This window comes from Pedobacter hartonius (assembly GCF_900107535.1).
Classification (GTDB): domain Bacteria; phylum Bacteroidota; class Bacteroidia; order Sphingobacteriales; family Sphingobacteriaceae; genus Pedobacter; species Pedobacter hartonius.
In genome coordinates, this window is record NZ_FNRA01000013.1 from 1 (window position 1) to 57,671 (window position 57,671).

A 57,671-nucleotide genomic window follows, 5' to 3' on the forward strand; every position below is an offset into this window, starting at 1 on the left:
GCCGATGGTACTGCGGTAACACGTGGGAGAGTAGGTCGGTGCCAAATCTTAAAGAAAGCCTTTCAGGAAACTGAAAGGCTTTTCTTGTATACGGGTGGTTCGTGTTTATATCCTTCTTTTTAATTTAAGGATTACCATATGCCTTTCGTCTTTTCGCGATACTTCTATCAGTATCTGCCTGCCATCGTGATCTCTGAATATCTCCGTAAGGTCATTCAGCGTATAATTTCCCATAGGCTTGAGATCTACGGACAGAATTTCATCGCCTTCGTTTAAACCAACTGTTTCAGCTGGAGAACCTGCTTCAATCCTTCCAATAATATATTTGAATTTAGGCGCATTTGCTGTGTAAATCTCCATACCGGACATGTCATGATCAAATTTCTTTTTAAAAGCATTTGACTTTTTGAGATACATTACTTCATGCTGATAATCGAAAGTAACTACAAAATGTTTGAGGACTTCTGCACCAAGGGTACCATTTCTTGGTGTGCCCTCAATCTCCATTCTTTTTGTACTGTACTCCGGAAAGCCTGCCAGTATATTATTGAAGTTGAATTTCTCTAGTTTTAAGGCAGGCAGACGGCCCATTGCACCACTGATCACTCCGTTGATCCCGACACCAAGGTTTGCCGCTATCGTATGTTTTGGCAAGGGAAAAGGCTGATCACCGATGGCTTCCAGCAAAAGCGGATGACTGGATCCGTTATCTACAAGCAAATGTACATCAGTTGTTGTCGCAGAATCAATTCTGATCTTTGCATGGATATAAGGCTTGGCATTTAATATCTGCATAGGGATTTTTGCTCCTTTGATCCTGGGATTGGTATCCGGCGCATAGTATGTCATCCTGTTTGATGAGTAATTGATCTTCACGATGAAGCTTTTGAAAAAGTAATAGCCCAATATGCCGTGAATCTTCATTCCAAGATAAGACGAGAGATCAAATATGTCCTCCTTAAAGATTGCCGCAGGGATGTTCCTGATTTCGGACTTCCCGACATTCGCGGTTATGTTCCTTGTTAAAATCGCTTCTATCTCCTTCCCCAGGCCATATCCCTGTATTTTATAGGTTTTGAATAATTTCACATTCAGACTTTTTAAAAAAGACGTGTCAGTAATGATCATTTGTCCAACACCCGTATCTAATAAAAAATTATACGGGCCTTTTCCATTGATAAATACAGGTATAACGATCAGATTTTTAATCCTGATAAAACTGATCACATCTTTTTTTCTCTTTCCATCGAATTCAAAAGATTGGGCACCTGATAAAATTGGAATATGCATGGCTAAAATGGAAAAGAGCACAATGCAGAGCATTGACTTTAATCCCTTGAATCGATTGACAGGCCAGTCCGTTATCATGATCTTCTGCATGCTTCCGGTCAAAAAGCTATGATATAAAAAGTAGCCCTCCTATTTATGCAGGGCATGATTAGGCTAAATGTCCGGAAAGATATTTGGTTAGAATTCTTACCTGAATATACGAATATTTAGAGTGTTGTGACGCCACTGATCAAACAAATTCAAATAGAAGCTGTATATATGGGATTTTTGGCTATCTTTGGGCATCAATAAGATATCACACATTTTATCGCAAGATAAAATGGCAAAATATTCAGGTGTCTATATCGGTGGTGTCCACCTCTTCCCATTCCGAACAGAGAAGTTAAGCCCACCAGAGCCGATGGTACTGCGGTAACACGTGGGAGAGTAGGTCGGTGCCAGATCTTAATTAAAGGCTGTTTCATTCAATTGAGGCAGCCTTTTTTTAGTATACATTTATCCCATTTTTATCAGCTTTGAACTGCTGTTTTTTCGGCCGGCAGCAAGTATATAAACCTGATGTAAAACAATCAGAAATTGGCTGTTACTAAATAGAATATAGCTAATTTTGTGCCTTTCAACAGAATATAAAATGAAATTAGCTCTTAATGGTTTTGGTAGGATAGGCCGTGTATTTTTACGTGCGGCGCTTGAAAAAAACATCAGTGTAGTAGCCATAAATGATCTTGCTGATCCGGCAACACTTGCACATCTTTTTAAATATGATACTGTTCACAGAGGCTTTAAAGGCGAGGTGTCATTTGATGATGAGGCACTGATTATCAACGGAAAAAGGATATTTGTTTACAAGGAACAGCAGCCAAAAAATCTGCCATGGGGCAAGCTGGGAATAGACCTTGTTTTAGAGGCCACAGGCAAATTTACTACCAGAAAAGGGGCAGAGCAGCATTTGGAGGCCGGTGCGAAACAGGTTTTGATTTCTGCGCCTGCTGATAAGGATATACCAATGTATGTATTGGGGGTGAACGATCACAGCATCGATATCACTGCACCGATTCTTTCCAACGCATCCTGTACCACCAACAATGTGGCACCAATGCTAAAGATTCTCGATGATAACTGGGGGATACTGGATGGTTATATCACTACAGTTCACTCCATGACGGGAGACCAGAACCTGCATGACGGTCCTCATAAGGATCTGCGCAGGGCAAGGGCAGCATCTGCATCTATTATCCCTACCAGTACCGGCGCAGCGAAGGCCGTTACCAGTATTTTTCCGCACCTGGAAGGTAAACTGGGAGGAGCAGGGATCCGCGTCCCCGTATTGAATGGTTCCCTCACAGACTTTACCTGTATTTTGAAGAAACCGACAACCATTGAAGAGATCAATGCAGCATTTAAACATGCAGCTGAAAATGAAATGGCTAATGTACTGGAGTATACTGAAGACCCGATCGTTTCTGTAGATATTTTAGACAATCCCCATTCCTGTATCTTTGATGCCCTGCTCACTTCTATCGTTGGCGACCTGGTGAAAGTAGTAGGCTGGTACGATAATGAGTCGGGATATTCAGCAAGATTAGTAGATTTGGTACTTAAAATAATGTCAAAAAATGATTAGAAAAATTGCTTTAGAGGAAGTTTATCCGCTTCGTACTGCTGTATTGAGGAACGGCAGACCTTTTCCGGCATGTGTTTTACCTACGGATAATGCAGAAGGTATTTTTCATCTCGGATACTTTGAAGGGGGCAGGCTGGTTTGCGTAGGAACTTTTTTTCTTGAAGATTACCCTGAAAATGGTGCAGGCGGATTCAGATTAAGGGGAATGGCTACTGATCCGGAATTTGCCGGAAAAGGTTTTGGTGCAGCGCTGATTAATTTTGCAATTAATGAGCTTACATCTGCTCAGGCTTCTTATATTTGGTGCAACGCAAGGATTACGGCCCTTGGATTTTACAAAAAGCTTGGCTTTGAAGTGATCTCTGCCGAATTTGAAGTTCCCGGGATAGGGGCACATTTTGATATGCGATACCAAATAGTAAAAGTATAATTACCGGGTAAAAGGAATATATGGTATGAACATGGCCGGTTTTCAGTACCCTTAAAGGATTAGAGATGTTAAACCCAGTCTATTTTACATAAAATAAATAAACAGATGAACCCGACATAATTAAAATAATTATTGCATTGTGTGTTTAATAATTATTTTAATCATCAAAGGCTCCATGTAACAATTAAAAATAAATGAATAAGCAGATGAAAACAGTTGACCAATGTGATTTTAAAGACAAGAAAGCTTTAATCAGGGTAGATTTTAATGTACCCCTGGATAAAGACTTCAATATCACAGATGATAAAAGGATGCGTGCAGCTTTACCTACTATCACTAAAATTTTGAATGATGGTGGATCTGTGATCTTGATGTCGCATTTAGGTCGCCCGAAAGGTGGCCCGGAAGATAAATATTCACTTAAGCACATTTTAGGTGACCTGTCAAGAATGCTTGATCTTGAAGTGAAATTTGCAGATGATTGTATCGGTGCAAATGCTGCTGAGAAAGCAAAGAACCTTGAACCGGGACAAGTATTATTATTGGAAAACCTTCGCTTTTACAAGGAAGAGGAAAAAGGCGATAAAGATTTTGCAGAAAAGCTTGCAAAATTAGGTGATGTATATGTGAACGATGCTTTTGGTACAGCTCACCGTGCACACGCTTCTACTTCCATCATCGCAGAATTCTTCCCGACTGAAAAATATTTCGGTTACCTGATGGCTGAAGAGCTGAAAAATGCAGAAAAAATAAACCGCAATGCTGATAAACCTTTTACAGCCATCATGGGCGGTGCAAAGGTTTCAGATAAGATCCTGCTGATCGAAAGTTTACTGGATAAAGTTGATAACCTGATCATTGGTGGCGGAATGGCTTATACTTTCGCCAAAGCACAGGGCGGTGAAATCGGTACATCTTTATTAGAAGCTGACAGAATGGAACTGTGCCTGGAATTACTGGAAAAAGCAAAAGCAAAAGGTGTAAATATCCTCCTTCCGGTAGATACTGTGATTGCGGATAAATTTGACAATGACGCACAGAAGAAAAATGTAGATTCAGGCGAAATTCCTGCGGATTGGATGGGATTGGATATCGGCCCGAAATCTGTTGAACTTTTTGCTGATGTGATCAAAAAATCAAAAACCCTGCTGTGGAATGGTCCTATGGGCGTTTTTGAAATGGCTAACTTTGAGCAGGGAACACGTGCTATTGCGGAAGCAGTAGTGGTTGCCACAAAAGAAAACGGCGCTTTTTCATTGATTGGTGGTGGTGATTCTGCTGCTGCAATTGCCAAGTTCGGCCTGGAAGATGAAGTAAGTTATGTTTCTACAGGTGGTGGTGCTTTACTCGAATATATGGAAGGTAAAGAATTGCCGGGCGTGAAAGCAATTAATGACTAAATAAGTCGGAATTCGTAACATTGGCCCAGATATTCAACGGGTTAATGATCAGATTATACCAGAATCGGACATTCGTCCGCCAAAAAGGCCACTTGAAAAAGTGGCCTTTTTGCGTGTGAGGTGGGGAAAAATGGGGAAAATAGTATGTTGATAACTTTTTTGTGGTAGAATGTGGTAAAAAGTGGTAGAAGTATCTATTTTTACACTACATAAAAAGTGTAGATACTATAATGGTTCAACTGTTAGGAGAATTTGATTGTAAATTGGATGCCAAAGGCCGCTTGATGGTTCCTTCGGGTCTGAAGAAACAATTGCCAAACGTTGACCAGGAGGGACTTGTGGTGAACAGGGGTTTTGAAAAACACCTGGTGATCTATCCTAAAAAAGTATGGGAAGGCATCGTGGAAGAACTGAGTAAACTTAACCAGTTTGAAAAAAAGACCAGGGAATTCATTCGTTTTTTTACACGCGGCGCAACAGAACTGACGCTTGACTCTGCCGGCAGGGTGAATTTGCCAAAGTCATTACTTGAATTTGCCGGTATTGACACTGAAGTAGTATTGGCCTGCCAGTTTGATAAAATTGAGCTCTGGTCTAAATCTGCTTATGATAGTTTAATGGACAGCGAGCCTGAAGATTTTGCAAATCTCGCCGAAGATGTGATGGGAAATAAAAAGAGGGGGGAAGATGGAAACTGATTATCATGTACCGGTACTGCTGAAAGAATGCATTGACGGTTTAAATATAAAGCCTGACGGTGTGTATGTGGATGTTACCTTTGGTGGCGGTGGCCATTCCAGGGCAATCCTGCAAAAATTAGGTAAAAACGGGACGCTGATTGCTTTTGATCAGGACCCTGATGCGCAACGCAATAAAATTGACGATCCGCGTTTTCTTTTTGTTGATCAGAATTTTGCTTTCCTCAAAAATAACCTGCGTTTATTGGGTTACAAACAGGTGGACGGCATACTGGCCGATCTGGGGGTATCCTCGCATCAGTTCAATGAACCTGAGCGTGGTTTCTCTACCCGGTTTGAATCGTCTCTGGATATGCGTATGGATAAACAGGGCAAGCTTACGGCTGCTGATGTATTGAATACCTATCCTGAAGAAAAGCTGCACAGGATCTTCGGAATCTACGGAGAGGTAAAGAATGCAAAATCGCTGGCGCGCTCGGTAGTAACTTTTCGCGCAAACCAGCCTATTGTAACACTGGCCGACTTTAAACAGGCTGCTGCTGCACATATCCCGAAAGGAAAAGAGAATAAATATATGGCCCAGGTGTTCCAGGCTTTACGGATTGAAGTAAATGCCGAGATCGATGTGCTGGAAAGTTTTCTGCTGCAGTCCGCAGAAGTGCTCCATACCGGAGGAAGACTGGTGGTGATGTCTTATCACTCACTGGAAGACCGGCCGGTTAAGAATTTTATTGCCAAAGGTAAGATCAGGGGTGAGGCAGATAAAGATTTCTTTGGCAATGAAGAAAAGCCTCTTAAAGCGGTTACCCGGAAGGCCATCATTGCAGATGAGGAAGAACTGGAAAAAAACAGCAGGGCCAGAAGTGCAAAACTAAGAATTGGGGAGAAGTTATGAATAACCAGTTCAGAGAAGAAATAGAGGAAGAAGAGGAATTACCGGAAGAGCCGGTAATCAAGCTAAAGCCTAAGAAGGAAAAGGATACCGATCATGCGGGCATCTTTTTCCGGAAGCTTTTCACAGAGGGCGTGGTTTCAAAAGAATCAGCTACTGCGATGATGCCTTTCCTCGTTTTTTTGTCGCTGCTCACGATGTTATACATCGCGAACAGCCATATGGCAGTAAAGAATATCAGGGATATAGATAAATTAAACAAAGAAGTTAAAGAACTGAGCTGGGAGTATAAGTCGCTTAAGGCAGACCTGATGTTCAAAAGCAAACTGACAGAAGTAGCAAAAAAAGTAGATACGTTGGGTATAAAAGAGCTGACAGAACCTCCTAAAAAAATTATTGTAAGCAGTGATGAACATTAGAGCTAACATATTATTACGTGTTTATTTGTCCTTCGGACTGATTGTACTGCTTGCCGTGGCAGTATTGATCAGATTATGCGATGTACAATTTGTAGAGGGACATAAATGGCGTGCCATGGCCGATAGTCTCTCTACAAAGTATATCAACGTGGAGGCGGCCCGTGGAAACATTTACTCTAATGATGGCAGCCTGCTGGCTACATCGGTGCCTGAATATGAATTACGCATGGATATGTACGCCGGGGGAATTACCGACAGCAAGGTCTTCTACGGCAAGGTGGATTCCCTGGCCATGAAACTTTCCCAGTTCTTTGGTGATAAAACGCCAAAGGAATATTCGCGAATACTCCGTTCGGCAAGGGCAGACAGCGTAAGGTACCTGCTCATCAAGCGCAAGGTAAATTACCAGGAACTAAAAATGATCCGTTCGTTCCCCCTGTATAACATCGGGAAGTACAGCGGTGGCCTAATGGCTATTCAGCAGAACAAAAGAATAAAACCTTTCAAGTTTCTTGCAGCCAGAACCATTGGCTACAAAAATGAAAATGTAGCCAACGGCGTTGGCCTGGAAGGGGCCTATGGTAATTATATCAATGGCGAAAACGGCAAAAGGCTGGTACAGCGGATTGCCGGTGGCGTATGGATGCCGGTGAATGAAGAGGCAGAGATCGCACCGAAAGAGGGTGCTGATATCATTTCTACGATCGACATCAACATGCAGGACCTGGCGCAAAGCGCATTGGAAAAACAGCTGATCCTGAGTGATGCCGACCATGGTACGGTGATCCTCATGGAAGTAAATACAGGAGAAGTCAGGGCCATTGCCAACTATACCCAGGTTGCTCCGGGAGAGTACAAGGAAAAATTTAACTATGCCATTGCAGGTAATCAGGATCCGGGCTCTACTTTTAAGGTAGCCTCTTACATGGCACTGCTGGAAGACGAGAAGGTAGATACGAATACAATGATCGGAACGGGTTCTTACCATGTTCCCGGTAAAACGATTGTGGATTCTCATGGAAGTATTGGTGTGGTTACAGTGAAAAAGGCATTTGAAGAATCTTCAAACGCCGCTGTTGCCCAACTGGTGAATACACATTACAGAGAGGAACAATCCAGGTTTACCGATCACTTGTATGACTGGCACCTGAATGAAAAAATGGGACTTCAGATACCGGGTGAAGCACAGCCTGTGGTGAAAAATCCAAAAAACAGAAGCTGGAATAAAAACCTGACACTGCCACAGATGGCCTATGGGTATGAAATGCAGCTGACCCCCTTGAAGATGCTCTCTTTCTATAACGCAGTGGCAAACAACGGAAGGTACATCTCCCCAATTTTTGTAAAGGAGATCCGCCGTTTGGGTAACCCGGTGGAGCAGTTCAAAGCAAGGGTGATCAATCCCATGATCTGCTCTGAGAAAACGCTGAAAAAAATGCAGGAAATGCTTGAGGGCGTAGTTACTGAAGGTACCGGTAAACTGATGGGATCTCCGTTTTACAGGGTAGCCGGTAAAACAGGAACTGCACAGGTAGCCGATGGAAATAAAGGATATAAGGCTAAAAAAAGCTACCAGGCTTCGTTTGCCGGATATTTTCCTGCAGATAAGCCCAAGTATTCGATCATCGTTTGTATCAACGGACCGAAACATGGCTATTATGGCTCAACGGTTGCCGGCCCGGTATTTAAAGAAATTGCAGACCGCATTTATGCGAGTGATACCCAGATGTACAATAGCGTAAGTGATGTGCACCTGGTAGGAAATACGAAAAGCCCTGAAGCGAAAGCGGGACAAAGTAAAGCGGTGAAAAAAGTTTATAACGCCCTGGGAATAAAAACCCTTTATGCTGCAAAGTCTGATTATTTCAATAGCGTAGACACCAGCAACGGGATTGTATATGAAGAATACAGTGCTGTGAAAGGCATGATGCCCAATGTGGTAGGAATGGGCTTAAAAGATGCCCTGTACCTGTTAGGCAACGCCGGTTTAAAAACACAGATCATTGGAAGTGGAAAAGTAGAAAGCCAGTCTATCCCCTCGGGAACGAAGATTGGAAAAGGTTTATTGGTACAATTAGCTTTACGATAACATGCAATTGCAGGATGTTCTATATGGAGTAGCGATAACAAACCTGGTTGGTTCAACCAACAGGGAAATCAGTGTGCTGACTTTCGATTCCCGCGAGGTAAAGAAAGATGCGGTATTTTTTGCTGTGAAAGGAACTTTGTCTGACGGACATACTTTTATTCCGCAAACAATTGCAGCTGGTGCCAATGTGATCATTTGTCAGGAACTCCCTGAGCAGAAAGACGCTGCAGTAACTTACATCGAGGTGGAAGATACCGGCATTGCCCTGGGAATAATGGCGGCCAACTATTATAAAAACCCATCCGCTTCTTTAAAGTTGGTGGGAATCACCGGTACCAACGGGAAAACTACCATTGCCACGATCTTATTCAAGCTGTTCAGGAGTTTAGGTTTCCATACCGGGATGATCTCTACGGTACAGAACCAGATTGATGATGACATTATTCCTGCCACTCATACTACGCCTAATCCGCTGGCATTAAACAAGCTGCTCAGGCAGATGGCCGATGCCGGTTGTACCTATTGTTTCATGGAAGTAAGTTCTCATGCTATAGTGCAGCACAGGATAGAAGGGCTGATCTTTGCAGGCGGAGTGTTCTCAAACATTACGCATGACCATCTTGATTTCCACAAAACATTTGATAATTATATCAGGGCTAAAAAAGCATTTTTTGATGTGCTGCCAAAGTCTGGCTTTGCGCTGACCAATGCTGATGATAAAAACGGGATGGTCATGCTGCAGAATACCAAGGCCTCTAAAAAGACTTATGCACTAAAGCAACTGGCAGATTATAAAGGCCGGGTGATCGAGGACCGGTTTAGCGGCCTCAATATGGATATCGATGGAGTGGATGTCTTTTTTAAACTGGTAGGCTCATTTAATGCCTATAACCTGCTTGCTGCTTATGGCACTGCATTGCTGCTGGACCAGGATAAACTGGCGGTACTGACTATTTTGAGTAACCTGAGCGGTGCCGAAGGACGGTTTGATTACGTGAGCAATGCAAAACAGATCATCGGTATTGTGGATTATGCACATACACCTGATGCTGTTCAGAATGTATTGAGCACGATCCATGATATCAGAAAAGGTACAGAACAGGTGATCACAGTGATTGGCTGTGGTGGCGACAGGGACAGGACCAAAAGACCGGTGATGGCACAGGTGGCCTGCGACTGGAGCGATAAAGTGATCCTGACATCCGATAACCCGAGAACGGAAGACCCGATGGAGATCCTGAAAGAGATGGAAGCCGGAGTATCTCCAACCAACAGACGTAAAACATTAACCATAGCCGACCGGAAGGAGGCCATAAAAACAGCATGTCATCTGGCCAGGCCAGGCGATATTATCCTCATTGCCGGTAAAGGGCATGAGAAATACCAGGAAATCAATGGCGTAAAACATCATTTTGATGATAAAGAAGTCTTAACGGAACAATTAAACTTACTCAGCTGATGTTATACCACCTATTTGAATATTTAAACGCACATTATCAGTTCCCTGGACTAAGGTTGTTCCAGTATATTACTTTCCGTACGTCGCTCGCTATCATAATCTCACTGATCATCACTACTGTGTATGGCAGAAGGCTGATCAATTACCTGCATAAAATGCAGGTGGGAGAAACGGTAAGAAACCTGGGACTGGAAGGTCAAATGCAGAAACAGGGTACACCAACAATGGGTGGACTCATTATCTTGGCAGGGATTCTTGTGCCCACGATATTACTTGCAAACCTGACGAATGTATACGTACTGCTGATGATCGTTACTACCATATGGATGGGTGCAGTGGGTTTTGTGGATGATTATATTAAAGTATTTAAAAAGAATAAGGAAGGACTGGCTGGCAGGTTTAAGGTTGTTGGTCAGGTAGGACTTGCACTGATCATTGGCTGGACGATGTATTTCAATCCAAATATTGTAGTAAGGAAAACAGTAGATGAAACGGCTGCAAGCAAAAGTAATGCGCCGATGGTGCTGAGACAAAAAGGAGAAAAATTTTATTATACCCAGGACGTGAAATCTACGATTACGAATTATCCTTTCTATAAGAACCATGAGCTGGATTATGCCAAGGTGCTGAATTTCCTTCCGGGTTCTGAGAAATATGCATTTATTGTGTTCGTATGTTTTGTTGCGTTTATTATCACTGCCGTTTCAAACGGGGCGAACATCACGGATGGAATTGATGGACTGGCTACAGGCACCTCGGCAATTATTGGAATTACCCTCGGCCTGCTGGCCTATGTATCGGGTAATACGATGATGGCCGATTATCTGAATATACTGTATATTCCGAATTCGGGAGAACTGATGATTTTTGCAGGTGCCTTTGTAGGAGCATGTGTCGGATTTCTATGGTACAATTCTTACCCCGCCCAGGTATTTATGGGAGATACGGGAAGTCTGGCGATAGGCGGTATTATTGCTGCTTTTGCCATCATGATCAGAAAGGAATTCCTGATCCCGGTACTGTGCGGGGTGTTCGTAGTTGAACTGCTCTCGGTCATGATCCAGGTATCCTGGTTTAAGTATACAAAAAGACGTTTTGGAGAAGGCAGGAGAGTATTCCTCATGTCGCCGCTCCATCACCATTATCAAAAGAAGGGATATCATGAGGCCAAGATCGTAACCCGGTTCTGGATCATTAGTATCTTATTGGCTATCATCACTATTATCACTTTAAAACTGAGGTAATGGAAGGAAAAAGGATTGTTATACTCGGCGCTGGTGAAAGCGGAATAGGTGCAGCAATGCTGGCGCAGAAGCAGGGCTTTGACGTTTTTGTTTCGGATTTTGGTGCTATTGCCGACCGCTACAAACAGACCCTGGTTGATTTGAATATCGCATTTGAGGAGAAACAGCACACCGAAGAGCTGATCCTGAACGCCATTGAGGTGATCAAAAGTCCCGGTATCCCTGATACAGTTGCGGTGATCAAAACGCTGAAAAAAAAGAATATCCCTGTGATCTCTGAGATCGAATTTGCAAAAAGATATACTGCTGCAAAAACGATCTGTATTACCGGATCAAACGGAAAGACGACCACAACAATGCTGACGTACCATATCCTGAAAAAAGCAGGGTTAAATGTAGGACTGGCAGGAAACATAGGACATAGTTTTGCAGCGCAGGTAGCTACGGAGGATTTTGACTGGTATGTGCTTGAAATATCAAGTTTTATGCTGGACGATATGTATGCCTTTAAAGCTGATATTGCCATTCTGCTGAACATCACGCCAGACCACCTGGACAGGTACGACTACAAAATGGCGAATTATGCGGCATCGAAGATGCGCATTACACAGAACCAGACCGCGGACGATTATTTTATCTACTGTGCGGACGATGAAGAAACGATAAAGGCATTGAAAAATGCAAAGATAAACGCAAAGAGAAGCCCGTTCTCTATCCGTAAAAAGGTAGAAGGGGGCGCATATCTCGAAGGCAACAATATACATATCAACATAAATCCAATAGACCCATTAACCATGTCAATCTCAGAGTTAGCCCTGCAGGGCAAGCATAATATCTACAACTCTATGGCTTCGGGCATAGTTGCGAAAGTACTGGAAATCCGCAACGTGACGATCCGTGAGAGTATGGGAGATATTAAAAATATTGAACACCGGTTAGAGCATGTGGCTAAGATCTCAGGTGTAGATTATATCAATGACTCCAAAGCAACGAATGTGAACTCTACCTGGTATGCACTGGAAAGTGTAAATCCGGAGGTGATCCTGATCATGGGGGGGGTTGATAAAGGGAATGATTATGAGATGTTGAAGGACCTGGTGAAGCAGAAGGTAAAGGCAATAGTTTGCCTGGGCAAGAACAACAAAAGGATCCATGAAGCTTTCGAAAATGATGTGGAAGTGATCGTGAATACATTTTCTGCACACGAAGCCGTGCAGGTAGCCTACCATCTGGCAACAAAAGGAAATACCGTGTTGCTGTCGCCGGCTTGTGCAAGCTTTGATTTATTTAAAAACTATGAGGACCGTGGCAATCAGTTTAAGATGGCCGTAAAAGAATTATAAAAATGAGTGCGATACAGTTGCTTTTAGAGAAGACGAAAGGAGACCGCTGGATATGGCTGATCATTATCCTGCTTTCTCTGATTTCCATTCTGGCTGTGTATAGTGCCACCGGAACGCTGGCATTTAAACAGGGCAAGACCGTGGAAAAACTATTGCTGACCAAACACCTGATCTTTGTGGTGATGGGGATCGGTATGATCTATATCGCCCATTTACTGGATTATAAATATTACGCAGGTATATCAAAGATCTTAATGATCATCACCATCCCGCTGCTGTTTTATACGCTGATCTTCGGTGCCAGTCTGAACGATGCCTCCAGATGGGTGAAAATCCCTATCATCGGGCTGACCTTTCAAACATCAGATTTAGCAAAACTGGCTTTAATTACGTTTCTGGCCCGGATGCTCACGAAAAAGCAGGAAAACATCAAGGACGTTAAAACTTCCTTTATACCAATCATGGGTTCTGTTTGTGTGGTATTTGTGCTGATTGCCCTGGCAAACCTGTCTACGGCACTGATGCTTTTTGGCGTAAGTATTTTACTGCTGATCATCGGCCGGATCAGTATCAAACAGATACTCATTGTATGTGCAGGTGGCTTTGTACTGCTGATGTTCGTGTTTTTCCTCGGCCCGAGGAGGGAGACGTACAAATCAAGGATCAACTCATTTATGCATCCTGAGCTGCAGCATTCGGATAAGACATTCCAGGCCGACCAGGCGAAGATAGCCCTGGCAACGGGAGGTTTTTTTGGTAAAGGACCAGGGAACAGTACGCAGCGTAACTTTCTTCCCCACCCTTATTCAGATTTTATATTTGCCATCATTGTAGAGGAGTACGGCATTCTGGGAGCCATGATCATCATTCTGTTATACCTGATCTTATTGTACAGGTGCGTAAGGATCGTTACCCAGAGTCCCAAGGCCTTTGGGGCACTGCTCGCTGCAGGATTAAGTTTTAGCCTCACCATACAGGCATTTGCAAATATGGCAGTTGCGGTAGGATTAGGGCCGGTTACAGGTGTTCCCCTGCCTTTAGTAAGTATGGGCGGTACGTCAATGATCTTCACCAGTATTGCTTTTGGAATTATACTGAGCGTGAGCCGCGATGTAGAAGAAAATGGTAAGAAACTGCCGGCTGACGGCGTTAATAAAAGCGGGAGCAATACAAATAAAGTAATTGTAGGGGAATTACCTGCTATTGCATAAAGACAAAGAAATGAGAGCAACACGGATAATTATTTCAGGTGGAGGTACCGGCGGGCATATTTTCCCGGCCATCGCTATAGCAAATGCGCTAAGGCGTGCCGAACCCGGCTGTGAAATATTATTTGTAGGTGCAGCCGGCAGGATGGAGATGGAAAAAGTTCCTGCAGCCGGATACAAGATCGCAGGGCTGAATATCAGTGGTATCCAGCGCGGGTCTATACTGAAAAACCTGGCGTTGCCCTTTAAGCTGGTGGACAGCATGCAGAAGGCATTGAAATTGATTACCGACTTTAAACCTGACGTGGTGGTAGGCGTGGGCGGATATGCTTCAGGACCAGTTTTATTTGCCGCTTCCTGGAAAAAAGTGCCTTACCTGATACAGGAGCAAAACTCTTACGCAGGTATAACCAACAAAAGACTGGGTAAAAACGCAGCTAAAATCTGCGTGGCCTTTGACGGAATGGATGTGTTTTTTCCTGCCGGCAAGATATTAAAGACAGGAAATCCTGTTCGTAAGGACGTGGTGGATATTCTGAATAAACATTTCCGTGGTTCAGAGCTGCTGAAACTGGACCCGCTGAAGAAGATCGTGCTGGTTACCGGTGGCAGCCTCGGTGCAGGGACATTGAATAAAAGCATAGAGAAACATTTGCAGGATTTTATTGAACAGGATGTTCAGCTGATCTGGCAGACAGGTAAATATTATTATACAGGGATCATGGAGCGCATCGGCCCGAACTTCCACCCGAATGTCCGGGTACTGGAATTTTTGAACCAGATGGACCTGGCTTATGCTGCAGCTGATGTGATCATTTCAAGGGCAGGTGCCGGTACAATCGCCGAGCTTTGCCTGATCAGAAAACCTGTGATTCTGGTGCCTTCGCCGAATGTGGCTGAAGACCACCAGACTAAGAACGCGATGGCGCTGGTAAAGAACAATGCAGCAATGCTGATCAATGATCGCGCTGCTGAAGATACACTGGTTAAAGAGGCATTGGAACTGTTGAAGGATGAGGCACGTTGCGAACTGCTGTCAGAAAATATCGGGAAAATGGCGTTGCCAAATGCCGATGAACTGATCGCTGCCGAAGTATTCAGATTAGCAGGAAAAGGAGGAGTATAAAAATGGAACTGGAATTGATCAAACGCGTTTATTTTGTTGGTGTCGGTGGCATCGGGATGAGTGCGCTTGCGCGTTATTTTAAAAAACGCGGTTGCCAGGTAAGCGGATATGATAAAACCCGCACTATTTTAACCACAGCTTTGGAAGAGGAGGGCATCTTGATTACTTATACCGATCAGATGAATTCATTAAATGAAGAATACCTGCAAAAAAATGAGGAAACACTGATCGTTTATACGCCTGCCATTCCTAAAGATTCGGTACTGCTGAATTATTTCAGGGATAACGGATTTGACCTTCAGAAGCGCTCCCAGGTATTGGGCATCATCAGCAAAGGCCAGTTTTGCATTGCTGTAGCAGGTACCCATGGTAAAACTACCACTTCTACGATCATTGCGCATATCTTAACCGATAGCGGATATGGTTGTACAGCCTTTTTGGGAGGGATAGCGACGAATTACGGCAGTAATTTTCTGATCGGGAACAATGATGTGGTGGTAGTGGAAGCGGATGAATACGACCGTTCTTTTTTAACGTTACATCCTGATATCGCCGTGATCACGTCTATGGATGCAGATCACCTTGATATTTACGGAGATGCCGCACAGCTGCATGAATCGTTTCACCTGTTTGCAGGGCAACTGAAAGCAGGAGGTGTTCTCTTTGTAAAAGAGGGATTGCCTGTAAGTAATGCAATCACCTATAGTGCAGGTATAGGATCTGCTGTGGAGGCGCGGAATATACGCGTTGAAAACGGAGTTTTTGTTTTTGATTATAAAGATCCTGAGACGGATATCCGCGGCATAAAGTCGATGCTGCCCGGACAGCACAATGTAGAAAATACTACGGTTGCTATTGCAGCGGCACTAAAACTGGGCATCACACCTGAAAAAGTGAAAGCTGCTGTGGCAAGTTTTAAAGGGGTGAAAAGACGTTTTGAATATATTGTCCGCGCGGACAAACATATATACATAGATGATTATGCTCATCACCCTGAAGAACTGCGGGCTTGTTTTCATGCAGTGCGGCAACTGTATCCTGAGAAAAAGCTTACCGTGATTTTTCAGCCGCATCTGTTTAGCCGTACACGTGATTTTGCGGATGAATTTGCCAGAGTGCTGAGCACTGTTGATGAATTGCTGCTGCTGGATATTTACCCGGCCCGTGAACTGCCTATGGAAGGGATTGATGCAGTATGGCTGCTGAAAAAGATCACACTGCAGGAAAGCAGTATTTATACAAAAGAGAAAGCGCTGCTGACGGTGAAAGAAGAGCAGCCTGAGTTACTGCTGACCGTAGGGGCAGGAGATATAGATACTTTAATTCAACCTTTAAAAAATATTTTAACCCATGCTTAAGAGGGTCAACTGGAAATCGGTTTTTAGCTATTTTGCCTGGATAGTATGCCTGGGCGGAATAGTGACCTTAATGAGCTTTATTGAGGTAAAAAAACATACGGTCCACTGTACCAATATAAAGATTCTTATTCCCGGAGCAGATAATTTTATTGAAAGAGAAGAAATTGATGCCATATTAAAACAGAGTGAAGGACAGCTGATCGGGCGTAGCCTGGAAGGTATCAATCTGAATGCAATAGAGCAGAAAATCAAGGCCAACCCATACATCGCATTGTCTACTGTTTATGCCGATATGGACGGAGTGATCCACATAGAAATCAGTCAGCGTCAGCCACTTCTGCGAATCATTAATGCCGGGGGACAGGATTATTATATTGACCGCAACGGATTGAAAATGCCGGTTTCGCCAAACTTTACCGCAAACGTGCTGGTGGCAAACGGACATATTCTGGAGCACTTCAGCGGGAAGGTAGATACCCTGATCACCAGGATGGCGGAAGATTTATATAAAACGGCATTATTTTTGAAAAAAGATACACTTTGGGACGCACAAATTGAACAGATATTTGTTAATGATAAGGATGATATTGAGCTGGTGCCAAGGGTGGGCGATCAGCGGATCATTCTGGGCACGGCAGATTCACTGGAAACGAAGATGACGAACCTGCTTGCCTTCTATAAAAAAGCCATGCCGCAGATGGGCTGGGATACCTATAGAACTATTAATGTCAAATATTCTAATCAGATCGTTTGTGAAAGAAACCCCGATTCGCTGCACCGTTTTACCGGGGCCGCAAAGGCATTCAAACCTACTATGGCTACAGCCAAAAAGGTAATGGATTCTCTTGTGAAAGCTGAAATAGCATCGGAACTTAAAAATAACCCTGATGAAAATTCTATAATGACCAGCCAGCCGGAGAACGTTATTGTTCCGGAAGTGAAACCTGTGCATCAACCAGAGTTGAAAAAGGCAGACAAGCCTGAAGTGAAAAGCCCGGCAAAAGCGGTGGTGAAAGTTACTTCCAAGCCAGTGGCTGTAAAGAAAACAGTTCCGGCCGCAGAGAAGAAGATAGTTAAGCCCGAAGAGAAAAAGGTAGCAAAACCGGAGGAGAAAAAGGCAGCAAAACCAGAGGAAATGAAAACCTGGAAACCTGAGGAGAAAAAGGTGATTAAGCCCGAAGAAAAAAAAACGGTTAAGCCGGAGGCAAAAAAGGCCGGAGAGACAAAGACTGAAGTAAAGAAGACAGTACAGTCTGCAGTAAAAGCAGAGAAAAAGGCACATACACCGGCAATGCCTGAGATCAGATGGATTAAACCGGTGCCGAAAGGGGTAAAGCCGAAAGATAATAAGGAAACCAAAAAGGACAAATAGTATAGTATATAATTCGACAAATAGATATAGTTATGGGCAAAGAGAAAACTACCGTTCAATCTCCGATAGTAGTGGGATTAGATATCGGTACCACTAAAATCTGTGTGATAGTTGGTCGCAGAACACAGCATGGGAAAGTTGAGGTTTTGGGTATAGGCAAAGCGGAATCTGCGGGAGTAACCCGTGGGGTGGTTTCGAATATACAAAAAACTGTACAGGGTATTTCACAAGCTGTTGAGCTGGCAAGCGGCCAGTCTAATGTGGAGGTACGTGTAGTGAATGTTGGCATCGCAGGACAGCATATCAAGAGTTTGCAGCACCGTGGAATCCTGACAAGGAGAGAGTTGAATAATGAGATCAGCAAGAAAGATCTGGATAAGTTAATTGACGATATGTTCAAACTGGTTATGCCCCCGGGAGAAGAGATCATTCATGTACTGCCACAGGAGTTTACTGTTGACAATGAGCCGGGAGTGAAAGACCCGATCGGAATGGCAGGGGTTCGTTTGGAAGCGAATTTCCATATCATCTCCGGACAGGTTACTGCGGTGAAAAATATCATGAGATGTGTAAGCAATGCCGGTTTGCAGACTCAGGAACTGATACTGGAGCCGCTGGCATCTTCTGAATCTGTGTTAAGTGAAGAGGAAAAAGAAGCAGGTATCGCTTTGGTGGATATTGGTGGTGGTACCACGGATATTGCTATTTTCCATGAGGGAATTATCCGCCATACGGCTGTGATCCCATTTGGTGGAAACAGCGTAACTGAGGATATCCGTGAAGGTTGTTCTGTGATGAGAAACCAGGCAGAACTGCTGAAAACACGTTTCGGATCTGCACTGGCAGAAGAAAACAAGGAGAATGAAATTATCTGCGTACCCGGTTTAAGGGGCAGAGAACCAAAAGAGATATCTGTAAAGAACCTAGCTTATGTCATCCAGGCCCGTATGGAAGAGATCATAGAGCATGTTTATTATGAGATCAAATCTTCAGGGTATGAGAAAAAACTGATCGGTGGTGTAGTGATTACTGGTGGGGGAGCATTATTAAAACATCTTTCCCAGCTGGTTGAATACGTAACAGGTTTAGATTGCCGCGTGGGTTATCCGAATGAGCATTTGTCCAAATACGAGGATATGCCTAAGACCATCTATGATGATCTGAAAAGCCCGATGTATGCAACAAGTGTAGGATTGCTGATCAAAGGGATTCAAAAGGCTGAAGAGCTGATTGAGGAACTTAAACAGCCTGGTGTTTATGTAGAAAAACCGGTAGCTGCAAAAGATAAGGTGAAGCGCAGCGGCGGTGGATTATTTGATAAGTTGTTAGCGAAAACTAAAGACTTCATTAAAGACGACATGAACGTAAGCGATGAGGATTATATAAAACCGTAATATTTATCAACAAAACACAACTTTTCCACATTATACACAGTTGTGGAAAACTAGTGTTGAAAAAGTGTTAATATTACGTTGAGAGATGAACAGGTAGAACCAATTTTTAAGTAACTGATTCATAAATATATGTATTTTGAAATGTTAAAAGATAAGTCATCAATCATCAAGGTAATTGGTGTTGGTGGCGGTGGTGGTAATGCGGTTAACCATATGTACCGTCAGGGAATTGCAGGTGTGGACTTTATAATTTGTAACACCGATGCTCAGGCATTGGAGTTCAGTCCTATACCCAATAAAGTACAGCTAGGTGCAAGTTTAACCGAAGGGATGGGCGCAGGCTCAATTCCCGAAGTTGGAAAAAATTCGGCTATAGAAAATATAGACGATATCAAAAGCATGTTGGGCAGTACGACAAAGATGTTGTTCATCACTGCGGGTATGGGCGGTGGAACCGGTACAGGTGCCAGTCCGATCATTGCCCAGGCAGCGAAGGAGCTTGATATCCTGACTGTTGCGATCATTACTACGCCATTTTCATTTGAAGGCAAGCGCCGTAAGATGCAGGCTGAAGACGGATTGGATGAACTCAAGAAATACGTGGATTCATACCTGGTGATCTCTAATGACAGGTTACGTGAGATCTTCGGTAACCTTACGCTGGGCTCTGCTTTTGCGCAGGCTGACGACATCTTAACGACGGCTGCCAAAGGAATTGCGGAGATCATTACTGTTCCGGGTTATATCAACGTGGATTTTAAGGATGTGCGTACGGTTATGAAAGACAGTGGTGTATCCATCATGGGCAGCTTTGCCTGTGAGGGCGAGAACAGGGCATTGAACGCTGTTGAAGGCGCTCTGGCTTCTCCACTATTAAAAGATAACGAAATTGAAGGTGCAAGATATATATTGCTGAACATCAGTTCTGGTTTACGTGAAGTAACGATGGATGAGGTAGCGATCATTACGGATTATATCCAGGACAAAGCTGGTTTATCAGCAGATCTGATCTGGGGTAACTGTATTGATGAAAACCTGGGTGATAAATTGTCGGTGACCATTATTGCTACCGGTTTTCAGACAACCGAACAACGCGCGCAGGACAAAAAGAATGTAAAGAAAATCTCTTTGCTGACTCCTGAAGAAGCACCACTGGTAAAACCACTGGAGCCGGTGAATTCTTTTATGGAACCTAAAACGGCTGCTCTTTCCAATGAACCTACCATGAAACTGAGGGAAGACATTAAACAGTCTGATCTTTTTGGTGACATGTACAACGGGAACAGGGGAAGACAAACTGAAGAGCCTGACAACGGACTGATCAGGCATACGCTTGTAGAGGAAGAAACTCCTGCCGCTGATGCCAAACAGGAGTCTGCTATTGATTTTGAATTGAAAGTTTCGGAAACTGATTTTGTTTTTGAAAGCCCTAAGACGAATTATGCGGAGCCTGTTGCACAGCAGCAACAGGAAGAAGTAGCTGAACCCGGACTGGATGACGATAAGAGCGATGAGTCTATAGCAGACCAGTTACAAAAGTCTAAAGAAAGGATCATGAGGCTGAAAGACCTGAGCATGAAACTGCGCACTACGAATGGTTTACAGGAGATGGAAAATGAGCCCGCCTATAAACGCAAACAAATGCAGCTGCAGCAAGTACAGCACTCTTCTGAATCACAGGTGTCAAGATTTACCTTAAGTAATGATGAAGACGGAGGCACTGAAATCAGGCCTAATAATTCATTCCTTCACGATAATGTTGATTAACCATTTCTAAATTTTAACAGAAAGCCTTAACAGTAATATTGTTAGGGCTTTTTTTGCATACTATTCATTGCTGCGCCGCGTTCAATGAAGACGTATTTCGTCAACCTTGTTTATCAGCCGCAGAAAGCTTAAATTTGCACCAAATAAGAAAACTTAAATACAGTAACATTGGATATTTTTGAAAAGATAGCAAAACATATGGGGCCTCTTGGGCAACACCAAAAATGGTCACATGGATATTTTTCCTTTCCTAAATTAGAAGGAGAAATTGCACCGCATATGAATTTTCGGGGTAAAGAGCATTTGGTTTGGAGTTTAAACAACTATCTGGGTTTAGCTAATCACCCGGAGGTGAGAGAAGCCGACCAGAAAGGCGCGGCTGATTTCGGAATGGCTTATCCAATGGGAGCCCGCATGATGTCCGGAAACTCCAAGTACCATGAGCAGCTGGAAAGTGAACTGGCGGCTTTTGTGGGCAAACCGGATGCGTTCCTGCTTAATTTTGGTTACCAGGGTATGTTATCGATTATCGATTGCCTTGTTGACAGAAATGATGTTATTGTATATGACGGCGAATGCCATGCGTGTATCATTGATGGCCTGCGCCTTCATGTAGGTAAACGTTTTGTATATAAACATAATGATATTGAAAGTGCCCGCAAGCAGCTTGAACGTGCTACAAAGTTGGTTGAAACAACCGGTGGAGGTATCCTGGTGATTACTGAAGGCGTTTTTGGAATGTCCGGTGCACAGGGCAAGATCAGGGATATCATTGAACTGAAAAAAGATTTTAACTTCCGCCTGCTGATTGATGATGCACACGGGTTTGGTACCATGGGTAAAACCGGTGCCGGAACCCATGAAGAGCAGGACAGCATTGATGGTGTTGACATCTATTTTGCGACATTTGCGAAATCTATGGCCGGAATTGGCGCTTTTGTTGCCTCTACTGAAGAAATTACTAATTTCCTGCGCTATAACATGCGTTCACAGACCTTTGCAAAGGCTTTGCCTATGCCAATGGTAATTGGCTTGCTGAAACGGCTGGAGCTGCTTAAAAACAATCCTGAACTGAGAGAACGTCTCTGGAATATTGCCACTACTTTGCAAAAGGGACTGCGTGACCGTGGTTTTGACCTGGGAATTACTGATACTATGGTAACTCCTGTATTTTTGAAAGGTGAACTGCAGCAAGCCACTGCCCTTACACTTGATCTTCGTGAAAATTATGGAATTTTCTGCTCCATAGTGATCTATCCTGTAATCCCGAAAGGCCTGATTGAACTGCGCCTGATCCCAACCGCTATGCACACCCTTGAGGACGTGCAGCGCACACTCGAGGCATTTAGTGAAATTGCTGATAAATTAAATAGGGGCCATTATAATGATAATAAGTTTAGCGCCCAATAGCCAAAATCTAATTCATAAAAATGCCCTTTAAAGTGATTTAAAGGGCATTTTTCATTTTGCTTGTTTTTTATCTGCTTAATTACCAGTTCTATGGGTTTGATTTTGCACGAAATTTGTTAATAACCCGTCTTTTTGTGGAAAAAAAGGCGGTTTCACGGTTTTTTTTTCTTAAATTAAATTTTCATTTATTAGAATAATCCGCTTACATTAGTAATTAAGTATTAATCAAACCTAAAATATAAACCAAAAGGTAATTAGAATGAAAAAATTTGATGACTTAAAAAAACTCGTGACTTCATTGGAAGCAGACGCAGACAAGTTTTACAACAAGACTAACAATGCTGCCGGTACACGTGTACGGAAAGGAATGCAGGATCTTAAAAACATAGCCCAGGCTATTCGTTTAGAGATCCAGGAAGCAAAAAACAAAGAAGCTTAACCAATTTCTTAGTTATTTATGATCAGCGCCCCGGTATAAACGGGGCGCTTTTTTTATTTCCTGATTTTGTTAATCTGGGAAACGATATCCTGTGTCAGCCCCGCTGAAGCAGCTACCAATGGCAGTCGCACCGCATCACCGCAAACGCCAAAATGCTTTAAAGCGGCCTTTACGCCCGCAGGATTGCCTTCAACAAACATCAGGCGTGTGAATTCAATTAACTGCTGGTGAAGCGGCTGAGCGGCTTTAAAATCGCCTCTGAGACATGCCCTCACCATCTCGGAAGTTTCCAGCGGTAAAGCATTGCCTGATACGGAAATTAAGCCCACAGCACCAAGGGCGATCATTGGCAATGTTACCGGATCATCACCGGAGATCAGCATGAAATCTGCTGGCTTATCCCTCATGATCTGGTTGAATTGGTCAAAATTGCCCGATGCCTCCTTGGTACCTATAATATTTTTGAAGTCCGTTGCCAGTCTGCATGTTGTTTCTGCACTTACATTACTGGCTGTACGGCCAGGTACATTATATAAAAATACAGACAGGTCAGTTGCTTCACTGATAGCCTTATAGTGCTGATATATCCCTTCCTGGGTAGGTTTATTATAGTATGGACTTGCAGACAGGATCGCATCATAGCCATTTTTGTCAAATTCTCTGATCGCTTCTACCACTTCCGCAGTATAGTTCCCGCCAATACCTGCAACGAGAGGTAATCTTCCGTTGTTTATTTCTGCTGTGTACGCCCAGATCTTCTTCTTTTCGTCCTTATTGAGTGTTGCCGACTCTCCTGTGGTACCCAACGATACCAGGTATTCTACCTTTCCGTCGATCTGGTAGTTGATCAGTTTTTTTAAACCGTCGTAATCTACCGATCCATCTGCATTAAATGGTGTAACCAGCGCTACACCCGTTCCATGAAATCTGTTCATTTTTTTAACTTTTTTTACTTCAATAGCTCTATTAAATCTTCCTCCGAGATCAAAGGAACATTTAGTTTTTGGGCTTTCTCTAATTTAGACGGGCCCATATTATCGCCGGCAAGGAGATAGTTCAGCTTTGCAGAAATGCTGCTCAATATTTTTCCGCCGTTGTTTTCAATCATTTCTTTCAGTTCTTCCCTGCTGTGATTTTCAAAAACCCCCGAAATTACGAATGTTTTTCCAGTTAATTTGTTACTTTCCAATGTAATCACTGTGTTTACCACTTCAAACTGTAAACCATGGGATTTCAGCAGGTTAATTTGTTCCATATGTGCCGGGTTTCCAAAGTATTCAATAATACTTTCCGCAATCCGCTCCCCGATTTCATCTATGGCAGTCAGCTCTTCCAGCGAAGCAGCAGCTAAATTGTCTATATTTCTTGTGCCCAAAGCCAGTTTCCTTGCTACGGTTTCTCCAACATAGCGTATTCCCAGACCGAAAAGCACCTTTTCAAATGGCATTTGTTTAGACAGCTCTATACCTTTCAGCATATTTTCTATAGAGCGCTCTCCGAACCTTTCGATGGTCTTGAGTGATTCAGCTTTGTCTTTCAGCACATACAGGTCACTGATATGGTTAACCAGGCCTTTCTGGTAAAAAGACTCAATGGTTTCATCTCCCAGGCCGTCAATGTTCATTGCCTTGCGGGAGATAAAATGCTGGATCTTACCTACGATCTGCGGCGGACAAGCCTCGTCATTAGGGCAGTAGAAGGCTACTTCTCCCTCTTTGCGGATCAGCAATGTGCCACATTCCGGACAGTTCAGCGGGTAAATTACCTTTTCTGCACCGGGCTTTCGTTTTTCAAGGTTCACGTTCATGATCTTGGGAATGATCTCTCCGCCCTTTTCCACAAAAACACTGTCCCCAAAGTGGAGGTCAAGCCGTTCAATCTCATTGGCATTATGCAGCGTTGCCCGCTTGACCGTAGTCCCGGCCAGCAGCACAGGTTTCAGGTTAGCTACCGGAGTGACCGCACCTGTTCTCCCTACCTGGTAACTCACCCTTTCAAGCAGCGTTTCCACTTCTTCGGCCTTATATTTATAGGAGATGGCCCATCTTGGTGATTTTGCAGTGAAGCCAAGCTCCTGCTGCTGCGTAAAGCTGTTCACCTTGATCACGATGCCGTCAATATCATAGGTCAGCTTAAAGCGCTCTTTCTCCCAGTGATGGATAAATTCCAGTACTTCTTCAATGCTGCCACTTAACCTGGTATGTTCAGACACATGGAAGCCCCATGTTTTGAGGGCCTGCAGGCTTTCCCAGTGTGTTTTATAGTGTTCTTTTTCGGTATTTAACGAATAAAAAAAAGCGTCCAGCGGCCTTTTGGATACTTCCTTCGGGTCCTGCATTTTGATCGTGCCTGACGCAAAATTACGCGGGTTGGCATACGGAATATCTCCGAGCTCTTCTCTTTCCCTGTTCAGCCTTTCAAAAGCCGCCCTGTGCATAAATATTTCTCCGCGCACTTCAAACAAAGGTGGGGTGTCTGCCTTCTTCAGGTGGTGGGGGATATTGCTGATTGTCTTTACATTCGATGTTACCTCGTCTCCTTTGGTACCGTCTCCGCGTGTAACAGCCCTTAACAGCTGGTTGTCCTGGTAGCTTAAGCTGATGGAGAGGCCATCGAACTTCAGTTCGCATACGTATTCGAAGTTATCGCCAATGGCTTTTTTGATGCGCTCGTCAAAATCACGCAGGTCCTGCTCATTATACGTATTGCCTAAAGAGAGCATTGGCCATCTGTGTTTTACGGTGACGAAGTTTTTGGTGATATCGCCCCCAACTTTCAGCGTGGGCGAATCCGGGTCTGCAAACCCGGGGTGCTCTTTTTCCAGCCGGCTGAGTTCTTCCAGTTTTTTATCAAACTCATAATCGGCGATGGTAGGCATCGCCAAAACATAATAATTATAGCTATGCTGGTTAAGTTCCTTAACCAGTGCATCCATGGTGTCCTGAACAGAAGATTGTGACATAAGGCGAAGGTAAAAAAGGAATAGGATTTTTTGTGATTTATTTATTCAGTTCGGCCCCAATTTCGTCAAAGATCAGCAGAAAGTTGTATTCCAGCTGCTGCTTAAATTCCTCCAGCTTCAGGGTAAGGATATCCAGCTGTGCCTGGGTGAAAGGGTCTGCCCATAAGCGCATACAGATCCGGTTGAGCGAATACGTGATATTTTCGATCTTTTCATAACTGAAAAGGTAGCGGCTGGAAATAAAATCGTTCAGGAACTTGTCAAACAGGTGCTGATCGGGCAGCCGTGCAAGTCGCAGGAACCCGTTCAGCGATTCAGAATGTGCAGACTGCAGCTGCCGGTAAAAACTATCTGTATCGACGATGTTCCGGGTGAGCAGTAAATGGTCAAGGATCAGCTCCAACCCGATATGGGCAAGAAAAAAGGCCTTTACAGGGCCCGTTTCTACCGCGGGCAGGATCATCTTTTTAAGAATGGCCGTTTGTGTCCTGAAGAATTCGGAAGAGTGAAACAGCCTGTCTACTTCAAGATGCCTTTTCCAGCCGGTAAGCAGGGCATCGTATTCAGGCACATCGCGGTACAGGTATTCATCTTTCTGGGGGTTGAGGTTCCAGCTCTTGTCTGCATTTTTAATCAGATCGGGCAACACTACGCCCATTACGATGTAATCGTTAATGTTTTCGCGCTCAAAATAAAAATGTGAAAGGAAGTTCATCGCTTTAAAAGTAGAAATTTTTTAACAAGGCTTTTCTTATCTTTGCCAAAAAGTATAGAAGAATGACCAATTTTGTTGACGAATTAAGATGGAGAGGCATGTTACATGATATCATGCCCAATGCGGAAGATAAATTAAATGAAGGCATGTGCTCGGGATATATTGGCTTTGATCCTACAGCAGATTCTTTACATGTTGGTCACCTTACTCAGATCATGACGCTCATTCACTTTCAGCATGCCGGCCATAAGCCTTTTGCGCTGGTTGGCGGGGCAACGGGCATGGTGGGTGACCCCTCGGGTAAGTCGGCCGAGAGGAACCTGCTCAATGAAGAAACCCTGGCCGCCAACCTGGAAGGAATAAAAAAGCAGCTGAAACAATTCCTGATCTTTAGTGATGAAGGCAATGGTGCGGTGATGGTGAACAATGCAGACTGGTTTAAGAATTTCAGCTTTCTGGATTTTATCAGGGACGTGGGAAAACACATCACTGTAAATTACATGATGGCCAAAGACAGCGTAAAAAAACGTTTGGAAGGAGATACGGGAATGTCGTTCACCGAATTCAGCTACCAGCTGGTACAGGGATACGATTTCTATTATTTATGGAAAAACTACAACTGTACGATACAAATGGGCGGATCGGACCAGTGGGGAAATATTGTGACCGGTACAGAACTGATCAGGAGAAAGGACAGCGGAACGGCCTATGGGATGACCACACAGCTGATCAAAAAATCAGATGGCACCAAGTTCGGCAAAACCGAGAGCGGAGCGATATGGCTTAACCCGGAGAAAACTTCGCCTTACAAATTTTACCAGTTCTGGCTGAATGCCACCGATGCTGATGCCAAAATGTGGATCCGCATCTTTACCATGATGGGTAAGGAAGAACTGGAAAAACTGGAAGCAGAACATGATGCAGCACCACACCTGAGGATTCTTCAGAAGGCATTGGCTACAGATATCACGATCAGGACCCACTCTGAAGCTGCATTGGAAACTGCATTAAAAACCTCTGAATTTTTATTTGGCAACGGCGCGCTGTCGTTTTTGGAAGGCTTAAGCCATGCGCATGTGCTGGAGATCTTTGAAGGTGTACCACAGTTTGCGGTAAACCGGGAAGAACTTGCCACCGGGATTGATGTAGCTACTTTACTGGCAGAAAAAACTGCAGTTTTTCCATCAAAAGGAGAGGTGAAGAAAACCATACAGGGTGGCGGGCTGAGTATCAATAAAGAAAAGGTTGCTGAGATCGGAACGTTATATGCTACTGCTAACCTGATCGATAACCAATATATTATCGTTCAGAAAGGGAAGAAGAATTATTTCCTGCTGATTGCAGAATAATAGCGTTAAGCGGGCTGTACTATTGGTATAGCCCGTATGGTTTCTCAGTGCGAAAGGGATGGATTCAGCGTGACGCCATCGTCTATTGTACCAGGAGGTTACATCCCCTGATATCGGCGTTATCAAAACGTCCCAATACTTCGAAAGATCCATCCGGGAATAAGCGGCCCAGATCCTGGGTAGCGATAAACGAGCAGGAATTGATATTGGCGAGATCGATCACGTTGATTCCTCCTGTCTGTTGAGAGCTGAGGAGCGTAAGCGGGTCATTGGTATCCCTTAACACGATTTTCATCCAGTTTGGACACTCAAAAATACCGTTTCCGCTGGAATACGCCTGTGAAAGCAGTTCCGTCATTCCATATTCACTGTGAATGGCATCTACACCAAATCCGCTTTTAAGCAGCTCATGCAGTTCCTCTCTTACCATTTCTTTTCTCTTGCCTTTCATTCCGCCGGTTTCCATCACAATGAGTTCGGGAAAATCCAGCTGAAAGCTCTCCAGAAAATCGAGCAGTGCATAGGTAACGCCAATGAGGATCGTTTTTTTTCCTGATTGTTTCAGATGGGCAAGCTTATGGAACAGGTCTTCATGGTTATGAAGGAAATAGCCACTTTCAAGATTCCGGCTTTGTTTGAGCAGAGCATCTACCATATAGATCAGTGAAGAACCATCTCTTTCCAGATAGGAGGGAAGCAGCGCAAGCAGGCAGGTGTCTTCTGCTGTACCATAGAACTGTTTAAATGCCCTGTTAAAACTTTCTTCGTACAGCGTGACATCTGTTACGAAATGGCGGCTTTGGGTCTGACCGGTTGTGCCTGAACTGCTGAAGATAATTTCTTCGCTGTCCGTATTACTTACCACGCGGTGGGTTTTGAAAAAGCTGATGGGCAGATAGGGTATATCCGCCAGGCTGTTCACCTCCGAAGGATCAATATGCAGGTTGCTGATAAACTGATGATAAGGCGCGCAGTGTGCGGCCTGATGCCTGAATATGGCCATGGCAGCATCGCTAAACTCGTTTTCAAACTGAATGGAAAAGACTGAAGGAATTGAAATTTTCACGCTGCAAAAATACAATTAAAGTTTTGTATTCGATTGATTAGCCAGCACTGCTTTTCGGAAATGGTAACCGCAAAATCCACTCAGGCCGGCTGTAAAGCCACCTACCAGGCTTGAAAGCACAAGGATCCACCACCACGCCTGCAGGCCAAACAGCTGGGCTACACGTGTTACAAGGAGGTTGTGATTGGGCAGCGTTTTGTACAGTGCCATTGCTGTCCATAAAACAAGGATGGCTAAAAATGGGTGCCATAAGGCCACCTTACCCGTTTTTCCGATCAGGCCGCAGGTTGCAAAAGATATCATAACGATGATCCACCAGGGCAGTACCAGTTGAAGTAAAAAAGAAGCGATCAGTATAACAAGAAAAACCATGTGTTATTTTTTTGAGATTGTCAGATGAGAAATAATCTTCCCGCTGGTATCGGCGGCAGAAGACATGAGGTAGAGGTCATACAATTTGCCGCTGGCCCAGGTGCTGATCATGTCATCATAAAAAGGGCTTCCGGGATTGCCGGACTGTCCACCGGGAAATACGCCATGTCCTTTGGGCCTTTTGCCCAATTCAACAACCATTCTCCATGAGGGGCCATTGGCTCCACTCAGTGCGTTGATCGTACCCTTGCCACCATTGGTCATCAATGTCCCGGAGCCGAAACCCTGGAGATTCAGCAGGTGCGGTACATGCGTCTGCCTGAGGTTGGCCCATTCCCATGGTTTACCTATGGGGCCAAATTTCCTTTCCAGGCTATCACAAGCATATTTGAGGGACTCGTTCACCAGATCGTCAAGGGTTTCTTTTGCAGGGGTGCTGACGTTATCAAACCATTTGGAACCGGGATCTTTCAGGATCAGCTCAACGGTACGGTCCCTGGAGGGGTATTGCATAGGAGCGCCCTTACCGGCAAATTCATCATCCCATATATCGAAGAATAAACGTTTTGTCCATAATTCAAAAACACTTGCCCCTACAGCCCTTGCAGTATAGGATCTGTTCCATTTACCCAGGATGTCAAAGGCCTCTTTCTGGGTGGCATTCAGTTTCCCTGGTGATACTCTGGAGAGCAGCGCAGGCAGGATATCTTGTGCAAAGATGCTGTAACTGTCGGTCTGCATTACCGTTATACTGTCAGCTGTTGCTTTATTCATCGCAGTCAGCCTGTCATTGATCCTTTTTCCCCTTTCATAAGAGCCAAACTGCCAGTTGATATAATAGGGGTAGCTCTGGTCTGTGGACGACTGGTTGGCCGAGCTGACAAAATTCCTTGGAGGATTTTTCACGGTGGGGTTCTGTGCTGCGGGAATCCATCCCTGCCAGTCATCCCGGGAACTGGTGCCGTCCAGGATGAATTTGCCCTGGTCTTTATATTTTAAGGGGAATTTACCGTTGGCTGTGATGGCAATATCATTATCTGCCGAGGCGAAGATGAAATTTTGCGCCGGTGCGGTATAATAGGTTAATGCTTTTCTGTAATCTGTATAATTTTTGCCCCGGTTAAGGTAATAGAAAGTCATCAGTTCATTAGACTCATCATGTGCAATCCAGCGTAGTGCCGTGCCTACAGGTACATTGTCTGACAGTCTTACCGGCTTTGCCGGCTTATGAAAGTATACCACGGGCCCATGATGGGTGTAGACTACCGTGTCTGTTTCGTTTTTGCCACCGCGAACCCTGATCACTTCCAGCCTTTTACTGGTGTTCTTCCATTGGCTATCGTACCAGTACTGCTGATGTGAGCTGTCCTTAAATTTGATCTGGTAGTAATCCAGGATATCTGCATCAACGTTGGTTACGCCCCAGGCGGTACGGTCATTAAAACCGATGACGATGCCGGGTGCGCCTGGCAGTGATACGCCGTAGGCATTTAAGCCGGGGGCATTCAGCTGGATCTGGTACCAGACAGAAGGTAAGGTTAAATTTAAATGAGGATCATTGGCAAGGATGGGATAACCGGAGGCAGTTTTTGTACCGGATAGTGCCCAGTTATTGCTTCCTATGCCATCTTCCAGGATATTGGTGCGGACTTTTCCGGTTTTGATCTCCGGAGATGAAGCTGGTGGGGAGGGAACAGGAAGCGGCTTGAAATTCCATGAAGTTCCGGCAGGTATGATCGGATCTTCTCTGTATGGATAATCCGGGAACAGGTCTGCCGTTACTTCAGGGCCAAATTTCTTTATGATATTGGTCATGTAAAATTCTGTGGAGCCCATAGCCAGGGTGGCGGACATCTGTTTGAGCAGCAGTGCGCATTTTAACGGTGTCCAGTCCTCAGGTTTAAAATCCAGAAGTTTATATTCCAGGGGGATTTGTGCAGCAGAGAGGGAGTGAATATATGCATTGATACCATCGGTATAGGCATTGATCATGGCACGCGATTTCGGATCGGCCATCATGCCCCTGAGGGAGTTTTCGGCGCCGTAAACCATACCTATCCTGCGCTGGTATTTGTCAAGCTCAATTGCTTTGTTTCCCACTACCTCAGAGATTCTTCCGGCGGCATAGCGCGTTTGAAAATCCATCTGGAACAGGCGGTTCATCGCAGTAACATAACCCTGCGCAAAATATACATCATGATCATTTTTGGCAAAAATATGGGGAATCAGTCTGTCATCATAAACAATATCTACAGCTTCATTAGTCCCTTTTAGTGCAAGGGAATTGTTTTTTTTCGTTTGGAGCCTTTCTGCATTTTGCCAGAACCCCGTAAAAGGATTGAGGAATTTGAGGAGAGGCAGGAGGTTGCCAAATTTAGTGTTCAGGGCAAAGACCAGTAAAACAGGTATAATGACGCAAATCAATGCTTTTAATTTGTTCCTCATATGGGTTTTAAATTCGCTGTTTTCAATGGATACAATTGATGTTGTACCATATGGCAATTTAAGATAAAACAAGAGAAGTTGTTTAAAAAAATAAGGAATTTCAGAAATGTGATTTTATTCGCATCAGGTCTCTTTTCAGCGCTTCAATGTGTTCCTGAACTTATAGCCGCTAAATCCGCCAACGGCGGCTGGAATTCCTCCTGAAACCACAGTAATCAGTAAGATGATCAGCCATGATTTTAATCAGAATATCCCGGTTATATGGGTAACAAGAAGATGATGATTAGGAAATGTCTTAAATAAGGCGGTTGCCGTCCACAGCACTACAGTGGCAAGGAAAGGCTGCCAGATGGAAGCTTTTATTGCTTTGGCCGGCATAGCGCAGGATCAGTTTTTCGCTGCGGTCTCTTGAAGGGAAGATCAGGGGTGCCGAAGAGCTAAACTCATCATTCCAGATGTCGAAGAACAGGCGGTTAGTCCAAAATTCAAACAGGCCTGGTGCGATGGAATTTGCGGTATAGAAATTTGAGAATAGGGGGTATTTTTCCGAATTTTGTATTCAAAGCAAAGACCAGCAGGTCAGGTATGATGATCCAGATCAGGGCTAAAAATTTTTGTTTCATCATGTTCGGATATAGTCTGAATTAAACACATACCAATTTACGCTGCATTTCAGTGAAAAGTCCTCCCCAAAAACGGGGGTTATTGGGAAAATTATTTATTATCTGAGCTTTGGTAGTTACGTTTGTAGATATTTTTTTACGTAAACCAATTCCAATGATAAAATGTCTACTTAAATTACAGATTTGTGTTAGTCTGCTTTGTTTTGCCGGCCTTGCCCATGCACAATCTACAAAAATCAGCGGTTATGTTGCCGACAAGGCTACTCGCGAGCCCATCTCTGGTGCAGGAATAAGTATTAAAGGGACATCCTTTGTGACCAGGACCGATGCGCAGGGCAAGTTTTACCTGGATATCGACAGGAAACCCCCGCTGAGGCTGGTTGTCTCATTTATCGGATATGCATCTGAAGAGCGTACGGTCACGGGGAGTAAGGATAATATCACCATAGAGCTGGAAACTGCTGCTTTATTGGGCCAGGAAGTGGTGATCTCGGCATCAAGGTTACCCGAACGGATACTGGAATCACCGGTTTCCATCGAGCGCATAGGTGCTGCGGCCATCAAAGAAACTCCCGGGATCTCTTTTTATGACGCACTGAATAATATCAAAGGAGTGGAGGTAAGTACCCAGAGCTTAACATTTAAATCAGTCACTACCAGGGGATTCAATGCGACGGGAAACTTCAGGTTTAACCAATTTGTTGATGGTATGGATAACCAGGCGCCGGGATTGAATTTTGCAATTGGCAATATTATTGGCATGTCAGACCTGGATGTGGATAATGTAGAGTTGCTGCCCGGTGCTTCTTCTGCGTTATATGGCGCAGGAGGCATCAACGGAACTTTACTGATGACCTCTAAGAACCCGTTCCAGTACCAGGGGGTGAGCTTTCAGTTTAAACGTGGGATCAATCATGTGAATGATGACAATTCATCCGTGCAGCCCTTTGACCAGCTGGATGTACGCCTGGCAAAATCCTGGAACAATAAGTTTGGGATAAAGACCACATTTTCTTTTTTACAGGCGAAGGACTGGATTGCGAATAATAACAGCAACTATGACCCCGTTTCGAGGACGGTAAAACCCGGAGACAGAAATTCTGATCCCAATTATAATGGCGTAAATGTATATGGGGATGAGGTGAGCCAGAATGTGAGAAACGTTGCCCAGGCAGTACTTGGTGCCGGGCAGAGTGCCTTTATTAAGCAGTATGGCGATGCTACCGGCGGGATGGTTCCCAGTCAGGAACAGATTAATGGCTTTTTAAGTACCAATCCTCAAACCTCCCCCTTCTATGCAGGGATCAATACGCCAGGCCTGTTGCCCAATGAAAATGTATCCCGGACGGGATACAACGAACGCGATCTGGCAGATTATAACGCACAGTCGCTGAAAACATCAACAGCAGTGTATTATAAGTTTAACAAAACCATAGAAGCCATTGCACAGGCCAACTGGGGGAAAGGAACATCCTTGTACACCGGTTCGGACCGCTATGCGATACGTAATTTTATTATCGGCCAGTATAAACTGGAGTTAAAAGGGGAAGATTTTTTCCTGAGGGGGTATACTACACAGGAGCGTTCTGGTGATTCCTACATCACCTCTATCCTGGGCAGTTATATCAACGAACAATCCAAAGCCTCGCAGCAATGGTTTCCTGAATATGTAGGGAATTATATAGGGGCCAAACTAACCCCTGGTGTTACAGATGCGCAGGCAAGTGCCATTGCCCGTGCAGAGGCAGACAAAGGAAGGTTTGAACCGGGATCACCTGCTTTTGAAACTGCAAAAAATAGGATTATAAACAATACGATCAGTTCTGGAACAGGGGCCAGGTTTAACGATAAAACCAACTTGTACCACTATGAAGGCATGTACAATTTCAGCAACCTGCTGAACAATGTACTGGAATTGCAGGTGGGTGGCTCTTTCAGAAAGTACCAGCTAAGATCGGCAGGAACTATTTTTGACGATCTGGACCGTAAGATCAGTATCGATGAGTTTGGTGCCTTTACGCAAATAGGGAAAAGGTTCTTTAATGATAAACTCAAATTGAGCGCAGCTGGGAGATATGATAAAAGTGAAAATTTTGACGGGCGCTTTACCCCAAGGTTCACTGCAGTATATACCGTTGCGCCAAACCACTACCTCAGGGCTTCTTACCAAACCGGTTTCCGCAATCCAACTACGCATAACCAGTACCTGAACCTGGCTGCAGGCGGCGGATCAATACGGTTGATCGGTGGCCTGCCGGAACTGCTCAACAAATATCAGCTGTATACCAACGTACCCTACACGGCAGCAAGTTATAGTGCATTCCTGAATTCAAACGCCATAGGTATGCCAGATCCCGGTCTTCTGCAGAAATATAACTTTGATCCGAAAGGAATAAAGCCTGAAACTGTACAGGCATATGAAATTGGTTACAAGGCTTTGTTAGTTGATAACCTGCTGCTGGATACCTATGTTTACTACAATTCGTATGAAAACTTTATATCCGAAATACAGGTTTACCAGAATAACGGGGAAGACTTTACTAGTTTTAGTGTGCCTGTGAATGCACATGGTAAGGTGAAAACCTATGGAGGAGCGGTCGGGCTTGATTACCTGATCGGTAAATACAATGTGAGCGGAAACGTGTCCTACAACAATATCGATGATCTGCCTAACGATTATCTGAACGATTTCAATACACCGAAGTACCGTTTTAACCTGGGGCTGGGCAATAAGAATATTGTGAAAAATGTAGGATTTAATGTAGCCTACCGCTGGCAGGGGTCTTATTTCTGGAATTCTCCATTTATATCGGGGCCTGTACCTTCGTATGGAACGGTTGATGCACAGGTTAACCTGAAGATTCCCTCGGTAGATTCGATGATTAAAATCGGTGGTACAAATCTGTTAAATAAGTATTATATCACCTCCTATGGTGATCCTGCAGTAGGTGCGCTGTATTACATTTCATATGGCTTTAATCTTTAATTGCAGGATATTCAGCCCGGAAATATAGGTGATGTTTATCTTTCAATCTTTAACCAGCACTGAACCGGTGATTTCGCAGGAGGATACTTATACGTACGGAGGTGTTCTGCTCAAAGCTGTTGAAGTCATTACCCATTCAAAAACACTTTAAACCAACAATACCCAGCGGGATGGATGATTGTCCAGCCGCCGGGTATTTTCATTTGAGGCATTAATTGTAATTAGTTTTTCATTGAAAGTAATGAAGACCTTATAGGCTGAGGCTCAGTTTAAACTGCAGGTTATGCACTGGTATCTTTTCTTTTCCGGCACTGCTGCCAAGGCTGCCTTCGGTAGCTTCGTAATAGCTGTTTACTTTCCCTGAAACGTAGTCTATTGCAAATCCGATCGCTTTGCGGCGTATGGTAATGCCAAAAGAGGTAGCCAGGCCAAAGGCAATACGGTTTTTGAAAGATTCGGCCTCAAAGCTGTCGTCCATTTCTTCTTTTTGATAGTTCACAAAGGTGAAAGACTGCTGGTTTGGTTCTCCGTAGTTTTGTGAATAGTCGAGATCAAAGAAACGTAATACCGGTGCTACCTGAAAACGGGCATCAATTACCAGTTTTCCTATCGGATTAAATGAAATTACGGGTCCTAGTTTTGAGGAGATAGCTGCGGCGGTTTTTGTGCCCGAAACGTCAATTTCGGTTGCACCGGCTGCCCGGCCGTAGTCTTCCCATTCGTCCATTTTATTATAGTTAAGAGAGATATACGTCCAGTCGAGACCAAAATTTACCGGCTGATTTTCTGCAGACTTTTTTCCAAAATAAAAGATGTGCCCGGTTTCAAAAACATAACCTGTGCCTGCGCCATACCTGCCATCAAAAACGTTTTGTTTCGGACTGAGCTGCTGATCAAGGCCGTCCCCTATTTTATTGATGCCAATCCGTATGTAGCCACTGCGGAAAGCAGATCTTTGCGCAGTCAGCTTTAAGTTAAACACGCAGATGAAGACCATAAAAGGTAGTAAAATTTTGTTCATTTTGAGAGGTTTTAGAATGTTAAAAAAGGAATTGATTGAGGCTAAAGATATTCAGGATCAGTGCGGTATGCAATACTTACCAGTAGGTATATTTTCATATTTTTCACATTTCTGATCACACTGATACGTGTATTTGCGTTGTTGAATTATATCAAATAAACCTTGTCTTTTGATATAATAATTAACACTTTAGCTATGCCAATAAGGCGATATTACTATACAAGCACATTACAGAGACCATTTTTATGGAAGAATTTGAAGAACAAGGAAACGAAATAAAGAACAGCGAGAACATTAAGGAAATAGTAGAAGAAACTATACAGCATTTAAATAATCCGGTACTCGATCTTAAGCCGATCGTCAAAAAATATCTTACTCAGGTTCAGAATGTTCGTCAGGACGGAAACAGGTTTTTCTTTTCAGACGGAGAAGCAAGTGTTGAAGTGAGGGTGGTAAGTGATGAGATTATCAGGGTAAGACTTGCTCCTCATGGTGTATTTCTAAGTGATTTCTCTTATGCGGTTCCTGTGGTGGACCAGAAGGTGAGCACTTTTCATATGACGGAGCTGGAAGATGCTTACCATATTGCTACAAATACGATCACCTGTAAGATCAGGAAAAGTGATTTTCATGTATCCTTTACGGAGAACCTTTCACAGCTGGTCATGAGTGAAGACGCATCGCCAATGCACTGGGAAGAAAATGCAGAATTTGGTGGTTATTATGTATTTGCGACAAAAAAATGTTTTCCTGAGGAAAACTTCTTTGGGCTGGGGGACAAGTCGGGCAATATGAACCTGCGCGGCCGCCATTTCCAGAACTGGAATACCGATGCCTATTCCTTCTCCTGGGATCAGGACCCCCTTTACAGAACCATACCTTTTTATACCGGCGTTCACGAACAGTCTGCCTATGGTATATTTTTCGATAACACCTTCCGTTCGTATTTTGATTTTGGGAGGGAAGACAACAACAAGACCAGTTTCTGGGCTGATGGCGGCGAACTGCAATACTATTATATTCACGGTCCGCATATGATGGATGTGGTTAAACGTTATCAGACGCTTACAGGCACGCATCCTATGCCCCCAAAATGGGCTATGGGCTATCATCAGTGCCGCTGGAGCTACTATCCGGAAACGAAAGTCAAAGAAATAGCTGAAGGGTTCCGTTCAAGGGACATCCCCTGCGATGCCATTTACTTTGATATCGACTACATGGACGGCTACCGCTGTTTCACCTGGAACAAAAAGCATTTTCCTGATCCGCGGAAGATGATCAAAGAACTTGCTGCTGACGGTTTCAAGACCGTGGTGATGATTGATCCGGGAATTAAAGTAGACGACAACTATTGGGTTTTTAAAGAAGGAAAAGAGAACAATTACTTCTGCAGAAGAAGCGACGATTATTTTATGGAAGGCCATGTATGGCCCGGAAGATGTCAGTTCCCTGATTTTACCAATCCTACAGTAAGGGAGTGGTGGGGTGGCCTGTACAAAGAACTGGTAGATATGGGCGTTGCGGGTGTTTGGAATGACATGAATGAGCCTGCAGTTTTTGGTGCCGGTACTTTTCCAAATGATGTCCGTCATAACTATGATGGCTTCAGGGGATCGCACCGCAAGGCACACAACGTTTATGGGATGCAGATGGTCCGCTCTACTTATGACGGACTGAAAAAACTGATGCGCAACAAGCGTCCGTTCACGATCACCCGGGCCGGCTATTCCGGTATGCAGCGTTATGGCTGTGTGTGGACCGGGGACAATGTAGCCAGCTGGGAACATCTGAAAATAGGAAATATACAATGCCAGCGGATGTCCGTATCCGGCGTCCCTTTTTGCGGAACGGATATCGGCGGGTTCAGCGGCGAGCCTGATGGGGAACTCTTTACCCGCTGGATACAACTGGGAACCTTCTCTCCATTCATGCGTGCGCACTCTGCCGGTGATACTGCAGAACGGGAACCATGGAGTTTTGGTGAGCCTTTTACCAGTATCAACAGGAAGTTCATAGAGCTCAGATACAGGCTCATGCCATATATTTATTCCGTCTTCTGGGAACATCACCGTTATGGTTTTCCTATCCTGCGACCGCTGGTGATGCTGGAGCAGGAAAATGTGGCGAACCATTTCAGACAGGATGAGTTTGCCTATGGTGATAAGATCCTGGTATGCCCTATCCTGGAAAAGGATGCTGTTTCAAGGACCGTCTATTTGCCAAAAGGACAGTGGTATAATTTCTGGACACATGAACTGCTGTCAGGAGAGAACGAGCATCACATTGAGGCACCTCTGGAAACGATGCCCATCTTCATCAGGGCAGGAGCAGTGATTCCGGAATACCCGGTAATGCAGTATGTGGGCGAGAAAAATGTGGAAGAAGTTTTGCTGAATATCTATTACGCTAACTATGAGGTGAATTCATTTTTCTTTGAAGACCATGGCGATACATTTGCCTATGAGCAGGATATCTATTCGGAGAAAAAATTCATCGTAAAGGGTACTGAGCGCAACCTGACCATTCAGCAGAAACTGGAAGGACTCTATACGCCTAACTATGAATTGTATAATTATAACTTAATTGGCATTCCTTTTGGAGTAAAGAAAGTAAGTGTAGATGGGATGGAGATTAAAGACTACTTTATTGATGACCGTAATTCTCTGCGCTTTAAATCCAATAAAAACTTCTCTGAAATACAAATACTGAGTGTTTAACTAACACCCGGAACCTGGATGTAGGAATTTGAAAACTGAATAATAACCCCATAGATAATGGCTAAACCAAAGCAGCGCAAACCTGTAGATGAAATAGTTGCTGAGCGTACTGACACACCTGTATGGATTTTTAGTCTGCTTACAGACTTTGATATAGCCCTGTTTATTTCGGGCAAGCATTTTCGCTTGTACGAGAAATTAGGTGCCCACCTCGTAGAGATCAACAAGATAAAAGGAACATATTTTTCGGTATGGGCACCTGATGCACGGGACCTGTATGTAATGGGCGACTTTAACCAATGGAATAAAACATCACACCGTTTGTACAAACGGCTTGATGCCTCGGGCATCTGGGAAGGTTTTGTTCCGGCAACGGGCAAGGGTACTATCTATAAATATTTTATCAGGGGTTTTGACGGATCAGCCATTGAAAAGGGCGACCCTTTTGCAACGCGATGGGAACATCCACCGCAAACTGCTTCTATTGTGTGGGATACCGATTATTCCTGGGAGGACAAAACCTGGCTGAAGAACAGGGAAAAGCTGAATGCACTGAACCAGCCGATGTCTGTGTACGAAGTGCATCTCGGTTCATGGCAGCGTGACCCGTCTGAACCTGAGCGGATACTTACCTATAAGGAAATTGCCAACAGCCTCGTTCCATATGTGCTTGAAATGGGCTTCACCCATGTAGAGCTAATGCCAATTATGGAATACCCATATTTCCCATCATGGGGTTATCAGATTACAGGATACTTTGCGGCCAGCTCCAGGCATGGAACACCTCAGGAACTGATGTACCTGATCGAGGAGCTGCACAAAAATGGCATTGCAGTGATCCTGGATTGGGTACCCTCACACTTTCCGGGCGATGCCCACGGGTTATTTAAGTTTGACGGCACGCATTTGTATGAACATGCAGATATGAGAAAGGGCTTTCATCCCGACTGGAAATCCTACATTTTTAATTATGACAGAAATGAGGTAAGGTCTTTCCTGATCAGTAATGCGATGTACTGGCTGGATCAGTTCCATGCAGACGGGCTGCGGGTAGATGCTGTGGCCTCTATGCTTTATTTTGATTTCTCCAGGAAAGCAGGTGATGCGGCAACAAATGAACATGGCGGCTCAGAAAACCTTGGGGCAATTCAGTTCCTGAGAGACCTGAATGATTCGATATATACCAATTTTAAAGGCGTACAGACCATCGCAGAGGAAAGCAGCACTTATCCGGGGGTTACACACTCCGTGGAGCATGGCGGCCTTGGATTCGGCATGAAATGGATGATGGGCTGGATGAACGATACGCTGAAGTATTTCAAGACCGATCCGCTGGGCAGAAAATACCATCACCATCAGCTGACTTTCAGTATCACCTATGCCTTTACCGAAAACTTTATGCTGCCTTTTTCTCATGATGAGGTAGTGCATGGCAAATCTTCTATGATCTATAAAATGCCGGGCGATGAATGGAGAAAACATGCAAACCTGCGTTTATTATATGCTTATATGTTTACCCAGCCCGGTACCAAGCTGCTTTTTATGGGGAATGAGTTTGCGCAGAACGGAGAGTGGAATTTTACCAAGTCGCTCGACTGGGACCTGCTCCAGTATGCCTCCCATCGTGGAATGCAGAGCTTCGTGAAGGCACTCAATAAATTGTACCGTACGGAACCGGCGCTCTATGAATTCAGTTTTTCTCCGGAGGGTTTTGAATGGCTGAGTGCAGATGATGCAGATCACTCTATCTTCGCCTATATCCGCAAAGGGCATAAAGCGGGCGATACACTGATTGTCATCTTAAACATGACCCCGGTATACAGGCAGAACTATAGAATGGGGCTGCCCTTTAAGGCCAACTGGAAAGAGATCTTTAACAGTGACAGCAAGGAGTTTTTTGGCAGTGGCAAGCTCAATCCACAATCCTTTGCGCCGGAACAGATTGCAGCAAACGGAAGGGAATATTCTATTCAGATCAATATTGCGCCACTGGGAGCGATGGTTTTAAAACAATAAATTTATATTGGGATTTATACAAGGTAGTGTAAAGCATCCTCGTTAAAATAATAAAATTTGAATTGAAGCAAAAGGCTGGTTTACTATGCTCTCAAATAAAATGTGTTACCCTATCATTTTTTAATAGGAACATGAATTGTTGTCGAGTATTTTAAAATATAAGTATCACTGACAATACTTAAACTTATCTATGACCAGGCTAAGTTTCAGGCCGGATTTGCAGCTGATCTGAGTAAAGCTGATACCAATTTTATGGCAGCCTCGCAAGGACCGATTTTCGGTGAGTGTTTATTTCACAACCGGATGCCGTTGCCAAAGTGATCATCGAAGCTGCAGAAACTCTTTAAAAGGTAAATAGACTTGTAATATTCTGAATCTTAGATAAAGCAATGCAAACATCGGCAATGATGTTTGCATTGCTTTATCTGGTATTATTTGCGATTGATCAACTACCCTGAAGAATTGACGCTGGAAGCGGGAGGAGCACTGCCCGGGTTTAGTTTTGGGCAATCCTGGTACACACCTATATTACTCCTATTGCAAACCTATCCCTGACCTACCCAGCGAGTAGGTTTACGATAGCGTTATGATAGGAACAATGGACGTTTAATGGATGGTTGCGTAAAAGGCATAGCGGCCAGAATGCTGCGCGAATTGCAGCATATGCCGTAAGCGGGCGGGCTTTGCATCAATTTTAAGTTTTTGCTGCTTATTTTGGGTTAAAAAAAGGCTATAAAAAATGAAAGGGATGATCCATCCGGAATCATCCCTATTCTAACCAAATATAAACCTGTATGAACGGGTTTTACTTTAAGTTTCCGTAATATTCAACGAATTTTGCTAAAGCTGATGAATAGCCCCATTCGTTATCATACCATGAAACCACTTTTACGAAGTTATCATTCAATGCAATACCTGCATTGGCATCAAAAATAGATGCGTGGTCATCACCGATAAAGTCAGAAGAAACAACTTCATCTTCAGTGTAACCCAAAACACCTTTCAATTCACCTTCAGAAGCTGCTTTCATCGCATCTTTGATCTGTTGGTAAGTTGCTGGTCTTTCCAGACGTACTGTTAAATCTACTACTGAAACGTCAGAAACCGGTACACGGAAAGCCATACCAGTTAATTTACCTTTCAATGCAGGGATTACTTTAGTTACTGCTTTAGCAGCACCTGTAGCAGAAGGGATGATGTTAGAGAAACCACCACGGCCACCTCTCCAGTCTTTATGAGAAGGACCATCAACAGTTTTCTGCGTAGCAGTAACCGCGTGTACAGTACTCATTAAACCTTCAGCAATACCCCAGTTATCGTTTAATACCTTTGCAATTGGTGCAAGGCAGTTTGTAGTACATGAAGCGTTAGAAACAACAGTTTGATCTGCTGTCAGCTGGTCGTGATTTACGCCCATTACATAGGTAGGGATTGAATCATCTTTAGCCGGTGCTGAAAGAACAACTCTTTTTGCACCTGCAGTAATGTGTTTCTCTGCATCAGCCTGAGTCAGGAATAAACCTGTAGACTCAATAACAGTTTCAACACCTACTTCATTCCATTTTAAGTTTGCAGGATCTCTTTCTGCAGTGATACGGATAGTTTTTCCGTTTACTACAAGATTTCCACCAACAACTTCAATCGTTCCATCGAAACGACCGTGTGTAGAATCATATTTTAACATATAAGCCATATAATCCGGCTCAACCAGATCATTTATAGCAACGATGTCTAAACCTCTTTTTAAAGCAGCTCTAAAAACTAATCTGCCAATACGGCCGAAACCGTTTATTCCAATCTTTGTCATTATTATTAATTTGAATAGTAATTAAGTAAGTTATATATTGGTTCTTTGGTAATCGTGGTAATTTCAAAGTTATTTCTCTCTGCAACCAAACGTAAACGGTCCTGAAAGTTTCCTGCAACTATGCCTACAAAATGCACTTCCTTGTCAGGATGCTGTTTTAAAGTAGGTAAAAGGTATATGTTTACATAACGTTGAAAGGCATCATCAATTAATTGCTGAATATACGGATGTTCTCTGTTTTCTATATAAAAATCAAGGAAAGAACTTAGAAACTGCTGTGCCAATGACTTCTTATAGACTCTCTCCAGGATCTCTGCCCTGTTAATATCATATTTCGTGCCGAACTTTTTCAGCAGTTCAGCTGGCAGTTTTTCCTGCAAATAGTATTTCAGAATGATCTTTCCCAAGTAATTGGCAGAACCTTCATCACCCAGGATAAAGCCAAGGCCAAAATTGTTGGGCAGGGGATTATGGCCGTTAAAATATGCGCAGTTCGCTCCGCTGCCAAGGATACCAACAATGCCCGGTTGATTATAACAAGCTGCAATTGCGGCACCATGAAGATCATCTTGAACAGATATCTTGCTGAATTTGAAAAAGAGCGACAAGGATTCTGCCAGTTCGTTTCTTCTTTCAGCGCAGGTAGCACCGGCCGCAAAAACGTAGATCTTCTTGATCTGTTCTGCGTGATTGATCAGGATAGTCTTTTTATTGAGCTGCTGTAGTAAAGTTTTCTGATCAACAAAAAAAGGGTTGATGCCCGGCATACTGCATTCAGCTATCGTTTTACCGTCTTTAGCTATTTTCCAGATTGCGGTTTTTGTACCACTGTATACTACAGCTATCATATTAGATGGATAAAACGTGAGTCATTTCTAAAAGGTCGCTTTCTAATTTAAAGTTATGTTCAGACAGGGCCTCATCGAGGCTCGTTAATGCAATTTCATTTCCCCTTAATCCCACCATCATCTGTGTGCTGCCCTTCAGCAATTCATTCACAGCGGCATAACCTAAACGGCTGGCTAAGATCCTGTCAAAGCTACTCGGACTTCCACCACGCTGCAAGTGACCTAAGATAGTAACCTTTGTATCGTAGTGATCGAACCTTTCCTTTACATGTTTTGCAATATCATAGGCACCTCCCTGTTTGTGGCCTTCTGATACAATGACTATACTGGAAGTTTTTTTCGTGATGGCACCTGCTCCAAGCTGTTTTACCAGGTCATCAATACTGGTCTCTTTTTCTGGCAGCAGCACTGCTTCTGCACCACATGCAATTGCACTTCGCAGAGCAATACATCCGGAATCCCGGCCCATCACTTCAACAAAGAACAGCCTGTCATGGGCATCTGCGGTATCCCTGATCTTATCAATGGCCTCGATCACGGTATTCATTGCCGTATCGTAACCTAAGGTGAAATCAGAACCATAAAGGTCATTGTCAATAGTGCCGGGAATACCGATCACATTGATCTGATGCCTTTGCGCAAAACGACGTGCACCCGTAAAAGTCCCGTCTCCTCCAATCACAACCAGGGCATCAATGTCATGTGCCTTCAGGTTTTCAAAGGCAAGGTCCATGCCTTCGTCAGTTTTAAATTCTAAACAGCGTGCCGTTTTTAATATTGTTCCACCCATGTGGATGATGTTGCTCACAGAACGTGCATCCATTGGAATAATATTATTAGTTATCAATCCCTGATAGCCCTGCAAGACACCAAACATATTTATACCATTGTATATGCCGGTGCGTACAACCGCTCTAATGCATGCGTTCATTCCCGGAGCATCTCCTCCTGAGGTTAAAACAGCTATATTTTTGATATTTGGTCTCATCTTATAGGATACGAATATACCGTGTAAATTTTACACTAAGTAATTTATTTTGATTTTTTTATATAAATCGCAGGCAAGTATATTAATTTGCTTTAGTTTTTAAAAGTTTTATGTTTTATAAGCTATGCACAGTCTGATCCTACTGTTGTCTTTTAAATGCTGCGGATAAATCAAAGATAGCACAATATCTTGACCGGAGAGCTGCATCCTGAGGTGATTCATTTTGAAATTGCAGAAAGCAATTATGTGACTGGAATGTTACATCATTTGTTGTAAAATACATGTAAGTTACATTATGAATTTTATTAAAAAAGTTTAATACATTTACGAGAATTCATACTTTTAACGCTCTTTCAAAAAGTAGAAAAAGTACTATTTATAAACTTCGTAAAATGTGTAAAAGCTATTTTTTGATAGTTACAGCCACGATTTATGAGGGAAAATTAACCAGATATTGTAAAATTAACACTTATTGTTTTGATTGAAGTCTTACCACAATTTAATTCCACCTTTTCAATTGATTGTATTTTGTTTGGATTTGATGAGGGAGAATTGAAAATTCTGCTCATTGAAAGGAACGAGGAGCCTTTTAAAGATTGGTGGGCTCTGCCAGGGAACCTGGTAAGTGAAAACGAAAGCCTGGACCAGTCTGCCTCACGTATTTTGCATGAACTTACAGGAATAGAGAATGTATATATGGAGCAATTCTATACCTTCGGTGACATCGGGCGGCATCCGCAGGGGAGGATCATTTCAGTAGCCTATTATGCAATGCTCAGGCTGGGGGGCGACAAAGCCCTGAAGCCGATCAGCAACTATGCCAAACAGGCCCACTGGATCAATGTGAAAGAATTGCCCAAGCTTGCGTTTGACCATCAGAAGATCTTTGACCAGGGCCTGGAGAAGATCAAAAGGAGAATCAAACATCAGCCCATCGCTTTTGAACTGCTTCCCGAAAAATTTACGCTCACACAACTACAGAATGTATATGAAGTCATCCTGGGCAAAAAATTGGATAAAAGGAATTTCAGAAAGAAAATGCTCAGTTTCAACGTCCTGAAAGACCTGAACGAGAAACAAAAAGGAGTATCCTTCCGTGCTGCTACCCTGTATCGCTTTGATAAGCGGAAATACGGAAAGTTATTTGGTAAAGAGATCTCGTTTTAAAAACGGGATCTCTTTGGGATCTTGACAATTTAATTAAAGGCGTATCTTTATTTTGCGAGTTTCTTTGAAGCCTGCATGTGGTAATCAACCAGGTCATCTATAGGAGAACGGATGATCTTTCCTACACCCATTTCATATCTGTCAGCAACAATGCTCAGGATATCCCTGAAGCTATATCCTACAGAACCCACGCAGTTCAGTTTGTAGTCTTTATAGTTCGGATAATGAATAACCAGGTTTTCAAAAAATGCGGTGAAAGCATATTCTACAGTAGAGAATGTATAGTCTTCATAGTTATCTTTGAAGTCATATAAAAATTTACTGAAGCCAGCACAGAAACGATTTGGAAGTGGCTTGTTGTAGATATGGTCAAATATATCTTCGTTGGTTAACGCAAAATTATCGTAGAAGCTTTCTCTTAATCCTTTAGGCATATAGCCTTTCATATAGTCACTTAGAATACGTTTGCCGATGAAACATCCGCTACCCTCATCACCAAGGAAATAACCCAGGGAATCAATGTTCAATGAAATATCGGTTCCGTCATACAGACAGGAGTTTGTTCCTGTACCCAATATAGCAGCAAAACCGGGTTCATCACCCAATAACGCCCTGCAGGACGCCAGCAGATCATGACCAATATGGATCTCCGCATTCACAAAAACCTGAGCCATGGCATCGCCTACTATTTTTTTCTTGGCATCAGTTGAACAACCGGCACCGTAATAATATACTCCTCTGAGTTTATCAGCCTCTAAGTGATCTGGTAAAGACTTTTTTAAAGATCCAACAATGTAATCAGTATCTGAGAAATAAGGATTATAACCTTCGGTATTAAAATGAATTTTTCTACCAGCTTCATTAAGTAAGCACCAATTGGTTTTGGTTGAACCACCATCTGCAATAACTATCATCTTAATTTGTTTTTTGGGGGGTAAAAGTAAATAATCCTGACAATTCAAATTTGTTTTTTTCCATTTGATTTTCTTTTTATCATTATTAATTACACATGATCTTTTTGTTTTTTTTTATCCGATCCTGCGTTCTTATTTGGTTAGTTTCTCTCTCTGTCCAGTTCAGCAGGGTTAATTTCTGACTGAATTGGGATAACATACCGGGGAACTTAAAGTTTATATTTTTAAGTAATCAACAGTTGTTCAGCGGTTTGTGTGATTTTTGGGTACATATTGTCAAAATAACACTAAGCTAAAATTACATTAGTTATTTTAAAATCCAAATTTTAATAAAATTAAAACAGAGTTTAAATGTCATATATTCTTTAATGATATCAAATAATTAAATTTTAAATGACTCATATATAGGTATTAAAGAATTTTATATGGCCTTATTATAATAATTTCGACTTCAGTCAGAAAAGAAAATAGAAAAATGTAATATTTGTACGGTTTCAAAGAAACATACCATGCAGATAAAAACAGACTTTAGAAGTGATACGGTTACTTTGCCTGTACCGGGCATGTTAGCAGCAATGATGGCGGCAAAAGTTGGTGACGATGTTTATGGTGAAGATGACACCGTTGCGGAACTGGAAAATAAATTAGCACGGACTTTTAATATGGAGGCCGGTTTATTTTGTCCGTCAGGCACCATGACCAACCAGATAGCGATCAAATGTTTCACCCAGCCTATGGATGAAGTGATCTGTGACCAGACGGCGCATGTTTACCGTTATGAAGGCGGTGGTATCGCTTACCATTCCATGGCATCCGTGCGCCTGCTTCATGGCCCCAGAGGTATACTTACTCCTGAATTAATAGCCCCGGAGATTAATGATGATAATATCCATTACCCTAATTCCAGCCTGGTGGTACTGGAAAACACCGTGAATAAAGGTGGAGGAGCATGTTATACGCTTGAGCAGATCGCGACGATCTACGAATTGTGCCGGCGTAATGGATTAAAACTGCATCTGGATGGCGCCAGGATATTCAATGCGCTGACAGCTACAGGAGATGAGGCACAACAGTACGGACAATATTTCGATGGGATTTCGGTTTGCCTCTCTAAGGGACTGGGTGCACCTATTGGGTCCGTTTTGCTGGGCTCAAAGGAAACTATTCATAAAGCAAGGAAAATCCGGAAAGCCTTCGGAGGTGGTATGCGGCAATCCGGATTTCTCGCTGCTGCAGGAATTTATGCCTTGGACCATCATGTATCCAGGCTTTCGGAAGACCATGCCCACGCTCAGCTACTGGCAGAAGCACTTAAAGAAACAGCATATGTTGCTGAGGTTATGCCGGTAGAAACAAATATTGTGATCTTTAAAATGGCCGCAGGGTATAGCTCTGCTGCAGTACTGGGTAGTTTAAACGAAAAGGGCATTTTATGCGGCACAACCGGGCCGGATACGATCCGGTTCGTGACGCATCTGAACATCAGTCCGGAGATGGTCGCGCATGCCATTCAAACTATAAAAGAACTAAAACCTGCCAGGAATTCGTAATTTGGTGTACCATGAATAAAATCTTAGTTGCAAACAGAGGAGAGATCGCCCTGCGTATCATGCGCTCGGCAAAGGAGATGGGCATACAGACGGTAGCGGTGTTTTCCGAGGCTGACAGGGAAGCCCTGCATGTGCGTTTTGCGGATGAAGCCATCTGTATTGGCCCTGCCCCCGCAAATCAGTCCTATCTCGTAGGCGAAAAAATTATCGATGCCTGCCGTGTAACGGGGGCGGAGGCAATCCATCCCGGTTATGGATTTTTGTCGGAAAACCCTTCATTTGCAACTATGGTAGCCGAAGCGGGACTGATCTTAATCGGCCCTACACCTGAAGCAATGGCCATCATGGGCAATAAGTTATCGGCTAAAGCTGCGGCACTGAAATATAATATTCCAATGGTTCCGGGTACGGACGAGGCGATCAAGGACATCGGGGAAGCGAAAAAAAGAGCTGAAGAAGTAGGCTTTCCCATTCTGATTAAAGCTGCAGCAGGAGGCGGGGGGAAAGGGATGAGGATTGTTGAGAATTTAGAGAGCTTCGAAGAGCAGATGCTGATGGCTGTAAGTGAGGCACAATCTGCTTTTGGTGATGGCGCTGTGTTTATTGAACGTTACGTTTCGTCTCCAAGGCACATAGAGATTCAGGTACTGGGTGATACGCATGGCAATATTGTACACCTGTTTGAACGGGAATGCTCTATCCAGAGGAGGCATCAGAAGGTGATTGAAGAGGCTCCTTCATGCATACTCAGTCCGGAGATCAGGGCCCGCATGGGTAAATGTGCAGTTGATGTGGCCAGATCCGTAAATTATACAGGAGCAGGCACAGTAGAATTTATTCTGGATGAAAACCTGGACTTCTTTTTCCTGGAAATGAATACCCGCCTGCAGGTGGAGCACCCGGTGACGGAACTGATCACGGGGCTTGACCTTGTGAAGGAGCAAATCAAGATTGCCAGGGGCGAGGTATTGTCCTTTACACAGGAAGACCTGAAAATCAAAGGGCACGCGATAGAACTGAGGGTATATGCCGAAGATCCGGCGCATAATTTCCTGCCAGATATTGGCACCCTGAAAACATATAGCACACCAAAAGGCAATGGCGTAAGGGTTGATGATGGCTTTGAGGAAGGAATGGAGATCCCTGTTTATTATGACCCGATGATCGCTAAGCTGATCACTTTTGGTGCCGACCGGCAGGAAGCGATTTCAAGGATGTTAAGGGCTATTTCAGAATATGACATTACGGGCATTCAAACCACTTTGAACTTTGGTAAGTTTGTGATGGAACACGAGGCCTTTATCTCAGGCAATTTTGATACTCATTTTGTGGCTAAATATTTTAACCCCGATGTGATAGATGAGGGGGCTGAGGATGAGGCACTGATTGCAGCGATAGTAGCATTAACGCGCTTTAAGCCGGACAACAGCTCAGGTGCCACATCAACGGCCAGGTCCGGATTAGAAAATAACTGGCGTAAAAACCGGCTTAAATATAAATAGATTATGTTTACAGGTATTATAGAAACATTTGGTACAGTAAGTAATATAATTAAAGAGGGTACAAACCTCCATTATACCATTACATCTGATTTAAGTAATGAATTAAAAATTGATCAGAGCGTTGCCCATAACGGTGTATGTTTAACGGTGGTCGCACTGACAGATCATACACATACTGTGACTGCTATCCAGGAGACCCTGGAGAAAACCAACCTTCAGTACCTTACAACAGGCATGAGGGTGAATCTGGAACGCTGTATGCAGATGAACGGACGGTTAGACGGACATATTGTTCAGGGACATGTAGACCAGACAGCGGTGTGTGTGCTGAGAGAGGAACTGGATGGCAGCTGGGAATACCGTTTTAAATATGATGCTGCCAAAGGAAATGTAACCGTCGAAAAGGGCTCTGTATGTGTAAATGGTATTAGTCTTACCGTTGTAAATTCCACAACTGATGAGTTCTCTGTATTTATCATTCCTTACACTTTTGAACATACCAATCTTCAGGAAGTAAATGTAGGTAATACGGTAAATTTAGAATTTGATATCATCGGGAAATATGTCGCCCGGCTGCTTCAAAAGTCATAAATCAATTGTAAATAAAAAAAATCGATCAAACTATTGGCAAGGTAATTGGTTATTCACAAATAGATATAATTAATTAGGAACTTAAAATTGAATGATATGGATACTTTGAAGAAGTTTGAATTGATGGAAAAAATTGTAAGGGAATTAGAGGACTTACAGCACTCACAACAAGCAATTATTCAGAAGATTGGGAAAATTGAAGTAGATAATATTGAACTGAGTGATAAAAGACTGGAAAAGGATTTACCGGACATGCATCAGAGAGTAGCAGATAACCTGGATACTATTGTTGGTATACTTGAATACTTTGCTGATAAAACACAAAACTTTGGTAATCAAAATAATGTTGATGCGCTGAAAGAACAGCAGGTAATCAATGACGCGGTTGGGCACTAAGAACCAGCATTACCTTAAGAAATATTAAGAACCCCTTCCAAGGGGTTTTTTTATAGGTCAATCCGTGGGATCCTGAGGTTAAAAGTAGTGCCTTTACCCAACTGGCTTTCCATCGTGATGTAGCCCCCGTTCCTCTCCATGAAATCCCAGCATACCATTAGACCTATACCCGTGCCTTTTTCATTCCTTGTTCCCATACTGGATACATTTTCACCCTTAAATATCCGCTGAATATTTTCTTCAGCGATGCCCACACCATTATCTTTAATACGAATACAGATATAGTTTTTATCACAATAAGATGCCGAAATCTCGATGTGGCACTGTGGATGACAGAATTTTATTGCATTGCCCAGTAAATTTCTTACTACCATCTGCATCATCAGCAGATCGGCAAAGGCGGTAAGTTCATCATCTAAAGAATGCCCAATGGTGATGCCCTTCTCGGAAGCAGATTTCATGTGATAATTGATCTCCGAAGAAACGAGGGTTTTCATATCGCAAAAATCCCTGTTAATGCTATATCCTTTCAACTGGCTTCTGGACCAGTGGAGGATGTTTTCCAGCAGATCTGTTGTATAGGAAATATCCTTGCTGAGCTTAGGAGAAAGAAATTTGAACTCTTCTGTAGTGATCGTATCATCAGAGATCATCTTCAATACTTCAGTGACATTTAACAGCGGGCCTCTCAGGTCATGCGCCATAATGGAAAATATACGGTCTTTAAGCTGGTTTAGCTTTTGCAGTTCACGGGCCTGCTGCTGAGATTTTAAGGCTTCCTGCCGGAGATTGGTTAAATCCTGAAATTTGATAATGGTAGCGTTCCGGTTAAGCTTGTTTTCATTCAGAAAGGTGACGTCCACCTCCAGGTCGTATTCTCCCTCAGCTGTTTTAACCAGTAATTCTGTTTTTCCCGGCGTATGTTTTTCGAGGAACTGGCTCAGCCCCGGCTGGCCGGGCAGTATTTCGCTGATGTATTTGCCAATGATCTCTCCGGACTTAGCGGCAGGAGTGTATTTTTTAAATGCGGAATTGTAATCAATGATCCTGTTCTGATGATCCAGTACTACAAATCCGTCACGCATCAGTTCCAGCACCTTTTCTCTTGCTATAGGGAGGGTATCAAAAAGCTCGAATCTGTAAATGGCTACAAAGATCATCGTAATGGCGATCAGAAAGGCATAAGGGGTAATATCCAGGTTATGAATTGGTCTCAGTCCCGCCATGTATGACAGGTTTGCCAGCCAGGGGATAAGCGCTCCTGTGAGCACAAGCCTGTTCTGTTTTCGATACACTATATCAGATTTACTGAACTTTTTGATCAGCAGGTAATTCCCTATGGCCAGTAAAATATAAAAGTAAAGGGTGAAAAGATAATAACCCACTCCCGGTACGATCTTGACCATTGGAAAGCTGCCGCTGGTGTCTATACTTATGCTTGTGTAATATAAGTGGTGAAAACTGTTGGTCCATAACAGCAGCAGGGTACACAGCGGTACAACAGTAATCAGGATCTTATTACTGGTTTTCTGCAGCCATTTTCCCTTTCCGGCAAGTACCAGGCAGAATAGAAACCAGTTGAAAGGGAGGGATACGATACCAAGATACTCCACATTGATGAGTAATTTCATTTGAAGCAGGCTCCCGCTGGCAAGTTCTAAGCCGTAGGTGACTGACCAGACGGAATTTGACAGCATCAATAGCCCTACCCTCCGAACAGCACCCGTTTCGTTACTTATAATGTAAAGAGATAACAGAAGCGTAATGCTTCCGAAAAAAACTAATGTGAACGCGTAGATATTAAAATCAAAAGCCATTTAAAGGTTATGTGGCTGTTAAGTGTGACCAGCTAAAACAAATCTATGAAATATGGGTTGATTAATATAAGTCGGTGTAATTTAGTTACAATAAAAAATATTTATAAATTTACCCGATACAATATAAAAATAAAACAGGCATATTATGAAAAAATTAATACTTTCCGCATTATTTATTTGCATCACTGCAATCGCATTCGGTCAGGTTTTACCAAGTTTCCAGTTTGGTATCAAGGGAGGTACGAATCTCTCTAAACTTACAACAGATAATACACTGAGCAGTGACAACCGTTCCGGTTATTACGCGGGTGTATGGGCAAGGATAGGCGCCGCCGGTATCCACTTTCAGCCCGAACTGTACCTGGCAGGAAAAAATACGACACTGACAAATGATGCAGGCCTGGAGAATAAAGTGAAGTTTACCAGTCTGGACGTACCCTTACTGATTGGTACCAAGATCGGTGCTGCGGGTGTAGGTCTGCGTTTAAATACAGGACCTGTAGTTTCTTTTATATTGGATGACAAGCAGTCTTTCGGCAATGCCGCGGGAGATGTTTTCAGGGGAAATTTTAAAAATCAGGCACTGGCATGGCAATTTGGAGCGGGATTTGATTTTGGGAAATTAGGAATCGATCTCAGGTATGAGGCAGGATTGTCCAAAATCGGGAAATCAGGATATGATGACACGAAATTAAATCTGTTTACACTCGGTCTTGCCTTAACGCTTTTTTAGTACCGGTATATCGTATTAGCAAATTAAAAGGGTATCCCACACCGGGTTATCCTTTTTTTTGGCGCCAAATTTGCGGGATTATCATGCCCAACTAAATCCCTGCACAGCTATGAATATCAAAGATTTATTATTAAACGGAACCAGCTTTTTATTGCTCATGAAACAGTATGCTATTGATATCGCAGACATCAAAATTCAAGATGAAGAGCTGCTTGCCGACTACTTTTTTAAACACCCGCAGTTGTCAAAAGAGAGTATCTGTATAGAAGGCAAAAATGAAGACGGAATCATCAACTTCTTTGGTACGCTGCATTATAATTTGTTTAGCAAGCTGGCAGTATTTGAAATGCAGGGCTTTGAGAAGTCGGCCGGACAAGAGCTGAACTAGTGTTTTTTAAACCTCCTTAATTTCATAGTTAAACGCTCCTTTAATTGGGCGTATGGGAGTTTCTTTGGCATCACTCAGCACTTTCACAAAGCAGGCGCCGAAATAAAAGATAAAAGAAGAGTAGAATACGAAGAGCATGATCAGTACAATCGACCCTGAGGCCCCGTAAATATTGCCGATGTTACTTAAGGGCAGGGCGATGCGGAGAATGTATTTTCCGAGTGTAAAAAGAATGCCTGTAAGTAACCCTCCCCGTACAGACGATTTCCATGTGGGACGGCCGCTGGTCAGGAACCTGAATAAAACGCTGAACCAGGTAGTGACAATGATAATAAACAGAATTTGGTTCAGGATCATCAGAAAGACCCTGCCCGCAGTTGGGGCAGCTGTATTGATATAGGGGCCGATAAAGGCCTGAATACTGTCTGTAAGCAAACCAACGAAAAACAATAGACCTGCAATCAGAATAATCACAATTGCCCTTGCCCTGATCTTTAATTTAAAGAGAAAGCTGGAGTGGGCTTTCATCCCGATGGACCAGATCTGGTCCATTGAATTTTTGATCACGCTGAACAATGTTGTGGCTACAAAAAGGAAAAACACAAAACTGATCAGGGTAGCATACCATTTATGATCTATACCCCTGATATTCCGGAGGGTTTGTCTGATCTGTTTAGTACTGCTCTCGTCTAAAATATTGGATAACCGTTCAAAGATTCTTGTAACCAGTATCCTGCGGTCGACAAAAAAGCCGAACAGCCTGATCAGTATCAGTAATATTGGTGGCAGGGCGAAATTGGTAAAAAATGCTGTAGCACCGGCAAGCCGCAGGGGATCATTTTTTTGAAACAGGCTAAATGCCGATCTCAGGTGCCCTGAAAATAATTGTGTTCTTTGGATAATATTGTGCGACATTCCTAATTGGTTACAGCTAACCACCGAAAATACTTAATTTTTTCCAATCCGGGGAACAGAAATTGAATTGACTGCCCCTGAAGATGTATAGCAGGAAACCTTGCGGTAAGGGGGAAGGTAAATGTAGGGCCGTAGCCCTACCTGAAAGGTTTTACAAATTCCCTCTAAGCTCCTGCTCACGTTCCAACGATTCAAACAGGGCTTTAAAGTTGCCTGCACCAAATGACTGGGCGCCTTTACGCTGGATGATCTCAAAGAATAAAGTGGGGCGGTCCTGTACCGGTTTAGTAAAGATCTGCAGCAGGTAGCCCTCCTCATCATGATCTACCAGTATTCCCAGTTCCTGCAGGGGAGCAATATCCTCATCGATGTTTCCAACCCTTTCCAGCAGCGTTTCATAATATGCCTTTGGAGGGGGGCTCAGAAATTCTACTCCTCTGGCTTTCATCTCTGCTACCGTAGCAATAATGTCGTGCGTAGCTACAGCGATATGCTGTACGCCTTCACCCTCATAGAACTCCAGGTATTCTTCAATCTGCGATTTCTTTTTGCCTTCTGCCGGCTCGTTAATTGGGAATTTAACATAGCCGTTTTTATTGCTCATCACCTTACTCATCAGGGCAGAGTACTCCGTATTGATTTGTTTATCATCAAAGGAAAGGATGTTCCTGAAACCCATGACCTCTTCGTACCATTTTACGGCATCGTTCATCCTGTTCCAGCCTACATTTCCCACACAGTGGTCTATATATAACAGTCCGGTGCTTTCGGGCTGGTAACCGCCTTCTACAGCGATATAACCGGGCATGAAGGCCCCGTTGTAATTTTTGCGTTCTACAAAAAGGTGTATGGTTTCCCCGTAGGTATAGATTCCTGCAGTGCGTACCTCTCCAGATTCATCGGTTAAAGTCTGTGGCTCCTGATAGGACCTGGCACCGCGCTTTATAGTTTCTTCATAAGATTTATAGGCATCATCTACCCATAAGGCGAGTATTTTAACGCCATCACCATGTTTCTTGATATGATCCATCACGGGACCTTCAGACTTTAAAGGAGTGCTGAGTACCAGCCTTATTTTTCCCTGCTGCAGCACATATGATGCCCTGTCCCTTAGTCCGGTTTCGGGGCCTGCATAGGCTACGGTATGGAACCCAAAGGCTGTTTTATAAAAATGTGCGGATTGTTTGGCATTCCCTACATACAGTTCCACATGGTCTGTTCCGTTTAGCGGAAGGAAATCCTGAATTGAGGTGTCTTTTTCTACAAGTTGAGTTTGCATGGTTTTGTTTTTTTATTTAATAGTTAGTTGCTGATGTCTTTGGGTTTATACTCCTGGTTTATTCTACATTGATCTGCCAGCTCTTATGGTAGCTTTCATCTTCAATTTTGACGGCATCTTCTGTGAGCATTAGGGGGCGGAAGGGATCGATCATGACGGCCAGTTCCGCTGTTTCCTGTTTACCGATGGATTTCTCTACCGTGCCAGGGTGTGGCCCATGGGGAATTCCCCCGGGATGGAGGGTGATCTGCCCTTTTACCACACTTTTCCTGCTCATGAAATCGCCGTCAACGTAATACAGGACCTCGTCGCTATCCACGTTGCTGTGGTTATAGGGGGCAGGAATAGAAAGGGGATGGTAGTCATATTTGCGGGGTACGAACGAGCAGATCACGAAATTATGGCCTTCAAAGGTCTGGTGTACAGGAGGCGGCTGGTGCAGACGGCCGGTGATGGGTTCGAAATCATGTATGGAAAAAGCCCATGGGTAATGGAAACCGTCCCATCCGACGAAATCAAAAGGATGTGTCCCGTAGGTATACGGATAGATCAGGCCTTGCTTTTTGATCAGCACTTTAAAGTCGCCCAGTTCATCTGTTGTTTCCAGGTCTGAAGGTTTTCTGATGTCGCGTTCGCAGTAAGGGGAGTGTTCCATCAGCTGTCCATATTCATTTCTGTACCTTTTAGGGGAGCGGATAGGGCTGAAGCTTTCTACAATAAACAGCCGGTTTTGTTCATCATCAAATTCCAGCTGGTAAATGGTGCCCCGCGGAACAACGAGGTAATCGCCGTAGGCAAAACGGATCTTGCCAAATCCCGTTTTTAAGGTGCCTGAGCCCTGATGAATAAAGATTACCTCGTCTGCCTGGCTATTCTTGTAGAAGTAATTCGTCATGGATTTTCTTGGTGCGGCAAGGGAGATGTGCAGGTCACTGTTCACCAGTACGGGTTTCCTGCTTTGCAGATAATCATCTTCCGGGGCAATGTTAAAGCCGATGAGCGAGGTATGCTTCAGGTGTTTTTCCCTGGCAATTTTCGGCTCCACGGAATAGGGTTCGCCCAGTGATTTTACAATGGTGGGGGGATGACAGTGATAGACAAGCGAGTACAGGCTTGAAAATCCTTCTGTGGATACCAGTTCCTCTGCATAAAGTTCGCCGTTTGGTTTACGGAAAACGGTGTGCCGCTTTGGCGGAATGGTACCTAAAGTATGATAAATAGGCATAACTATAGGAATATATATTGGTTAAAATATCGGGGGATATAGCAAACGTGAAAACGTTTATATGCTCAGCTTGGGGGAAAACTTAAATGGAATACTGCGCAAAAATGAGTTTAGAAAGCATAGCGTACCTGAATGAAGCCAAAACCTGGCTTGCGATACGATCCTGATATTTTAGGTTGCTGTTCGTCATAATTGCGTGTGCTAATTTAAGAATTAAATTAGCAGTAATCAAAATTATCCTTACATTCTAATTGTTGTAGATTTAATCATATTCCAGCTAAAATATCTAGCTTTGATCTATACCAAATAATAACCAG

Annotated in this window: 45 protein-coding genes and 1 rRNA gene; 30 read left to right on the forward strand and 16 right to left on the reverse strand. The window is 43.5% G+C overall.

Translation table 11 applies throughout. The features are described from left to right. Window positions 1–105: 105 nt before the first annotated feature. Complete coding sequence (locus BLW16_RS19145; protein ID WP_175470646.1) at window positions 106–1,290, reverse strand: aspartyl protease family protein; 1,185 nt, start codon at window positions 1,288–1,290, stop codon at window positions 106–108. A gap of 331 nt (window positions 1,291–1,621) precedes the next feature. On the opposite strand from BLW16_RS19145, the gene rrf reads away from it, so the two are divergent. The 19 genes from rrf (at window position 1,622) to BLW16_RS19240 (ending at window position 22,962) form a co-directional block, all read left to right on the forward strand. Beyond that, a 5S ribosomal RNA gene (rrf, locus tag BLW16_RS19150) occupies window positions 1,622–1,733 on the forward strand. 188 nt (window positions 1,734–1,921) lie between these two features. Beyond that, complete coding sequence (gap, locus tag BLW16_RS19155) at window positions 1,922–2,914, forward strand: type I glyceraldehyde-3-phosphate dehydrogenase (RefSeq protein ID WP_090559493.1); 993 nt, start codon at window positions 1,922–1,924, stop codon at window positions 2,912–2,914. Further along, the gene (locus BLW16_RS19160) at window positions 2,907–3,344 is read left to right on the forward strand and encodes a GNAT family N-acetyltransferase (RefSeq protein ID WP_090559494.1); all 438 of its coding nucleotides are present in this window, start codon (window positions 2,907–2,909) and stop codon (window positions 3,342–3,344) included. Before gap (BLW16_RS19155) ends, BLW16_RS19160 begins: the two co-directional genes overlap by 8 nt. A 206-nt stretch (window positions 3,345–3,550) precedes the next feature. After that, complete coding sequence (locus BLW16_RS19165; protein WP_090559625.1) at window positions 3,551–4,744, forward strand: phosphoglycerate kinase; 1,194 nt, start codon at window positions 3,551–3,553, stop codon at window positions 4,742–4,744. Between the two features lie 230 nt (window positions 4,745–4,974). Beyond that, complete coding sequence (mraZ, locus tag BLW16_RS19170; RefSeq protein WP_090559495.1) at window positions 4,975–5,442, forward strand: division/cell wall cluster transcriptional repressor MraZ; 468 nt, start codon at window positions 4,975–4,977, stop codon at window positions 5,440–5,442. Beyond that, a complete protein-coding gene (rsmH, locus tag BLW16_RS19175; RefSeq protein WP_090559496.1) occupies window positions 5,432–6,337 on the forward strand; it encodes a 16S rRNA (cytosine(1402)-N(4))-methyltransferase RsmH in 906 nt (301 codons plus the stop codon). The genes mraZ and rsmH overlap by 11 nt, the downstream gene beginning before the upstream one ends. Beyond that, window positions 6,334–6,753, forward strand: a complete 420-nt coding sequence (locus BLW16_RS19180; RefSeq protein ID WP_090559497.1) for an FtsL-like putative cell division protein — start codon at window positions 6,334–6,336, stop codon at window positions 6,751–6,753. Before rsmH ends, BLW16_RS19180 begins: the two co-directional genes overlap by 4 nt. Beyond that, window positions 6,743–8,842, forward strand: coding sequence for a penicillin-binding protein (locus BLW16_RS19185; RefSeq protein ID WP_090559498.1), 2,100 nt, complete (start codon window positions 6,743–6,745; stop codon window positions 8,840–8,842). Before BLW16_RS19180 ends, BLW16_RS19185 begins: the two co-directional genes overlap by 11 nt. A gap of 1 nt (window position 8,843) precedes the next feature. Continuing rightward, window positions 8,844–10,301, forward strand: coding sequence for a UDP-N-acetylmuramoyl-L-alanyl-D-glutamate--2,6-diaminopimelate ligase (locus BLW16_RS19190; RefSeq protein WP_090559499.1), 1,458 nt, complete (start codon window positions 8,844–8,846; stop codon window positions 10,299–10,301). Then, window positions 10,301–11,545 (forward strand): phospho-N-acetylmuramoyl-pentapeptide-transferase, encoded by a 1,245-nt coding sequence (gene mraY, locus BLW16_RS19195; RefSeq protein WP_090559500.1) that lies wholly within the window; start codon window positions 10,301–10,303, stop codon window positions 11,543–11,545. Before BLW16_RS19190 ends, mraY begins: the two co-directional genes overlap by 1 nt. Beyond that, the gene (gene murD, locus BLW16_RS19200; RefSeq protein WP_090559501.1) at window positions 11,545–12,888 is read left to right on the forward strand and encodes a UDP-N-acetylmuramoyl-L-alanine--D-glutamate ligase; all 1,344 of its coding nucleotides are present in this window, start codon (window positions 11,545–11,547) and stop codon (window positions 12,886–12,888) included. The genes mraY and murD overlap by 1 nt, the downstream gene beginning before the upstream one ends. Window positions 12,889–12,890: 2 nt before the next feature. Next, a complete protein-coding gene (locus BLW16_RS19205; protein WP_175470648.1) occupies window positions 12,891–14,099 on the forward strand; it encodes an FtsW/RodA/SpoVE family cell cycle protein in 1,209 nt (402 codons plus the stop codon). Between the two features lie 10 nt (window positions 14,100–14,109). Further along, entirely contained in the window at window positions 14,110–15,222 is a 1,113-nt protein-coding gene (murG, locus tag BLW16_RS19210) for an undecaprenyldiphospho-muramoylpentapeptide beta-N-acetylglucosaminyltransferase (RefSeq protein WP_090559627.1), read from the forward strand. Between the two features lie 2 nt (window positions 15,223–15,224). Further along, window positions 15,225–16,580: a UDP-N-acetylmuramate--L-alanine ligase gene (gene murC, locus BLW16_RS19215; protein ID WP_090559502.1), complete on the forward strand. Its 1,356-nt coding sequence runs from the start codon at window positions 15,225–15,227 to the stop codon at window positions 16,578–16,580. Then, window positions 16,573–17,952: a cell division protein FtsQ gene (locus tag BLW16_RS23775; RefSeq protein WP_245735390.1), complete on the forward strand. Its 1,380-nt coding sequence runs from the start codon at window positions 16,573–16,575 to the stop codon at window positions 17,950–17,952. Before murC ends, BLW16_RS23775 begins: the two co-directional genes overlap by 8 nt. Window positions 17,953–17,984: 32 nt before the next feature. Then, window positions 17,985–19,346, forward strand: coding sequence for a cell division protein FtsA (ftsA, locus tag BLW16_RS19225; protein ID WP_090559503.1), 1,362 nt, complete (start codon window positions 17,985–17,987; stop codon window positions 19,344–19,346). 129 nt (window positions 19,347–19,475) lie between these two features. Further along, window positions 19,476–21,113: a cell division protein FtsZ gene (ftsZ, locus tag BLW16_RS19230; protein WP_090559504.1), complete on the forward strand. Its 1,638-nt coding sequence runs from the start codon at window positions 19,476–19,478 to the stop codon at window positions 21,111–21,113. A gap of 168 nt (window positions 21,114–21,281) precedes the next feature. Beyond that, window positions 21,282–22,523, forward strand: coding sequence for an aminotransferase class I/II-fold pyridoxal phosphate-dependent enzyme (locus BLW16_RS19235; RefSeq protein ID WP_090559505.1), 1,242 nt, complete (start codon window positions 21,282–21,284; stop codon window positions 22,521–22,523). Window positions 22,524–22,782: 259 nt separating this feature from the next. Further along, a complete protein-coding gene (locus BLW16_RS19240; RefSeq protein ID WP_090559506.1) occupies window positions 22,783–22,962 on the forward strand; it encodes a histone H1 in 180 nt (59 codons plus the stop codon). A 53-nt stretch (window positions 22,963–23,015) separates the two neighbouring features. Here BLW16_RS19240 and dapA read toward each other — a convergent pair whose 3' ends face one another. The 3 genes from dapA to BLW16_RS19255 are packed head-to-tail and all read right to left on the reverse strand — an operon-like array spanning window position 23,016 to window position 26,639. Beyond that, window positions 23,016–23,897, reverse strand: a complete 882-nt coding sequence (dapA, locus tag BLW16_RS19245) for a 4-hydroxy-tetrahydrodipicolinate synthase (protein ID WP_090559507.1) — start codon at window positions 23,895–23,897, stop codon at window positions 23,016–23,018. 14 nt (window positions 23,898–23,911) lie between these two features. Then, window positions 23,912–25,924, reverse strand: a complete 2,013-nt coding sequence (gene ligA, locus BLW16_RS19250) for an NAD-dependent DNA ligase LigA (RefSeq protein ID WP_090559508.1) — start codon at window positions 25,922–25,924, stop codon at window positions 23,912–23,914. Window positions 25,925–25,961: 37 nt separating this feature from the next. Continuing rightward, the gene (locus BLW16_RS19255) at window positions 25,962–26,639 is read right to left on the reverse strand and encodes an ACP phosphodiesterase (protein ID WP_090559509.1); all 678 of its coding nucleotides are present in this window, start codon (window positions 26,637–26,639) and stop codon (window positions 25,962–25,964) included. A 62-nt stretch (window positions 26,640–26,701) separates the two neighbouring features. Between BLW16_RS19255 and tyrS the strand changes: the two genes are divergently transcribed. Further along, window positions 26,702–27,988, forward strand: a complete 1,287-nt coding sequence (gene tyrS, locus BLW16_RS19260; RefSeq protein ID WP_090559510.1) for a tyrosine--tRNA ligase — start codon at window positions 26,702–26,704, stop codon at window positions 27,986–27,988. A gap of 82 nt (window positions 27,989–28,070) precedes the next feature. Here the strand turns inward: tyrS and BLW16_RS19265 are convergent, their stop codons facing one another. The 3 genes from BLW16_RS19265 to BLW16_RS19275 are packed head-to-tail and all read right to left on the reverse strand — an operon-like array spanning window position 28,071 to window position 31,871. Beyond that, window positions 28,071–29,054, reverse strand: coding sequence for a LuxE/PaaK family acyltransferase (locus BLW16_RS19265; RefSeq protein WP_394332040.1), 984 nt, complete (start codon window positions 29,052–29,054; stop codon window positions 28,071–28,073). 15 nt (window positions 29,055–29,069) lie between these two features. Next, the gene (locus tag BLW16_RS19270; protein WP_090559511.1) at window positions 29,070–29,426 is read right to left on the reverse strand and encodes a hypothetical protein; all 357 of its coding nucleotides are present in this window, start codon (window positions 29,424–29,426) and stop codon (window positions 29,070–29,072) included. A 3-nt stretch (window positions 29,427–29,429) separates the two neighbouring features. Continuing rightward, window positions 29,430–31,871 carry a penicillin acylase family protein gene (locus BLW16_RS19275; protein ID WP_090559629.1) on the reverse strand — a complete coding sequence of 814 codons (2,442 nt, stop codon included), beginning with the start codon at window positions 31,869–31,871 and terminating at the stop codon, window positions 29,430–29,432. A gap of 777 nt (window positions 31,872–32,648) precedes the next feature. On the opposite strand from BLW16_RS19275, the gene BLW16_RS19280 reads away from it, so the two are divergent. Continuing rightward, window positions 32,649–35,480, forward strand: a complete 2,832-nt coding sequence (locus tag BLW16_RS19280; protein WP_090559512.1) for a TonB-dependent receptor — start codon at window positions 32,649–32,651, stop codon at window positions 35,478–35,480. Window positions 35,481–35,730: 250 nt separating this feature from the next. Here BLW16_RS19280 and BLW16_RS19285 read toward each other — a convergent pair whose 3' ends face one another. Continuing rightward, window positions 35,731–36,501 (reverse strand): hypothetical protein, encoded by a 771-nt coding sequence (locus BLW16_RS19285; protein ID WP_139298359.1) that lies wholly within the window; start codon window positions 36,499–36,501, stop codon window positions 35,731–35,733. 245 nt (window positions 36,502–36,746) lie between these two features. On the opposite strand from BLW16_RS19285, the gene BLW16_RS19290 reads away from it, so the two are divergent. Further along, complete coding sequence (locus BLW16_RS19290; RefSeq protein WP_090559514.1) at window positions 36,747–39,218, forward strand: glycoside hydrolase family 31 protein; 2,472 nt, start codon at window positions 36,747–36,749, stop codon at window positions 39,216–39,218. Between the two features lie 57 nt (window positions 39,219–39,275). Next, window positions 39,276–41,234 (forward strand): 1,4-alpha-glucan branching protein GlgB, encoded by a 1,959-nt coding sequence (glgB, locus tag BLW16_RS19295; RefSeq protein WP_090559515.1) that lies wholly within the window; start codon window positions 39,276–39,278, stop codon window positions 41,232–41,234. Window positions 41,235–42,039: 805 nt separating this feature from the next. On the opposite strand, the gene gap (BLW16_RS19300) is transcribed toward glgB, so the two are convergent. From gap (BLW16_RS19300) to pfkA, 3 genes are read right to left on the reverse strand one after another with little or no spacing between them, the layout of a single operon-like run. Further along, a complete protein-coding gene (gene gap / locus BLW16_RS19300; RefSeq protein WP_090559516.1) occupies window positions 42,040–43,041 on the reverse strand; it encodes a type I glyceraldehyde-3-phosphate dehydrogenase in 1,002 nt (333 codons plus the stop codon). A gap of 5 nt (window positions 43,042–43,046) precedes the next feature. After that, the gene (locus BLW16_RS19305; protein WP_090559517.1) at window positions 43,047–43,889 is read right to left on the reverse strand and encodes a hypothetical protein; all 843 of its coding nucleotides are present in this window, start codon (window positions 43,887–43,889) and stop codon (window positions 43,047–43,049) included. A 1-nt stretch (window position 43,890) separates the two neighbouring features. Continuing rightward, entirely contained in the window at window positions 43,891–44,877 is a 987-nt protein-coding gene (gene pfkA, locus BLW16_RS19310; RefSeq protein ID WP_090559518.1) for a 6-phosphofructokinase, read from the reverse strand. 477 nt (window positions 44,878–45,354) lie between these two features. Between pfkA and BLW16_RS19315 the strand changes: the two genes are divergently transcribed. Beyond that, window positions 45,355–46,044 (forward strand): NUDIX hydrolase, encoded by a 690-nt coding sequence (locus tag BLW16_RS19315; protein WP_090559519.1) that lies wholly within the window; start codon window positions 45,355–45,357, stop codon window positions 46,042–46,044. Between the two features lie 47 nt (window positions 46,045–46,091). Here BLW16_RS19315 and BLW16_RS19320 read toward each other — a convergent pair whose 3' ends face one another. Continuing rightward, window positions 46,092–46,958, reverse strand: a complete 867-nt coding sequence (locus tag BLW16_RS19320) for an N-acetylglucosamine kinase (RefSeq protein WP_090559520.1) — start codon at window positions 46,956–46,958, stop codon at window positions 46,092–46,094. A 509-nt stretch (window positions 46,959–47,467) separates the two neighbouring features. Between BLW16_RS19320 and BLW16_RS19325 the strand changes: the two genes are divergently transcribed. The 4 genes from BLW16_RS19325 (at window position 47,468) to BLW16_RS19340 (ending at window position 50,997) form a co-directional block, all read left to right on the forward strand. Further along, entirely contained in the window at window positions 47,468–48,508 is a 1,041-nt protein-coding gene (locus BLW16_RS19325; RefSeq protein ID WP_090559521.1) for a threonine aldolase family protein, read from the forward strand. Window positions 48,509–48,519: 11 nt separating this feature from the next. Further along, window positions 48,520–50,010 (forward strand): acetyl-CoA carboxylase biotin carboxylase subunit, encoded by a 1,491-nt coding sequence (accC, locus tag BLW16_RS19330; protein ID WP_090559522.1) that lies wholly within the window; start codon window positions 48,520–48,522, stop codon window positions 50,008–50,010. A 3-nt stretch (window positions 50,011–50,013) separates the two neighbouring features. Beyond that, on the forward strand, window positions 50,014–50,601 hold the full coding sequence (locus tag BLW16_RS19335) for a riboflavin synthase (protein ID WP_090559523.1): 588 nt from the start codon (window positions 50,014–50,016) through the stop codon (window positions 50,599–50,601). Window positions 50,602–50,697: 96 nt separating this feature from the next. Further along, window positions 50,698–50,997, forward strand: a complete 300-nt coding sequence (locus BLW16_RS19340) for a hypothetical protein (RefSeq protein WP_090559524.1) — start codon at window positions 50,698–50,700, stop codon at window positions 50,995–50,997. Between the two features lie 50 nt (window positions 50,998–51,047). Here the strand turns inward: BLW16_RS19340 and BLW16_RS19345 are convergent, their stop codons facing one another. Further along, a complete protein-coding gene (locus BLW16_RS19345) occupies window positions 51,048–52,814 on the reverse strand; it encodes a sensor histidine kinase (protein ID WP_090559525.1) in 1,767 nt (588 codons plus the stop codon). Window positions 52,815–52,959: 145 nt separating this feature from the next. Between BLW16_RS19345 and BLW16_RS19350 the strand changes: the two genes are divergently transcribed. Together BLW16_RS19350 and BLW16_RS19355 are read left to right on the forward strand one after the other, a co-directional pair. Next, window positions 52,960–53,547 carry a porin family protein gene (locus tag BLW16_RS19350; RefSeq protein ID WP_090559526.1) on the forward strand — a complete coding sequence of 196 codons (588 nt, stop codon included), beginning with the start codon at window positions 52,960–52,962 and terminating at the stop codon, window positions 53,545–53,547. Between the two features lie 109 nt (window positions 53,548–53,656). Beyond that, complete coding sequence (locus BLW16_RS19355; protein ID WP_090559527.1) at window positions 53,657–53,935, forward strand: hypothetical protein; 279 nt, start codon at window positions 53,657–53,659, stop codon at window positions 53,933–53,935. 6 nt (window positions 53,936–53,941) lie between these two features. On the opposite strand, the gene BLW16_RS19360 is transcribed toward BLW16_RS19355, so the two are convergent. The 3 genes from BLW16_RS19360 to BLW16_RS19370 all read right to left on the reverse strand — a co-directional run bounded on the left by BLW16_RS19360 (window position 53,942) and on the right by BLW16_RS19370 (window position 57,354). Beyond that, a complete protein-coding gene (locus BLW16_RS19360; protein WP_090559528.1) occupies window positions 53,942–54,850 on the reverse strand; it encodes a YihY/virulence factor BrkB family protein in 909 nt (302 codons plus the stop codon). A gap of 151 nt (window positions 54,851–55,001) precedes the next feature. Further along, window positions 55,002–56,129 (reverse strand): 4-hydroxyphenylpyruvate dioxygenase, encoded by a 1,128-nt coding sequence (gene hppD / locus BLW16_RS19365; RefSeq protein ID WP_090559529.1) that lies wholly within the window; start codon window positions 56,127–56,129, stop codon window positions 55,002–55,004. A 58-nt stretch (window positions 56,130–56,187) separates the two neighbouring features. Next, window positions 56,188–57,354 carry a homogentisate 1,2-dioxygenase gene (locus BLW16_RS19370; RefSeq protein ID WP_090559530.1) on the reverse strand — a complete coding sequence of 389 codons (1,167 nt, stop codon included), beginning with the start codon at window positions 57,352–57,354 and terminating at the stop codon, window positions 56,188–56,190. Window positions 57,355–57,671: the final 317 nt, after the last annotated feature.

Coding starts and splice junctions, on each gene's coding strand:
- BLW16_RS19145 (WP_175470646.1), bottom strand. CDS start 1,290: ATGCATATTCCAATTTTATCAGGTGCCCAATCTTTTGAATTCGATGGA.
- gap (WP_090559493.1), top strand. CDS start 1,922: ATGAAATTAGCTCTTAATGGTTTTGGTAGGATAGGCCGTGTATTTTTA.
- BLW16_RS19160 (WP_090559494.1), top strand. CDS start 2,907: ATGATTAGAAAAATTGCTTTAGAGGAAGTTTATCCGCTTCGTACTGCT.
- BLW16_RS19165 (WP_090559625.1), top strand. CDS start 3,551: ATGAAAACAGTTGACCAATGTGATTTTAAAGACAAGAAAGCTTTAATC.
- mraZ (WP_090559495.1), top strand. CDS start 4,975: ATGGTTCAACTGTTAGGAGAATTTGATTGTAAATTGGATGCCAAAGGC.
- rsmH (WP_090559496.1), top strand. CDS start 5,432: ATGGAAACTGATTATCATGTACCGGTACTGCTGAAAGAATGCATTGAC.
- BLW16_RS19180 (WP_090559497.1), top strand. CDS start 6,334: ATGAATAACCAGTTCAGAGAAGAAATAGAGGAAGAAGAGGAATTACCG.
- BLW16_RS19185 (WP_090559498.1), top strand. CDS start 6,743: ATGAACATTAGAGCTAACATATTATTACGTGTTTATTTGTCCTTCGGA.
- BLW16_RS19190 (WP_090559499.1), top strand. CDS start 8,844: ATGCAATTGCAGGATGTTCTATATGGAGTAGCGATAACAAACCTGGTT.
- mraY (WP_090559500.1), top strand. CDS start 10,301: ATGTTATACCACCTATTTGAATATTTAAACGCACATTATCAGTTCCCT.
- murD (WP_090559501.1), top strand. CDS start 11,545: ATGGAAGGAAAAAGGATTGTTATACTCGGCGCTGGTGAAAGCGGAATA.
- BLW16_RS19205 (WP_175470648.1), top strand. CDS start 12,891: ATGAGTGCGATACAGTTGCTTTTAGAGAAGACGAAAGGAGACCGCTGG.
- murG (WP_090559627.1), top strand. CDS start 14,110: ATGAGAGCAACACGGATAATTATTTCAGGTGGAGGTACCGGCGGGCAT.
- murC (WP_090559502.1), top strand. CDS start 15,225: ATGGAACTGGAATTGATCAAACGCGTTTATTTTGTTGGTGTCGGTGGC.
- BLW16_RS23775 (WP_245735390.1), top strand. CDS start 16,573: ATGCTTAAGAGGGTCAACTGGAAATCGGTTTTTAGCTATTTTGCCTGG.
- ftsA (WP_090559503.1), top strand. CDS start 17,985: ATGGGCAAAGAGAAAACTACCGTTCAATCTCCGATAGTAGTGGGATTA.
- ftsZ (WP_090559504.1), top strand. CDS start 19,476: ATGTATTTTGAAATGTTAAAAGATAAGTCATCAATCATCAAGGTAATT.
- BLW16_RS19240 (WP_090559506.1), top strand. CDS start 22,783: ATGAAAAAATTTGATGACTTAAAAAAACTCGTGACTTCATTGGAAGCA.
- dapA (WP_090559507.1), bottom strand. CDS start 23,897: ATGAACAGATTTCATGGAACGGGTGTAGCGCTGGTTACACCATTTAAT.
- ligA (WP_090559508.1), bottom strand. CDS start 25,924: ATGTCACAATCTTCTGTTCAGGACACCATGGATGCACTGGTTAAGGAA.
- BLW16_RS19255 (WP_090559509.1), bottom strand. CDS start 26,639: ATGAACTTCCTTTCACATTTTTATTTTGAGCGCGAAAACATTAACGAT.
- tyrS (WP_090559510.1), top strand. CDS start 26,702: ATGACCAATTTTGTTGACGAATTAAGATGGAGAGGCATGTTACATGAT.
- BLW16_RS19270 (WP_090559511.1), bottom strand. CDS start 29,426: ATGGTTTTTCTTGTTATACTGATCGCTTCTTTTTTACTTCAACTGGTA.
- BLW16_RS19275 (WP_090559629.1), bottom strand. CDS start 31,871: ATGAGGAACAAATTAAAAGCATTGATTTGCGTCATTATACCTGTTTTA.
- BLW16_RS19280 (WP_090559512.1), top strand. CDS start 32,649: ATGATAAAATGTCTACTTAAATTACAGATTTGTGTTAGTCTGCTTTGT.
- BLW16_RS19285 (WP_139298359.1), bottom strand. CDS start 36,501: ATGAACAAAATTTTACTACCTTTTATGGTCTTCATCTGCGTGTTTAAC.
- BLW16_RS19290 (WP_090559514.1), top strand. CDS start 36,747: ATGGAAGAATTTGAAGAACAAGGAAACGAAATAAAGAACAGCGAGAAC.
- glgB (WP_090559515.1), top strand. CDS start 39,276: ATGGCTAAACCAAAGCAGCGCAAACCTGTAGATGAAATAGTTGCTGAG.
- gap (WP_090559516.1), bottom strand. CDS start 43,041: ATGACAAAGATTGGAATAAACGGTTTCGGCCGTATTGGCAGATTAGTT.
- BLW16_RS19305 (WP_090559517.1), bottom strand. CDS start 43,889: ATGATAGCTGTAGTATACAGTGGTACAAAAACCGCAATCTGGAAAATA.
- pfkA (WP_090559518.1), bottom strand. CDS start 44,877: ATGAGACCAAATATCAAAAATATAGCTGTTTTAACCTCAGGAGGAGAT.
- BLW16_RS19320 (WP_090559520.1), bottom strand. CDS start 46,958: ATGATAGTTATTGCAGATGGTGGTTCAACCAAAACCAATTGGTGCTTA.
- BLW16_RS19325 (WP_090559521.1), top strand. CDS start 47,468: ATGCAGATAAAAACAGACTTTAGAAGTGATACGGTTACTTTGCCTGTA.
- accC (WP_090559522.1), top strand. CDS start 48,520: ATGAATAAAATCTTAGTTGCAAACAGAGGAGAGATCGCCCTGCGTATC.
- BLW16_RS19335 (WP_090559523.1), top strand. CDS start 50,014: ATGTTTACAGGTATTATAGAAACATTTGGTACAGTAAGTAATATAATT.
- BLW16_RS19340 (WP_090559524.1), top strand. CDS start 50,698: ATGGATACTTTGAAGAAGTTTGAATTGATGGAAAAAATTGTAAGGGAA.
- BLW16_RS19345 (WP_090559525.1), bottom strand. CDS start 52,814: ATGGCTTTTGATTTTAATATCTACGCGTTCACATTAGTTTTTTTCGGA.
- BLW16_RS19350 (WP_090559526.1), top strand. CDS start 52,960: ATGAAAAAATTAATACTTTCCGCATTATTTATTTGCATCACTGCAATC.
- BLW16_RS19355 (WP_090559527.1), top strand. CDS start 53,657: ATGAATATCAAAGATTTATTATTAAACGGAACCAGCTTTTTATTGCTC.
- BLW16_RS19360 (WP_090559528.1), bottom strand. CDS start 54,850: ATGTCGCACAATATTATCCAAAGAACACAATTATTTTCAGGGCACCTG.
- hppD (WP_090559529.1), bottom strand. CDS start 56,129: ATGCAAACTCAACTTGTAGAAAAAGACACCTCAATTCAGGATTTCCTT.
- BLW16_RS19370 (WP_090559530.1), bottom strand. CDS start 57,354: ATGCCTATTTATCATACTTTAGGTACCATTCCGCCAAAGCGGCACACC.